Source organism: Alteribacillus sp. YIM 98480, assembly GCF_009765375.1.
In the GTDB taxonomy this organism is placed as follows: domain Bacteria; phylum Bacillota; class Bacilli; order Bacillales; family Marinococcaceae; genus Alteribacillus.
The window spans coordinates 115,343-172,585 of sequence record NZ_VTOK01000005.1 but is presented as its reverse complement, the minus strand read 5'-3'; the positions used below and the strand labels follow the sequence as shown (position 1 = coordinate 172,585).

63 protein-coding genes and 1 pseudogene (1 of these 64 running past the window's edge) are annotated in these 57,243 nt (G+C 39.9%); 19 read left to right on the top strand and 45 right to left on the bottom strand.

Annotation, left to right across the window (positions count from 1 at the left end):
- From FZF09_RS08345 to FZF09_RS22640, 4 genes are all read left to right on the top strand, one after another.
- Positions 1-558: the 3' portion of a lytic transglycosylase domain-containing protein gene (locus tag FZF09_RS08345; protein ID WP_483296079.1), read on the top strand. Its footprint begins 93 nt before the window's first position; 558 of the gene's 651 nt are visible here — the last part of the coding sequence; its start codon lies off the left edge, out of view; the stop codon is at positions 556-558.
- A gap of 346 nt (positions 559-904) precedes the next feature.
- Positions 905-1,285 carry a globin domain-containing protein gene (locus tag FZF09_RS08340; protein ID WP_158736131.1) on the top strand — a complete coding sequence of 127 codons (381 nt, stop codon included), beginning with the start codon at positions 905-907 and terminating at the stop codon, positions 1,283-1,285.
- A gap of 24 nt (positions 1,286-1,309) precedes the next feature.
- Positions 1,310-2,224, top strand: coding sequence for a ClpXP adapter SpxH family protein (locus FZF09_RS08335; RefSeq protein ID WP_158736130.1), 915 nt, complete (start codon positions 1,310-1,312; stop codon positions 2,222-2,224).
- A gap of 71 nt (positions 2,225-2,295) precedes the next feature.
- Positions 2,296-2,469, top strand: a complete 174-nt coding sequence (locus FZF09_RS22640; protein ID WP_170031727.1) for a hypothetical protein — start codon at positions 2,296-2,298, stop codon at positions 2,467-2,469.
- Positions 2,470-2,613: 144 nt separating this feature from the next.
- On the opposite strand, the gene pepF is transcribed toward FZF09_RS22640, so the two are convergent.
- The 8 genes from pepF to FZF09_RS08300 all read right to left on the bottom strand — a co-directional run bounded on the left by pepF (position 2,614) and on the right by FZF09_RS08300 (position 10,459).
- Positions 2,614-4,428 (bottom strand): oligoendopeptidase F, encoded by a 1,815-nt coding sequence (gene pepF / locus FZF09_RS08330; protein ID WP_158736129.1) that lies wholly within the window; start codon positions 4,426-4,428, stop codon positions 2,614-2,616.
- A 59-nt stretch (positions 4,429-4,487) separates the two neighbouring features.
- A complete protein-coding gene (locus FZF09_RS08325) occupies positions 4,488-5,687 on the bottom strand; it encodes a competence protein CoiA (RefSeq protein WP_158736128.1) in 1,200 nt (399 codons plus the stop codon).
- A 166-nt stretch (positions 5,688-5,853) separates the two neighbouring features.
- A complete protein-coding gene (gene mecA, locus FZF09_RS08320) occupies positions 5,854-6,525 on the bottom strand; it encodes an adaptor protein MecA (protein WP_158736127.1) in 672 nt (223 codons plus the stop codon).
- Positions 6,526-7,265: 740 nt separating this feature from the next.
- Entirely contained in the window at positions 7,266-7,661 is a 396-nt protein-coding gene (spxA, locus tag FZF09_RS08315) for a transcriptional regulator SpxA (RefSeq protein WP_158736126.1), read from the bottom strand.
- A gap of 435 nt (positions 7,662-8,096) precedes the next feature.
- Positions 8,097-8,234, bottom strand: coding sequence for a hypothetical protein (locus FZF09_RS22635; RefSeq protein ID WP_199256763.1), 138 nt, complete (start codon positions 8,232-8,234; stop codon positions 8,097-8,099).
- Positions 8,235-8,284: 50 nt separating this feature from the next.
- Positions 8,285-8,848 carry a GNAT family N-acetyltransferase gene (locus FZF09_RS08310; protein WP_158736125.1) on the bottom strand — a complete coding sequence of 188 codons (564 nt, stop codon included), beginning with the start codon at positions 8,846-8,848 and terminating at the stop codon, positions 8,285-8,287.
- Positions 8,849-8,859: 11 nt separating this feature from the next.
- A complete protein-coding gene (locus FZF09_RS08305; RefSeq protein ID WP_233269446.1) occupies positions 8,860-9,054 on the bottom strand; it encodes a hypothetical protein in 195 nt (64 codons plus the stop codon).
- 202 nt (positions 9,055-9,256) lie between these two features.
- Positions 9,257-10,459 carry a putative glycoside hydrolase gene (locus tag FZF09_RS08300; protein WP_370514436.1) on the bottom strand — a complete coding sequence of 401 codons (1,203 nt, stop codon included), beginning with the start codon at positions 10,457-10,459 and terminating at the stop codon, positions 9,257-9,259.
- 277 nt (positions 10,460-10,736) lie between these two features.
- Here FZF09_RS08300 and FZF09_RS08295 point away from each other — a divergent pair, with 277 nt between their 5' ends.
- The 3 genes from FZF09_RS08295 to FZF09_RS08285 all read left to right on the top strand — a co-directional run bounded on the left by FZF09_RS08295 (position 10,737) and on the right by FZF09_RS08285 (position 13,328).
- On the top strand, positions 10,737-12,500 hold the full coding sequence (locus FZF09_RS08295; protein ID WP_158736123.1) for a UbiD family decarboxylase: 1,764 nt from the start codon (positions 10,737-10,739) through the stop codon (positions 12,498-12,500).
- Between the two features lie 97 nt (positions 12,501-12,597).
- On the top strand, positions 12,598-13,140 hold the full coding sequence (locus tag FZF09_RS08290; protein ID WP_158736122.1) for an HD domain-containing protein: 543 nt from the start codon (positions 12,598-12,600) through the stop codon (positions 13,138-13,140).
- On the top strand, positions 13,140-13,328 hold the full coding sequence (locus FZF09_RS08285) for a hypothetical protein (protein WP_158736121.1): 189 nt from the start codon (positions 13,140-13,142) through the stop codon (positions 13,326-13,328). The genes FZF09_RS08290 and FZF09_RS08285 overlap by 1 nt, the downstream gene beginning before the upstream one ends.
- A gap of 173 nt (positions 13,329-13,501) precedes the next feature.
- On the opposite strand, the gene FZF09_RS08280 is transcribed toward FZF09_RS08285, so the two are convergent.
- The 4 genes from FZF09_RS08280 to FZF09_RS08265 form a co-directional block, all read right to left on the bottom strand.
- Positions 13,502-13,990: an immunoglobulin-like domain-containing protein gene (locus tag FZF09_RS08280; protein ID WP_158736120.1), complete on the bottom strand. Its 489-nt coding sequence runs from the start codon at positions 13,988-13,990 to the stop codon at positions 13,502-13,504.
- Positions 13,991-14,139: 149 nt separating this feature from the next.
- Entirely contained in the window at positions 14,140-15,015 is an 876-nt protein-coding gene (locus tag FZF09_RS08275) for an NAD(P)-dependent oxidoreductase (protein ID WP_158736119.1), read from the bottom strand.
- A 12-nt stretch (positions 15,016-15,027) separates the two neighbouring features.
- Complete coding sequence (locus FZF09_RS08270) at positions 15,028-15,300, bottom strand: YciI family protein (RefSeq protein ID WP_158736118.1); 273 nt, start codon at positions 15,298-15,300, stop codon at positions 15,028-15,030.
- Positions 15,301-15,705: 405 nt separating this feature from the next.
- Complete coding sequence (locus tag FZF09_RS08265) at positions 15,706-15,945, bottom strand: hypothetical protein (RefSeq protein ID WP_158736117.1); 240 nt, start codon at positions 15,943-15,945, stop codon at positions 15,706-15,708.
- 50 nt (positions 15,946-15,995) lie between these two features.
- On the opposite strand from FZF09_RS08265, the gene FZF09_RS08260 reads away from it, so the two are divergent.
- Positions 15,996-16,979, top strand: a complete 984-nt coding sequence (locus tag FZF09_RS08260; protein ID WP_158736116.1) for a sodium:calcium antiporter — start codon at positions 15,996-15,998, stop codon at positions 16,977-16,979.
- Here the strand turns inward: FZF09_RS08260 and FZF09_RS08255 are convergent.
- The 4 genes from FZF09_RS08255 to FZF09_RS08240 form a co-directional block, all read right to left on the bottom strand.
- A complete protein-coding gene (locus FZF09_RS08255; protein WP_158736115.1) occupies positions 16,932-17,108 on the bottom strand; it encodes a hypothetical protein in 177 nt (58 codons plus the stop codon). The genes FZF09_RS08260 and FZF09_RS08255 overlap by 48 nt on opposite strands.
- An 84-nt stretch (positions 17,109-17,192) precedes the next feature.
- Positions 17,193-17,414, bottom strand: a complete 222-nt coding sequence (locus tag FZF09_RS08250) for a hypothetical protein (protein WP_158736114.1) — start codon at positions 17,412-17,414, stop codon at positions 17,193-17,195.
- 113 nt (positions 17,415-17,527) lie between these two features.
- Positions 17,528-18,073: a TlpA family protein disulfide reductase gene (locus tag FZF09_RS08245; protein ID WP_158736113.1), complete on the bottom strand. Its 546-nt coding sequence runs from the start codon at positions 18,071-18,073 to the stop codon at positions 17,528-17,530.
- Between the two features lie 155 nt (positions 18,074-18,228).
- Complete coding sequence (locus FZF09_RS08240; protein ID WP_158736112.1) at positions 18,229-19,344, bottom strand: MGDG synthase family glycosyltransferase; 1,116 nt, start codon at positions 19,342-19,344, stop codon at positions 18,229-18,231.
- Positions 19,345-19,513: 169 nt separating this feature from the next.
- On the opposite strand from FZF09_RS08240, the gene trpS reads away from it, so the two are divergent.
- Positions 19,514-20,503: a tryptophan--tRNA ligase gene (gene trpS / locus FZF09_RS08235; RefSeq protein WP_158736225.1), complete on the top strand. Its 990-nt coding sequence runs from the start codon at positions 19,514-19,516 to the stop codon at positions 20,501-20,503.
- A 644-nt stretch (positions 20,504-21,147) separates the two neighbouring features.
- Here trpS and FZF09_RS08230 read toward each other — a convergent pair.
- Positions 21,148-21,894, bottom strand: coding sequence for a DUF3603 family protein (locus tag FZF09_RS08230; protein ID WP_158736111.1), 747 nt, complete (start codon positions 21,892-21,894; stop codon positions 21,148-21,150).
- Between the two features lie 84 nt (positions 21,895-21,978).
- A complete protein-coding gene (locus FZF09_RS08225; protein WP_233269445.1) occupies positions 21,979-22,185 on the bottom strand; it encodes a YuzI family membrane protein in 207 nt (68 codons plus the stop codon).
- Between the two features lie 257 nt (positions 22,186-22,442).
- On the opposite strand from FZF09_RS08225, the gene FZF09_RS08220 reads away from it, so the two are divergent.
- The 4 genes from FZF09_RS08220 (at position 22,443) to FZF09_RS23025 (ending at position 26,717) form a co-directional block, all read left to right on the top strand.
- A complete protein-coding gene (locus FZF09_RS08220; protein WP_158736110.1) occupies positions 22,443-22,721 on the top strand; it encodes a hypothetical protein in 279 nt (92 codons plus the stop codon).
- Between the two features lie 25 nt (positions 22,722-22,746).
- Positions 22,747-25,308 (top strand): CBS domain-containing protein, encoded by a 2,562-nt coding sequence (locus FZF09_RS08215; protein ID WP_158736109.1) that lies wholly within the window; start codon positions 22,747-22,749, stop codon positions 25,306-25,308.
- Positions 25,309-25,417: 109 nt separating this feature from the next.
- The gene (locus FZF09_RS08210; RefSeq protein ID WP_158736108.1) at positions 25,418-26,482 is read left to right on the top strand and encodes an LCP family protein; all 1,065 of its coding nucleotides are present in this window, start codon (positions 25,418-25,420) and stop codon (positions 26,480-26,482) included.
- Between the two features lie 103 nt (positions 26,483-26,585).
- A complete protein-coding gene (locus FZF09_RS23025; RefSeq protein ID WP_255450448.1) occupies positions 26,586-26,717 on the top strand; it encodes a hypothetical protein in 132 nt (43 codons plus the stop codon).
- A gap of 523 nt (positions 26,718-27,240) precedes the next feature.
- Here the strand turns inward: FZF09_RS23025 and fabF are convergent.
- The 17 genes and pseudogenes from fabF to ctaG form a co-directional block, all read right to left on the bottom strand.
- Positions 27,241-28,485: a beta-ketoacyl-ACP synthase II gene (gene fabF, locus FZF09_RS08205; protein WP_158736107.1), complete on the bottom strand. Its 1,245-nt coding sequence runs from the start codon at positions 28,483-28,485 to the stop codon at positions 27,241-27,243.
- Positions 28,486-28,530: 45 nt separating this feature from the next.
- Positions 28,531-29,466, bottom strand: a complete 936-nt coding sequence (locus FZF09_RS08200) for a beta-ketoacyl-ACP synthase III (protein WP_158736106.1) — start codon at positions 29,464-29,466, stop codon at positions 28,531-28,533.
- Between the two features lie 317 nt (positions 29,467-29,783).
- On the bottom strand, positions 29,784-30,056 hold the full coding sequence (locus FZF09_RS08195) for a penicillin-binding protein (protein WP_233269444.1): 273 nt from the start codon (positions 30,054-30,056) through the stop codon (positions 29,784-29,786).
- 80 nt (positions 30,057-30,136) lie between these two features.
- Positions 30,137-30,322 carry a ComZ family protein gene (locus tag FZF09_RS08190; RefSeq protein WP_091584922.1) on the bottom strand — a complete coding sequence of 62 codons (186 nt, stop codon included), beginning with the start codon at positions 30,320-30,322 and terminating at the stop codon, positions 30,137-30,139.
- A gap of 89 nt (positions 30,323-30,411) precedes the next feature.
- Complete coding sequence (locus tag FZF09_RS08185) at positions 30,412-31,383, bottom strand: BMP family ABC transporter substrate-binding protein (RefSeq protein WP_158736105.1); 972 nt, start codon at positions 31,381-31,383, stop codon at positions 30,412-30,414.
- 208 nt (positions 31,384-31,591) lie between these two features.
- Positions 31,592-31,759: a hypothetical protein gene (locus FZF09_RS08180; RefSeq protein WP_158736104.1), complete on the bottom strand. Its 168-nt coding sequence runs from the start codon at positions 31,757-31,759 to the stop codon at positions 31,592-31,594.
- Between the two features lie 346 nt (positions 31,760-32,105).
- Positions 32,106-33,065, bottom strand: coding sequence for an ornithine carbamoyltransferase (gene argF, locus FZF09_RS08175; protein ID WP_158736103.1), 960 nt, complete (start codon positions 33,063-33,065; stop codon positions 32,106-32,108).
- Positions 33,066-33,070: 5 nt separating this feature from the next.
- A complete protein-coding gene (locus tag FZF09_RS08170; protein ID WP_158736102.1) occupies positions 33,071-36,259 on the bottom strand; it encodes a carbamoyl-phosphate synthase (glutamine-hydrolyzing) large subunit in 3,189 nt (1,062 codons plus the stop codon).
- Positions 36,252-37,334 (bottom strand): carbamoyl phosphate synthase small subunit, encoded by a 1,083-nt coding sequence (locus FZF09_RS08165; protein ID WP_158736101.1) that lies wholly within the window; start codon positions 37,332-37,334, stop codon positions 36,252-36,254. Before FZF09_RS08165 ends, FZF09_RS08170 begins: the two co-directional genes overlap by 8 nt.
- A gap of 100 nt (positions 37,335-37,434) precedes the next feature.
- The gene (locus FZF09_RS08160; protein WP_158736100.1) at positions 37,435-38,604 is read right to left on the bottom strand and encodes an acetylornithine transaminase; all 1,170 of its coding nucleotides are present in this window, start codon (positions 38,602-38,604) and stop codon (positions 37,435-37,437) included.
- 19 nt (positions 38,605-38,623) lie between these two features.
- Positions 38,624-39,403, bottom strand: coding sequence for an acetylglutamate kinase (gene argB, locus FZF09_RS08155; protein WP_158736099.1), 780 nt, complete (start codon positions 39,401-39,403; stop codon positions 38,624-38,626).
- Between the two features lie 28 nt (positions 39,404-39,431).
- Positions 39,432-40,664, bottom strand: a complete 1,233-nt coding sequence (argJ, locus tag FZF09_RS08150) for a bifunctional glutamate N-acetyltransferase/amino-acid acetyltransferase ArgJ (RefSeq protein ID WP_158736098.1) — start codon at positions 40,662-40,664, stop codon at positions 39,432-39,434.
- Between the two features lie 26 nt (positions 40,665-40,690).
- Complete coding sequence (gene argC / locus FZF09_RS08145; RefSeq protein WP_158736097.1) at positions 40,691-41,722, bottom strand: N-acetyl-gamma-glutamyl-phosphate reductase; 1,032 nt, start codon at positions 41,720-41,722, stop codon at positions 40,691-40,693.
- Positions 41,723-42,185: 463 nt separating this feature from the next.
- Positions 42,186-42,491 (bottom strand): annotated as a pseudogene (locus FZF09_RS08140) (peroxiredoxin family protein); the annotation flags it as partial.
- A 15-nt stretch (positions 42,492-42,506) separates the two neighbouring features.
- The gene (locus tag FZF09_RS08135) at positions 42,507-42,689 is read right to left on the bottom strand and encodes a hypothetical protein (RefSeq protein ID WP_158736095.1); all 183 of its coding nucleotides are present in this window, start codon (positions 42,687-42,689) and stop codon (positions 42,507-42,509) included.
- Between the two features lie 88 nt (positions 42,690-42,777).
- The gene (locus FZF09_RS08130) at positions 42,778-43,386 is read right to left on the bottom strand and encodes an SCO family protein (protein ID WP_158736094.1); all 609 of its coding nucleotides are present in this window, start codon (positions 43,384-43,386) and stop codon (positions 42,778-42,780) included.
- A gap of 198 nt (positions 43,387-43,584) precedes the next feature.
- Entirely contained in the window at positions 43,585-44,517 is a 933-nt protein-coding gene (ctaG, locus tag FZF09_RS08125; RefSeq protein ID WP_158736093.1) for a cytochrome c oxidase assembly factor CtaG, read from the bottom strand.
- Positions 44,518-44,748: 231 nt separating this feature from the next.
- Here ctaG and FZF09_RS08120 point away from each other — a divergent pair, with 231 nt between their 5' ends.
- Positions 44,749-45,576: a Cof-type HAD-IIB family hydrolase gene (locus FZF09_RS08120; protein WP_158736092.1), complete on the top strand. Its 828-nt coding sequence runs from the start codon at positions 44,749-44,751 to the stop codon at positions 45,574-45,576.
- Between the two features lie 78 nt (positions 45,577-45,654).
- On the top strand, positions 45,655-46,107 hold the full coding sequence (locus FZF09_RS08115) for a GNAT family N-acetyltransferase (RefSeq protein ID WP_233269443.1): 453 nt from the start codon (positions 45,655-45,657) through the stop codon (positions 46,105-46,107).
- 201 nt (positions 46,108-46,308) lie between these two features.
- Here the strand turns inward: FZF09_RS08115 and FZF09_RS08110 are convergent, their stop codons facing one another.
- Positions 46,309-46,869: a helix-turn-helix domain-containing protein gene (locus tag FZF09_RS08110; protein WP_158736091.1), complete on the bottom strand. Its 561-nt coding sequence runs from the start codon at positions 46,867-46,869 to the stop codon at positions 46,309-46,311.
- A gap of 95 nt (positions 46,870-46,964) precedes the next feature.
- On the opposite strand from FZF09_RS08110, the gene FZF09_RS08105 reads away from it, so the two are divergent.
- Both FZF09_RS08105 and FZF09_RS08100 read left to right on the top strand, forming a co-directional pair.
- On the top strand, positions 46,965-47,705 hold the full coding sequence (locus FZF09_RS08105; RefSeq protein ID WP_158736090.1) for an AzlC family ABC transporter permease: 741 nt from the start codon (positions 46,965-46,967) through the stop codon (positions 47,703-47,705).
- Positions 47,702-48,022 (top strand): AzlD domain-containing protein, encoded by a 321-nt coding sequence (locus FZF09_RS08100; protein ID WP_158736089.1) that lies wholly within the window; start codon positions 47,702-47,704, stop codon positions 48,020-48,022. The genes FZF09_RS08105 and FZF09_RS08100 overlap by 4 nt, the downstream gene beginning before the upstream one ends.
- A gap of 70 nt (positions 48,023-48,092) precedes the next feature.
- On the opposite strand, the gene FZF09_RS08095 is transcribed toward FZF09_RS08100, so the two are convergent.
- The 9 genes from FZF09_RS08095 to FZF09_RS08055 form a co-directional block, all read right to left on the bottom strand.
- The gene (locus FZF09_RS08095) at positions 48,093-48,566 is read right to left on the bottom strand and encodes a BsuPI-related putative proteinase inhibitor (RefSeq protein ID WP_158736088.1); all 474 of its coding nucleotides are present in this window, start codon (positions 48,564-48,566) and stop codon (positions 48,093-48,095) included.
- Between the two features lie 187 nt (positions 48,567-48,753).
- Positions 48,754-49,596: a YitT family protein gene (locus tag FZF09_RS08090; RefSeq protein ID WP_158736087.1), complete on the bottom strand. Its 843-nt coding sequence runs from the start codon at positions 49,594-49,596 to the stop codon at positions 48,754-48,756.
- A gap of 36 nt (positions 49,597-49,632) precedes the next feature.
- Entirely contained in the window at positions 49,633-50,394 is a 762-nt protein-coding gene (locus tag FZF09_RS08085) for a prolyl oligopeptidase family serine peptidase (RefSeq protein WP_158736086.1), read from the bottom strand.
- A gap of 183 nt (positions 50,395-50,577) precedes the next feature.
- The gene (locus tag FZF09_RS08080; protein WP_158736085.1) at positions 50,578-50,886 is read right to left on the bottom strand and encodes a hypothetical protein; all 309 of its coding nucleotides are present in this window, start codon (positions 50,884-50,886) and stop codon (positions 50,578-50,580) included.
- A 105-nt stretch (positions 50,887-50,991) separates the two neighbouring features.
- Positions 50,992-51,870, bottom strand: a complete 879-nt coding sequence (locus FZF09_RS08075) for a hypothetical protein (protein ID WP_158736084.1) — start codon at positions 51,868-51,870, stop codon at positions 50,992-50,994.
- A gap of 121 nt (positions 51,871-51,991) precedes the next feature.
- Complete coding sequence (locus FZF09_RS08070; protein WP_158736083.1) at positions 51,992-52,138, bottom strand: lmo0937 family membrane protein; 147 nt, start codon at positions 52,136-52,138, stop codon at positions 51,992-51,994.
- Positions 52,139-52,378: 240 nt separating this feature from the next.
- Positions 52,379-52,753, bottom strand: coding sequence for a rhodanese-like domain-containing protein (locus tag FZF09_RS08065; RefSeq protein ID WP_158736082.1), 375 nt, complete (start codon positions 52,751-52,753; stop codon positions 52,379-52,381).
- Between the two features lie 15 nt (positions 52,754-52,768).
- Complete coding sequence (locus FZF09_RS08060) at positions 52,769-53,875, bottom strand: AI-2E family transporter (RefSeq protein ID WP_158736081.1); 1,107 nt, start codon at positions 53,873-53,875, stop codon at positions 52,769-52,771.
- Between the two features lie 355 nt (positions 53,876-54,230).
- Complete coding sequence (locus FZF09_RS08055; protein WP_158736080.1) at positions 54,231-54,359, bottom strand: substrate-binding domain-containing protein; 129 nt, start codon at positions 54,357-54,359, stop codon at positions 54,231-54,233.
- A gap of 469 nt (positions 54,360-54,828) precedes the next feature.
- On the opposite strand from FZF09_RS08055, the gene FZF09_RS08050 reads away from it, so the two are divergent.
- Positions 54,829-55,719: a PucR family transcriptional regulator gene (locus FZF09_RS08050; RefSeq protein ID WP_158736079.1), complete on the top strand. Its 891-nt coding sequence runs from the start codon at positions 54,829-54,831 to the stop codon at positions 55,717-55,719.
- Positions 55,720-56,004: 285 nt separating this feature from the next.
- Positions 56,005-57,102: an ABC transporter ATP-binding protein gene (locus FZF09_RS08045; protein ID WP_158736078.1), complete on the top strand. Its 1,098-nt coding sequence runs from the start codon at positions 56,005-56,007 to the stop codon at positions 57,100-57,102.
- The last annotated feature ends 141 nt before the right edge of the window (positions 57,103-57,243 follow it).

Below are 57,243 nucleotides of genomic sequence, written 5' to 3'. Positions count from 1 at the left end.
CAGAACGTTTTAGACGAAGAGTTAACAACAAATAATGCTGCTTCGTTCGATTCACAACCGTCAGAATCTTTATTTTTACATCCGGAAGCAGCGTCTCCATATTTTCAGACACACCATACAGAAAGCTTTGCCCAAACCAGCAGTGTAACAAATCAAGCCGATAAACATTCTAATCAGAATGAAGTTGCTTCCTTGATTGAATCGGCAGGGAATAAATACGGAGTAGATCCTCGTTTGATTCATGCTGTTATCAAGCAAGAATCCGGATTTGATCCCAACGCAAAGAGTCATGCCGGAGCAATGGGACTTATGCAGCTTATGCCAGGTACAGCTCGTTATTTAAACGTGGAGGATCCCTATAATCCTTCGCAAAATATTGAAGGCGGTACTCGTTATCTCAAAGATATGCTTGAGCGTTTCAACGGAGATACTTCTCTAGCGCTTGCGGCTTACAATGCCGGACCTGGCAACGTGGACCGCTTTAACGGCATCCCTCCTTTCAAAGAAACGCAAAACTATGTCCCTGCAGTCATGAATACATATCAGTCTCTCATATAATTTTTTCAAAAGGGCATCCCTAATAGTACTTAACTATAAGGGGTGCTCTTTTTCATTTATTAGAAAAACGTTTTAATCATTTTATAATTGGAAAAATTTCTCTATAACCTAAACGCCATATGCAAAGCCAAATCATTTGCTGTTCTAAAACAGCATTGCTACAATAAAAGAAAAGCTGACCGCCGCAAAAAGCCACATAAACAGGGTGTGTTTTCCTTACATTCGTTACATGCTGCTTTAGGGAACAATCCTTTTTTCTTGCATTCTTCTTCTTTTCCCGTTATTTTATATCAAGTGTTTCCTCATGGGTAAAAAGAAAGAAAGTGCAAAGAAAGGAGCACTGATAATGCATAAAGATCAAATACCGTTTGAAGAAATCGGGCACGAAACGCTGAACCGCCTGGTGGATGTTTTTTATACAAATGTGAAAAACCACCCGGACCTATATCCTATTTTCCCGGATGACTTAACCGAAACGGCTCGAAAACAAAAACAATTTCTCACTCAGTTTTTAGGCGGTCCTCCTCTTTATACAGAAGAACACGGCCATCCTAAACTAAGAGCCAGACACCTGCCCTTTCCGATAACTCCAACGAGAGCAAAAGCTTGGCTTTTATGCATGGAGCAAGCAATGGACGAAATCGGGCTAGAAGGACAGCTGCGTGAGGATTTTTTTCAACGTTTAACCTTTACAGCGCAACATATGATTAACACACCAGAAGAATAATACAGAAAGGAGTCTGGACCATCAATGAAGGAAGATAAACAGCTACATTGTGATGAACAGCTGGGAATCTGCGGCCTTTCTCCTGAGGAAGAATCAACGAATATTAAGCACAAAAAGAAGCTCGAATTATATATATTTACAGATCCACTCTGCCCGGAGTGCTGGGCGTTTGAACCCACTTTAAAAAAACTTGTCCTGGAATACGGTCATTATTTTTCGATGCGTTTTTTCGTTGCAGCTGACCTTGATTCATGGAACAAAACCGAAGCACGGCAAGTGAAAGAACAAAAAAACTTGGCTGATTTATATGAAGCAACAGCAAGTAGAACAGGAATGTCTTGTGACGGGGATATTTGGTTAGAAAACCCTATCGAATCGGCATATGCTCCGTCAATAGCAATGAAAGCAGCAGAAATGCAAGGTCGTCAGCTTGCTTCCATATTTTTCCGCCGGCTTCGCGAAATGCTGTTTCTTCACAAACAAAACATTGCGGATGAAAAAATACTCATAGAATGTGCTCGTAACGTTGGTCTTGATATGGAAGAATTTCAAAAAGACATTCATTCTCATTGTGCCGTTAAAGCTTTGCAATGTGATATGAAAACGACCAAAGAAATGGAAGTTGAGCGCGCTCCTACGTTTGTTTTTTTTAATGATCGCGTTGAGGACGGCGGGCTTAAAGTTTCCGGACTCTACCCATATGAAGTGTATGTTGACATTTTGAAAGAAATGCTTGGAGAAATCCCTAAGCCTTCAAGTAAAATGAACCTAGAAGAATTTCTGAAACGGTATGAATTTGTTGCCACAAAGGAAGTTGCTGTCGTTTTCGATTGGAATGAACGTGACGCCAACGCTCAATTAAAAAAACTAGTTCTCCAGCGCAAAATTGAACGCGTTCCCGTCAAATATGGAACGTTTTGGCGGTATATCGGCGAATAACAACGTATACACTTGTCCTTCCGCTCATACGCTGATAAGTAAAGCAATCAGTTTTGAGGGAGGGCTGTTTTATGAAAAAAGTTTTAATCGGTATCGTCTGCATTATTATTAGCTTTATTCTTTTTGTATTAGGACTGATGAAATTTCTTCCCGTTATCATAGGCAGCGTTCTACTGTTTTTATCCATCTTTTTCACTGTCTTGTTTTTCAGTGAAAGAAGAAGATTTAAAGGCATTAATTTATGAGAGTACAGGACGTTCGACGTTTTAGCAAAAGATCCTCTATATAGTTACGCCCGATCGCCGGGCACTGAATTTAGATTATAAACGCAAAAGTGTCTCCTAAAAAAGCCCTCCCGAATCAAATATTCGGCGGGCTTTTTTGATTTATTATCCTTCAAGTAATTGTTCCATCTCATCTAATGTTTGCTCAAACAGTGACATCGCTTCTTGAATCGGCTCAGGAGATGTCATATCAACTCCAGCTTTTTTTAATACTTCTATTGGATAGTCCGAGCTTCCAGATTTTAAAAACTCCAAATAGCGCTTTACAGCCGGCTCTCCTTCTTCAAGTATCTGCCTGGATAATGCAGCAGCTGCACTATAGCCGGTAGCATATTGGTAGACGTAAAAGTTCATATAAAAATGCGGAATGCGCGACCATTCCAGCGCAATGTCATCATCTACTGTCATATCATTTCCGAAGTATTTTTCATTTAACCCGTAATACTCTTTTTCTAAGAGATCGGGAGTCAATGCTTCTCCTGCGGCAGCTTTTTCATGAATAAGCTGTTCAAATTCGGCAAACATTGTTTGACGAAATACAGTTCCTCGGAACCCTTCGAGAAAATGATTTAATAAATACATTTTCTTTTTCTTGTCTTCGGTTGTTTTTAATAAATAATCGTTTAACAATGCTTCATTAACAGTCGAAGCCACTTCTGCCACAAATATGGTATAGTCCGAATAATGAAACGGCTGATGTTTTCTGCTGAAGTAACTGTGCATCGAATGCCCCAGCTCATGCGCAAGCGTAAACATGTTGTTCACGTTATCCTGCCAATTCATTAAAATATATGGCATCGTTCCATATGCACCTGATGAGTATGCCCCACTTCGTTTTCCTTTATTTTCATACACATCGATCCAGCGATTTTTATATCCTTCTTCTACGATCTTGACATAATCTTCTCCGAGCGGCTCTATCCCTTTTAATACAAGCTCTTTCGCTTCTTCATAAGTCACAGTCATATCAACGTCTTTTACAAGCGGCGTGTACAGATCGTAATTGTGTATTTCATCTAGTTTTAATACACGCTTTCTTAACCGTACATATCTGTGCAAAAGATGCAAGTTCTTATTTACTGTTTCGACAAGCCGATCATAAACGATTTCTGGTATATGGTTTTTACTAAGAGCGGCTTTTCGCGCTGTTTCATATTTCCTTACATTGGCGCTGAACAAGTTCTTTTTCACCTGGCCGTTCAGTGTGCTGGCCAAAGTATTTCTGTACTTTTTATAGGTTCCATACACGGCCTCAAAGGCATCACGCCGCACACGCCGGTTATCACTTTCAAAGAAATTCAAAATCCTGCCGTGGGTTACTGGTACTTCTTCTCCGTCTTCGTCCTTGATGTTTGGAAATGTTATATCCGCGTTGTTTAACATTCCAAATGTTTTACCGGGGTTAGCTGTTACTTCAGCGACTTGTGCTAAAATGGATTCTTCTGATTCATTTAAAACGTGCGGACGCTGCTCGTTTATTTCATTTAAAGCATGTTCATATCGTTTTAATTTTTCATGTTCTTTTAAAAACTGGCTTAATTTATCCTCTGGAATAGATAAGATTTCTGGAACGAGAAAAGCCATCGATTGACCTAGTTTGGATGCTAATCCTGATGCCCGGTCATTAAGACCTTGATAATATGAATTTCCTGTATCTTGATCATAGCGCATATGAGCATAAGTAAACAGCCGGCCGAACCGTTCAGCAATCTCGTCTTGCTTTGTTAACGCTTGATAAAGCGTGTCTGCTGATTCACCGAGTTTCCCTTTAAAAGAAGTAAGATCAGGCATCAATTCTTGCACTTGTTTAAATTCTTTTTCCCATGCTTCATCTGTAGCAAAAATGTCTTCTAAATTCCATGTGTATTCTTTTGGTACTTCATCTCTTTTTGGCAATTGTTTAGTTGCCTGTTCACTCATGGAAACACCTCCAGTAGTTACTGCCAATTTTACCGAACTTATCCAATAAACACCAATGTTTAATTCACTATTCCTTTGTAAAATATGATGTTGCTCCACTTTTTATCCATTTTGAATGCGTCCTCTAGAGATATCGGCAAAAATATATTTTTTACCTTTTTCCAGCCTGCTCCAGTATTTTTCAATATTCCAATACGCTGTAACAGTTCTAAATAAAAAAAGACGGCTTTTTCTATAGGAGAAGAAATAGAAGGGAGCTCACGAATAATAAAATTATCGTTCAAAATAAGAGAATGGATTTCATGACAAATGGTGCGGGAAGAAAAACGTTGATAAAGGGGAATGTTGGGGAGAAAACAAAGCAAAATCCAGCTCTGCCAAATATAGGACGAAGTCTGAAATGCTTCCATGCTTAACGATGGCCAGCCTGCTTCAGAAGGAAAAAACGGAAGATCAGAACGATGCTTAGCAAATATCTGCCGCATATATGTTTTATCTGGCTTTCCCCTCCATTGATTGGTGTGAAAACGCCAGTTTTTCTTTTGATTCATCCAGTTTGCCGACCATGTGAGGGGACCGTTTAATGTATTTGGCAGATAGATAAGATGCTCGATAGGAGTATGAATAATCGGCATCGTATAGACATCCCCAAAGACAGCAGAATTAGCAGGCAGTGCTCTTGGAAACAAGTAATAAAAAGAAGAGCTTTCAGGAGAGAAATAAATAAAAGCGTGGCGCAAATCCTTTCGCCTTTCACGCAGCCCAATCCATTCAAAAGAATGAATCACATAACGAGGACCTTCCATTTTTCGCAGACGAGAAAGAGAAAATATCCAAATAGGGGTTATTCCGACAGAGTAATAATCCTTTGTACGCTGGATCGTCTCTTCTGAAGAAATAGAGGAACATTGAAATTCGAGGGCATAACTATTATTTTTCCATGTAAATAATACATCAGCTGTCCGCCGAATCGAAGAGATAAATGCTTCCACAGATGGCGATAGACCTTTTTCCTTGAGCCACTGATATAACACTAATTTCCCAGCCAGATGCTCTTCTGTTTCGGGTTCCGATTGATAAGCACAAAGAGAGCCGCTTTGATGAGCAAAATGCCATCTGCGTTTGGTCCCCTTTTTTAGAATAACGTTTTGAGAGCAGGCCGGACAATAATAGGGGGGCGGATAATGTGAGGGAAAGCATTCACGAGGGGTGGTCAACAAAGATATCGTTTGACCGTTATTCGTTAAAGCTGTAAACATGTCAACCTCCTTTCTTTTATAATTTCTTCTTCACACTTACACCATTTCCTTTTTTAAAATCTTAAAAATTGTAGTTTCACTTATACTTTTTCCCTTTAACAAAGTTAAACTTTCCTTTAACGATAAAAAAACCAGCCCCTGATGGGAGCCGGCAGTTACTATTTTATTAGGAGAAATTTTCACGCAGCGTTTCCAATCCTTTGGAAGCCGCAACGGTTTTTCCGTACTCACGGATACGGAAAATGGATACATCTGATTCTTCCCCATATTCTAATACATGACTAACCATGTCGTCTTGTTCATCTTCTGTGTAATGGTTATCAAACATCAAGTAAAGGTAATAATTTCCTTCAAAATGGTAAATTTCGTTTTGGACATTTTCAGCCAGAAATGCATTACTTAGTGCCAGTAAATCCTCAAAGTCTGAAAAGGAAATGACAATTTCGAGTTCTTCGGTGTCCTGGTTGCCATTTGCCTGCCTGGATTTTTGAGAAGAACGGAATTGTTCATCAAGCATATCTACAATGTTATCATCTACAGGCATGTCTTCTCCTTTATTTTGGGAGACAGGAATTTCAAGCTTCACATTGCCATCTGAAATCTGGCCGCGCGTAACTACAATTTCCATCCCGTTATCCATGGCTTGCACTTGAATCCACAAAGGTCCTTCAATTTCAAAGTTCTCACGATCATGCGCTTCATTAATCATTTCAAAAAACAATTCTTCTCCACGTTCACGATTGTACCAAATCTCATCCCGATCAAATCCTCTATCTTCTATATCTTTATACGTGATATAAAATTTGACCGTCGACTCATTAATTCTCTCGATTTCCACGATTTTCTCCCTCCTTTGAAGGTAAGGTGGATACCGCTTCCAAGTTCTCTCTCTTTATTAAGAACATACCCTTAGACGGGCAACTATAATCTTATCGTCGGTATTACTATTATTGTATACGATAAGAATAAGGTTGTTAAGGACTAATGCTCATCCCGCCGATGATTTTATGAGGGAGCGGAGCGTCTGAAAGAGAAAACGCGGTCAATCCTGCTATTAAAAACTAATTCTCAAGGAAAGAACACAAGTTGTCAAGGAAAAACACAACTTACTACCCCTTACCTTAAACAAAAAATGAATGTTTTATCCTATCTTATGATACCAATAGAAGAATAACAAGCATTAAACGTTAAAAAAACAGAAAAACTTCTACTGAATGGAAAAAAGTAGAAGTTTTAATTTTCATCTAAGTGAATGAATTTCATAATCCATTTCTATATGATTATAAACGAACATTACATTATCATTCAATTTTAGCTTCAGACGAACGCATTCACCCTTGGGGCACAAGCGCGGCATCTCCTCCAACTCTTTGTTCGTTATCGTAGTGGCTTCTTTGCGGCAGGCTTGGCTTCAGCCTCCTCGGCAGCAAGATGCCTGCAAGGTCTTCAGCTCAAGGTTATCCCGCAGGAGTCACCGCCTTCCGCTACACTCGATAGAATGTTCGTTTTTAATAATCAAAATCACAATTATGAAATTGATTCAAGTGTACATTTTAATTTATTCGTATCTTTTACGAATTAGTTAACTAGTTTTTGTGCTTCCATTAAATTAAATGTGCGCACTTTCCGAGGCAGGAAACGGCGGATTTCCGCTTCATTGTACCCAACTTGTAAACGCTTCTCATCAAAAATAATAGGACGGCGAAGCAATCCTGGGTGCTCGCTGATCAGCTCAAACAAACGCTGCAGCGGAAGGTTTTCAAGTTCAACATTTAACTCTTGGAAGACTTTCGAGCGTTTTGATACGATCTCATCAGTGCCATCTTCTGTCAGTCTAATAATTTCTTTGACTTCATCGACACTTAAGGGTTCCGCAAAAATATTACGCTCTTCAAAAGGAATCTCATGTTCTTCAAGCCACGCTTTAGCTTTTCGGCAAGAGGTGCAGCTCGGAGATGTTAGCAAAGTAACCATATGGATCAATCTCTCCCTTCCTATTCATACAAACACAAAGATAAAACGATCTATATTTATTAATGTGAATACTCTCAGCTTGTTACACTTGTAATTATACAATAATTATTCTAATTTGAAAAGAGTTTTCAAAAATCGTTTTTGTTTATCCAACATCTTTTCAATCCCGATTTCTCCCTATGTAAAGAGGATAGTTATGGTACACAAGGGCCTTTCACCTATTTCATTCTTTCTTTTGTTTTCTCATTCCTTCATTTTTCAATGATAAAACCTTTTTTTATTCCAAAATGTGAAAAGTTTGTGACATTTTCATAAGTATGCTCGCGGGGGCTAGTGCTAAAGCTAGACGCCAAAAAATATTATTTTCTAGAAAATGAAAATATCAGACCCAGTTTCATTTTAAAGAAACTGGGTCTGATTGATGAAAACACAAGGTCAGGCAGATGTTTTTGAAGAAGTGGCTGAACCATTGTTTGGGTGTGGAAGTTTATTCCAATCCTTTAAGTTCTTTCGGAGTAATTCTTTTAAAACTTCACGCTTTTTCTTACGCTTGTGCTTTTCTTTGTTTTTCATGATTTACCCTCCTTCAGGTAAGGTCTCATTACTGGGAAAAACAAGTGCATTTAAGCTTCTTCTTGTTCGTTGTACGATAATACCTCATCTACTTTTTGATAAGATTGGCCGTATAGTTCTTTATCTTTATACGTATGAATATTTTTATACGTGTGCTTCATTTTTTCATAAATACTTTCTTCGGATTCGTTTTCAGGCGACCAATATAATATTTCTAAAGTGTTTTCTTCATTTGTGGCAAGAGATTTTCGGGTATAACCAATCGATGATGCATGTTTGAATCCGCTCCGCTGATAAAATCTCAATCGTTTCTCTGTGTCTGTATCATCATAATCAAGCGGCTCCACTTCTAGAATGATCGGCTTCTTCTTTGTTTTTAGCTGGTCAATAATTTTTTGGCCGAGCCCTTGCCCACGTGATTCTTTCGAGACAAACAGATAGTCAATAAAGATAAACTCTTCTGTTTCCACATACATTACCACGTGATGAGGCCCTTCATCTTTGTGGTAAACGTCTCCTTTTTCTTCAAGCAAAAGCTCCATGTGCTCTTTTGATTTCATCTCTTCTACCGGAAAGTATTGACTCAATTTTTCGTACCAGTTTGTTCTAGTCATTGGAACCTCCGTTATTGTATTTCTTCTATTATAAAACGAATACTGCCTGATTGTAACTCTTGTTCTTCGTTGTTCAATTTTGATCTCGATCGATTATTTACAATTAGCTTTGCCTGTGGATCGTATTTGCATGCACAAGTCCATAAGAAAAGCGCAAGCGCCCTGAAAGAAGGAAGTTCGGCTCCGAGCGTCACGTCCTGTGACAACGCCGAACTGACTCCCATCCTGGGAGCCCGCGACAGGTTCTGGAGCTTTCGCGCAGGGTCGCCTGCGGCCCGGAGTCGAAAGGGAAGAAACCCCGAGCGGCTGGGCGCTTAAGCTAGACATCAAAAACGCCAAATATTTATAATTTCTTACCCAGTAAGAAGAGCTGTTCCTACAAGTCAGAAACAGCTCTTTCTACATGATTTACGGGGTGTAATCAACGCCCTCCGTATAATTGTTATTAGCATTCCACAATAGGAATTCGTCGATATCTTGTTCATTTAAAGCTTTGATTTGCTCTTCGACTTCTTCCACGCCATATGGTTTATAATTTCCAGACCCCAGCCAGCTTGCGGTGAAATCTTGAATCCACGGTCTTGACTCAGGTGGATTTTCGAGATCGCCCAGCACTTCATTTTCTACCTTTGCGTATTCTTTCGTTAACTCATACGGATGAAGATCTGGTTTATCAATACCAAAATATGGTGTCCAGTGACTCGGATAAATCATGGATGAAATAATATCTACATTATCGGATATTTTGGAGAAGTTCTGCCCAATTCCTGGCGCTTCATCCAGCGTAGCCGAATAACCAAATATATCAACCGATACATCAACATCAAATTCGTTTTGCAGTTCTTCACGAGCGTATTCTACAAATTTGGTAACCGCTGTCACTCGCTGTTGTATATTATTTCCTTCTTTCCCAAAGTCGCCTCTAGAATAATCAAGGACTTCATCACGCTTTTCAAACCCTTCTGGAAAACGGACATAGTCAAATTGGATTTCTTTAAAACCGAGTTTTGCCGCTTCTTTTGCGATTTTTACGTTGTATTCCCAAACATCTTTCACGTAAGGATTGACAAATGCTTCGCCTTTTCCATTTTTCCATACGTTTCCGTTTTCTTTAAACGACCAGTCTGGATTATCTTCTGCCAAAACAGTGTCTTTAAAAACGACAATACGAGCAATTGGATAAATCTCATTTTCTTCTAAAGCATCCATTAATTGAACCGGGTCACTGATCATATTTTTTCCTATGTTTGGCAGGTCTACTTCATCTTGCGGATCAAATGTTAAATTGCCGTAATCATCTTTTATATCGATAACCATTGCATTGAGATCAGTGGAATCTATAAGATCAACTAATCTTTGAAAACGCTCCCCCCCTGCAGAATGCCCTGTCACGTAAATGCCTCGCACCCCATCTTCAGGATAGCTAAAATCGTAACCGCTGTCATAATAAAATCGTGACATATTTTCTTCTATATCTTTATTCATTTCCATTGTCTTTTTGTGGGAATGATATGTAATTGTTTTATGTTCTTCTCCCTGTGTATCATTTGTTAGAAAAAAACCGCCAGCTGCGACACATACAGCACCGAATGCCATTAAAAATCTTTTCATTTCCCCCAGCTCTCTTTCAAATAATTTCCATTTATATTTTCACACAAAAAACACATATTTTTTCACACTTTTTGAAATCTATGTATTGAATTTGTAATCTTTCTATCTCAAATTATACATAGAATAACAATTTTCACCAATAGTTCCAGAGTAAAAAATGGAAAGTTTTTTAACTTTTCTATTTTCCTGCTTTCTTCACAGCTTATTCATATACTTTGAATCCCAACTTCTTTATACTTTACTTATGTCATCTTGAGTTGAATCGGAGGGAATACTGGTGCATCACAACTTACGTTCATTCATTAAACAATTAAAAAAAGAAAAAGAAATCGTTGAAATAAAAACAGAAACCGATCCTTATCTAGAAATTCCGGAAATACATAGAAGGGTGATTGACGAACAAGGTCCTGCCCTTTTATTTACGAATGTAAAAGGTTCAAAAACTCCAGTTGTCACAAATTTATTTGGAACCCCGCGCCGAGTAGATATGGCGTTTGGACCAAAACCGGAAGCGTTTGTTAAACAAGCAGTAAGCGCCATGGATACACTTGTTCCTCCAACTCCTAAAGCGATGTGGCAGGAAAAGAGTCTTTTTAAACAGCTTATGCGGATGGGAATGAAAAATCTCCCGAAAAGCAAATCTCCTGTTCGTCAAATAGAAACAAAATCTTTCAGTATGCAAGACCTTCCAGCTCTTACTACGTGGCAGCATGACAGCAATCCATTTGTTACACTGCCGCTCGTTTATACGGAGCACCCGGATGAAAACGAACATAACCTTGGCATGTACCGTATTGAGATCAAAGAGCCTAAAAAGACTGGAATGCACTGGCAGATTCATAAAGGCGGCGGATTCCACCACCATGTGGCCGAGCAAAAAAATGAAGCGCTTCCTGTAACTCTATTTATTGGAGGGCCGCCGGCATTAATTGTATCTGCGATTGCACCTCTTCCAGAAGCTGTTCCAGAGCTCTTATTTGGATCTTTGCTGCTTGATGACAAGCTTCCAATGACAGAGGTGCCAGATCACCCTCATCACTTACTGGCTGAAGCTGAATTTGCTTTTGGAGGAGAGGTGCCGCCGCACATTCGCGAACCAGAAGGACCATTTGGAGACCATTATGGATATTACTCGCTTGCCCATGATTTTCCCGTTTTTCAAGTACGGAAAATGTGGAGGCGAAAAGACGCGATTTATCCAGCAACCATTGTAGGAAAGCCTCGTCAAGAAGATTATTTTATCGGCGAATACTTGCAGCGCTTAATGAGTCCGATTTTCCCTGTCGTGATGAATGGCGTAAAAGACCTTTGGACGTACGGAGAAACAGGCTTTCATTCTCTGGCAGGAGCAGTAGTTCGTGAATCTTATTACAAAGAAGGACTTGCTCATGCTCTGCGGATTATGGGTGAAGGCCAGCTGACGTTAACGAAATTTTTAATGGTTACTGATAAAACCGTTGAGCTTGCTCAATTTAAACAATTAATGGAAGCGGTACTCGAACGGTTTCAACCGGAACGTGATCTACTTATCTTAAATGATACATCAATGGATACACTCGATTATACCGGGCGTAAATTTAATGTGGGGTCAAAAGCAATTATGACCGGCTTAGGAAAACCAAAGAGAGAATTACGCCGTGAATATACAGGAGGCGGCATACCAGGAATATCGAAAGTCAAACCTTTTTGCGGCGGCTGCCTTGTTCTTTCCGGCACTTCGTATGAAGAGGATGAACATTTCGCTTCCCATCTGCTCGAAACCGCAAAAGAACAATTGTCTGATTGGCAAATGGTATTTTTGACCGACGATGCCGATATTGCTCAATCACAAAGTACTTTTTTATGGACGACCTTTACTCGTTTTGATCCCTCCTATGATTTATATGCAGAAGCAGACATTTTAAGAAACAATATTCGTTATAAAGGTCCAATCATTATTGATGCAAGAATGAAACCTTTCTATCCTGATGAAGTAAACCCGCACCCGGATATCGTTAAAAAAGTGGACGAAAAATGGAAAAAATACCGCATTAAAATATAAACTTAGACGATTATCCCTCTTGTTTTTCATCGGTTGAATCGTTATAATAGTAGGAATAAATTCAGATTCATAAAGAGAAAGTGCAGGAGGGATGATAATGAGAAGCGTAACGCTAGAACAACTATTTGAGCATCCAATTACTCAAAAATATGTAAAAAGAGCAGGACTTGCTCATGCTATATCTGCCTCTTATCATGCTTTCCGGCTTGCAAAGCAACAAGGAGTAAATCCAGATCTTGCTGTCAAGGCTGCTTTTCTGCATGATATGGGTCATTACACCTGGTATCGTAACGGTGAATGGGATTTTGAATTGTACAGAGAAAATGACATTCATGCCATTAAAGGTGCTGAACGAGCGCACAAGTTATTGATTCGTCTTGGAGAAGAGCGGAAAATTGCAAAAGAAATCGCTCTTGCTGTTTTGCTGCATACGGATTCCTATTTACCAGAAGGACAGCTGTATCGCAGCCAATTGCAGCAAATTGTAGCTCTCGCAGACGAAATGGATGAAGAACCATCTGGCAACCACCACTACCGAAAGATTTCTGACAGCAAAGCTAGAAAGAAAATTGTACAATTAGACGAAATGATAGACCAAGCATTAGTTTCACAAGCATATGAGCAAACGAGTGAAGTATAATGAAACAGCATAACCATCTATATCCGGATGGCGGGTTTCCCGCTCCGGAAGAGATGATGGTACATACAAATATATGTATGAGTGGGAAGCCTTTAAAATGGCTTTTCGCTTTTTTATATTTAGCTATGTTAAAGTTTAAGGTTGATATTATGGAGAAAAAGAATGAAGCTGGGACAAAACTAGAATAGTCAACTCTACAGACGAACAATCCTATGTTGAAGGAGTGACCCGTTTAATAAACGCAATGTATCAGCGTAGTCAAAATACGTAGGCTCCAGAGATATTAGGCTTCTTCAACTAACGCACCCCGTTACTTTAAGTACAGCCTTTCACAACCTTCGTATTAATACATTTTGTTTGGTTAATCTACTGTAAACTCAGCTGTCAAATCGTACTTATCATAGTCCCCCGCCTTCCTAAAATCCAATATATCTTTTACTATCCGATATTCACCATTATCCAGACTTCCATAGAGCCAATCCCAATCAACTGTCCATTCCCTAACATCTGAAGAATCCAAGTCATAGCCAATATCATTAAATCCATAGTTATCATCTAGGGTAACAGGGACTTGATACCATCTACCTTCGATTTTCTTTTCCAAGAAAAAATATTCACTATAGATACATTGCTTGTCAGAGTTATTCTCAAATATTACAGTCAATCCAGTAGAGGAGACCGTTCCTTCCTTTACATTCATCGTTACTCCATCAAGGTTGTTGACAGTTTCATATGTTGAAGGTTTCCAGTCAGTTCCTTTAGGTGAATGGCTTTTATTAGAACTTCCGCATCCCGATAAAAGTATTAAACTCATTGCCATACAAAATAGCGAAGAAAAATACCTCTTCATAAAATCTCCCCGTTGAAAAAGAAAAAATGCTTATATCGTGAATCTAGATAAGCGTTTCCATATTTTTCTTTTTATTCTCCTTATCAAAAAGGAACCTCTTTTCATTTTCTAGAGGTTCCTTTCCATTCGTAATATTTTTCAAGATATACTTATTGCTCTTGTTTTTTCACATACTGATAAAGAGCACTCATATCTTTTTCTCCGAGGCCTTTTTCGTTTGCCTGTTCAAACATTTGCAGTACATTTGGACCAGCCGTCAGCGAAACATTGGATTCGCTTGCCATTTCTTTTGCCAGCCCAAGATCTTTTAATAGAAGCTGCAGAGCAAAGCCTGGTTCATCTTTATTTTGGGAAATGAAGTGGCTGTAATGGCGGTCAAATATTTTGCTTTGACCAAAACCATTGCTTAATACGTTATACACAAGATCATGGTCCAGACCGGATTTTTCAGCTAAATACAACGTTTCGCCAACAGCAGCGGTATGTAATCCCACCATGTACTGATTAAGCAGCTTTACTTTGGTTCCCTGCCCAATCGGCCCGCAACGTGTAACATTAGCCCCTACCACATCAAAATATTCTTTCGCTTCTTCAAAAACGGAATCCTTTCCACCAACCATAATCGCCAGTGTACCCGCTTCAGCTCCGGTTGTTCCGCCGCTTATAGGAGCATCAAGATAGCGGACACCCTTTTTTTCTGCTGCTTGTTCAATACGTGTATGTAGGGATGGAGAAACGGTACTAAAGTCAATAATCAGCGAACCCTCATCCGCGTGTTCGAGAACACCATTTTCTCCAAGAATGATACGTTCTACATCATCTGGCATTGGCAGACACGTCATAACAACATCTACTGATTTGACCAGCTCGTTCATTTCTAATCCTGCCTTGCCGCCAAATTCTTCGAACGTCTTTTCTTTCCCTTTTGAACGGTTAAATCCGTATACTTCATAACCAGCTTTTATAAGATTGTGAGCCATCGGCATTCCCATGTTGCCGAGCCCGATAAAGCCCAGTTTTTTCATTTTAATGCCTCCTTACGACCAATTATCGGAAATCATATTCCATTCATGGATATCGTAGCCGCGCGCTCCTTCCACAACATATGGATCTTTTTTTACTAATTCCTCTGCTTGTTCATACGTTTCTGTCCGGTAAATGACGAGACCGCCTGCCCCGTCTTCCAATCGGCCGTATGCAGCCACATTTCCTTCTTTATGCTGTTTTTGCAAAAATTCAAGATGAGCCGGACGATGCTTTTGGCTAAGTTCTTGATCTTTCATCGATAAAAAAACGGCAAATAGTTTCATATGCAGTTGTCCCCTTTACATTACAAAAAATTGATGTACCACTCTAAACAATTTGATGAATCGCCCGCAAATTCCTGCTCCATTGCAAAATTTCATATGAAAATTTGGTGGTAAATGCTAAACAATTCGAGGGTAAAAAGGTATTACTGAATGGAGTCAAGGGAACAGTTACAAATGTAATGACCTTCTGGCAAAGATATTACGTTAGTAAATCTATTGGCCGTCAGCCTGTTTTTCCTATCTTAACAAATGATTCCATATTATGAACTTAAAACGAGGCTGTTTTTTCCAGCTTGACTAATGTGCCTTACCGTGATAAAATTTTCATGAATGAAAAGGGGAGTAGCGTCCAATAGGATAAACGAATCGTCATGACAGCGTTAAGAGCGCTCGGTTCGTTTGGCTTTATGATATATAAAGCACGCAAGACCTTTTTATGAGAACCTTGCTATATCTTTTTAGCAGGATTTTCATAAAAAGGTCTTTTTTTGTGCAATTACGGGGTCGGCCTACCCATATAAGAAAAGCGCAAGCGCCTTGCTCACGAGCGACAAGTCCTGGAGGGTCGGCATATGGAAAGCTGATCTTTGCTTTCCATGGACGAACCGAAGGAATCTCGAGCAAGCAGGCGCTTGCGCTAGACATCAAAACGCCAACTATTTATAATTTCTTACCTTTAAAAAGGAGAGATGGTTTTGCTATTTTTATATTTTTTTCTTGCAGCGGCAATAACGGTCGCAGCTGCGGTCAAATTGTCTACGTATGCTGATGTTATTAGCATGAAATCAAAATGGGGCGGACTGATGGTCGGAACAATTCTGCTTGCCGGTGCCACGTCATTACCAGAAGTGACCACCAGTATAACGGCTGTTGCTTTAAACAACCCCGACATTGCTGTAGGTAATGTCCTCGGCAGTAATATGTTTAATTTACTCATCATTGCTGCATTTGACATGTGTTACCGAAAAGAAAAACTATTTTCTAGAACTGCTATGTCGCACACTTACACAGCAACTCTAGGAATCTTTCTTTCTCTGATGGTTTTGGCTGCATTATTTATCCGAACAGACCTTTCACTTTTTGGAATCGGTTTGGATGCTTTATTGATTTTGGCCGTTTATGTATTAGGCATGTATGTTATCAATCGTTTTAGTGAAGCGGATATCCCTGAAGAAGAAAAAGAAGAAGAACTAAGCCCGTCCTATGCTCTATCCCTTCGCCATGCAAAAATAGGGTTTTTCATAGCTGCGATTGTTATTTTATTGGCAGGGTCCTTGCTCACCATAACAGGGGACCAAATTGCAGCTGTTACTGGTCTTGGTTCCAGCTTTGTCGGCAGTTTTCTTATTGCTGCGTCTACGTCGCTTCCTGAAGCGATTGCTGTATTGATTGCCCTGCAGCTGCAAAATCACAATCTTGCGCTTGGTTCTATCCTTGGGAGCAACCTTTTTAACATGATTTTACTTGCCGTAAGTGATATTGCTTATTTTTCAGGGCCAATTATTGCTGCCTCCAGCGCATCCCATCAAATTACAGCTGCCGCCGTTACAATTTTAGCTGCAATCGTATTATTTTCTATCCTTCGCGGCCGAAAACGATTTTTTCGTCTATATACATGGCCTTCCGCTTTACTAATCGTTATTTATTTTATTTCTAGTTATTTGATTTTTGTTTACTAATGTAAGAAAAGCGTAAGCGCCTTGCTCACGAGCGACAAGTCCTGAAGGGGCGGCATATGAAAAGCTGATCTTTGCTTTCCATTTCCGAACCGAAGGAATCTCGAGCGAGCAGGCGCTTGCGCTAGACATGTAAAACGCCAACTATTTATCATTTCTTACCTTTCAAAAAAAGCAGGCAGGAGTTCTGAACAGCGGAGCTCCTGCCTTTTTGGTTTATTCATTTTCTTTGTTGATTGCTTGCTGCAAATTCTCCATCGTTTCTTTTCTATGCTCGTTCTTTTCTTCAATCTGCTGCATTTCATCCTCATTAAGAGCCGCTCCATGCTCTTTTGCAAATTCAGTCGTTCGGTTTAGGTTTTCCTCTGTATCTTCTATGATATTTTTAATTTCTTCTTCGCGGTTCTGACGAGGACGGCCATGTTTATTCGTCATCATTTATTCCTCCTTTACACTTTGAGAGTAGTATCTCTTCTTGTGTAAAAAATTATGCAGGAAAATGATAGAGAGCCATGATTGAAATCATGCGGGAAGACGTTTTATTTTCTTCCTTACATTCCTAACGCTTCTTCAAGCTTGCTTTGATCAATCGGTCCATAATACGTATCCATGACGATTCCGTTTTCATCCAAAAGAAAAGAAACTGGTACGCCAGTTACGCTAAAAGCTTCGATCCCTTCCCCTTCCTCATCTAGTAAGACCGGAATAGAAAGCTTTGCCTGCTGTACAAACTGTTTTACATCTTCTTTATTGTATTCCTGTGTCGTGGCATTAATAGCGACGATATTTAAGGTATCTTTTTTTTCCTCATAGTAGCGGGACAACTTAGGAAGCTCTTCTTGGCAAATGCCGCACCAGCTTGAAAAAAAAGTAAATAGTACTGGCTTCCCGCTAAACGTCTCCATATTATACGTTTGTCCGTCCAACCCAGGAAGGTCAACCGATGGTGCCTGGCGTCCGGTTTCAACAACAGGATAACCTGCAGCTACTTGAACAGCTTCTTTTGATGGATTTTGAGAGGCTTGATAAAATAAACCAGTAAGTAATATAAGACCACATAAAGACAGAAACATCAGTCTTTTTCGAACATAGTTCATAAGGTATCTCCTTTCTTCAAAAAGTAAATGTTAGAGGTGAGAAAGTGTTTGTATTTTTCCGCACCGTTTTATATATTTTAACGGGGGCCATCGCTCTTATTGTACTTTTGTCCTATCGGTTTAATAATCTAGCAGAATGGCCGCTGGCCGTGTTGTTATTCGTGGCTGTCCCGGTATTTGCCATGTACTTGGGATGGAAGCACCGCTTGTAACGCGTGGAATTTTGCTATGGATATAATAATTTCTGCGCTGTTTTTTTTCTTAATGTGACGCAGCCGTCGTTTGGCCCGCTCTATTTCCAAAGGATGCAGCAGTAGTTCTTCTGTCTTCTGTTTTATTTCTAACGGTGTTTTTGCCCAAAATGCTGCTTGTCTATTTGTTAAACACCGTGCATTGTGTTCTTCGTGCCCCGGTAGCGGGGAATATACCAATATCGGAACTTCACATAATACTGCTTCTGTCATAGTCATTCCACCCGCCTTACTAATCAAAAGATCTGCAGCATGTAAATATTCTGTAAAACAGTCCGTAAATGGCAGCATGTGTATATCATGCTGATAAGAAGTCGTATCAAATTTCCAGCGGCTTGTACCGCTTAGCATGACAATAGTAGAAGGAATTTTTAACTTCTTTAGTTCTTCTCCAACTTTTCGGTACGGAAAGATACCTTCTCCTCCGCCGGACACTAATAACAATGGTTTTTTAGGATCCCAGCCGTTTTTCAGGCAGCATTCTTTCTTCGTTACATGCTTCTCTCCTATTTCGACTGGAATACCTGCCGGAAAAACATCTTGGTCTTCCCGTGCCCATTTTGTATCTTCTATTTCGGAGACAAACACTCCATTAACAAAAGGATGACTTGCCAAAGGAGATGTCCAATAGTCGGTCGCTACACTGTAAAGCGGTATAGATAATTGTTTTCGTTTTTTCACTTCCGCTGCCAAAGCTGTTAATAAAGGATGAACAGACAAGACTAAATCTGCTTGCAGCGCTTTTTCTATGCTTTTTTGATATAGACGAGACAGAGTAGTAATAACAGCAGAGAGGGATGATGGATTTTTAGCAAGTACAAGTTTTCTCCACGCCTCAGGAAATGAAAACAGTAATCCGCCGTACACTTTTTTACTCATTTTATATAAAGAAGGCGCGGTCGTTTCGAGCGGATGATATACAGAAACGGTATCTTTGTGAGCAATAGCCGTCTTTTTCAATAGGAAAGCAGCTTGATTATGGCCATTACCGAAAGAAGCTGTCAAAATATGAATATGCATGCCCTCGTCTCCTCTGCTTGTTTGCCATAGTATATGCGCGCCCTTTTAGAGACATGCATATCGAGGTCCAAGCGGTTTACTCTGAACTCTACTTTCGATATGATGTATAAGAGAAAAAGGCAGATAAAAGATGAAAGTTTTAGGATACATAGAAAGGAATGGAGCAGAAATGAAAAGAGTTTTTTCAGGCATTCAACCGAGCGGAACGTTAACGCTTGGAAATTACTTAGGAGCGCTTAAACATTTTGTCGGGATGCAGGAGGATCACGAATGCTTTTTTTGCATTGTAGACCAGCATGCGATTACGGTCCCGCAGGATAAAATAAAATTGCGGCAGAATATTCGAAGCCTTGCTGCTCTTTATTTAGCGACCGGTATTGATCCTAAGAAATCTACTTTGTTTATTCAATCAGAAGTTCCGGCTCATTCTCAACTTGCCTGGATGATGCAGTGTGTTTCTTATATTGGTGAGCTAGAACGCATGACCCAGTTTAAAGATAAGTCGGAAGGAAAAGAGGCCGTGTCTTCTGCTTTACTTACTTATCCTCCATTAATGGCGGCGGACATTTTATTGTATAATACCGATATCGTTCCTGTTGGTGAGGATCAAAAGCAGCACTTGGAACTAACGAGAAACCTTGCAGAAAGGTTTAACCATAAGTATAATGACATTTTCACTGTTCCAGAAGTGCAGATACCGAAAGTCGGAGCACGTATTATGTCTCTTCAAAACCCGGTGAAAAAAATGAGCAAATCCGATGAAAACCAAAAAGGGTTTATTTCGATGCTCGATGATGAAAAAACCATTATCAAAAAGATTAAAAGTGCTGTTACAGATTCTGAAAATGAGATTCGGTTTGACCGTGAAAATAAACCGGGCGTTTCGAATTTAATGTCGATCTTGTCGCTTTCTACCGGTAAAACATTGGAAGAGATTGAAAAGGATTTTAACGGAAAAGGATATGGGGACTTTAAGCAAGAAGTCGCTGAAGCTGCGGCTGAACTGCTCCGGCCGATTCGCGAACGTCATGAAGAATTGATTCACTCCGATGAGCTAGATGATATTTTAGACGAAGGAGCTGAACGTGCTAATCGCGCAGCCTTCAAAACGTTGAAAAAAGCAGAACGCGCGATGGGACTTGGCCGAAAAAGAAAATAAAGTATTAAAAACGGAGGCGATTACACCTCCGTTTTTATATGGTATGAACACAGATCGGTTTTATAATGAGCATTGGGCATGGTTACTTATACAATCAACGTTTTCTCTGTTACTTGTCCAATCTTTTCATTTTGTTTATAATTCATGTAGAGTCCTCCTTGGGTAATTTAAGGGTCTTTTGTGATACATATCGTATACTACCAAGGAGGCTCTTTTTTTTCCAAACCTCATTTTGCTTTATTACAGGAATGCTTTCTTACCTTTTAAAAAAAGAGCCATCCCCTATGGGACAGCCTCAGTCTCTTACATCTAAACATCAACTATGTCATTGTTCTGTTTTTTCCATGTATGATTTAAATAAGCTATTTCTGTCAGCTTCTCTTTAGTAACCTTTTTGTTTCCTCCAGATTTTACCGACAATCACACTAAATACGATGGTGCCGACCGCGTACAAAACCGTCAAGGCCTGCATCGAAAAATAAGCTAGTCCGTCCACAACTTTCCCTCCTGTCTCACCTTCTTTTCCTCTTTATTATATGGAAAGACAGTCATTCTGTAAAGACGGCCGGCAGTTTTTAAACGACCTTACGCATTTAAAGATAGTTTACGTCGAACTACTCCTCTGTCTTCGCCTTCGCCAATCATTATTTCACTTCTTCCTCATGATGCAAGTTCCAGATTTTCTCAAAAAATGGCTGTCCTTTTATCATTTTTTGGCAAAGTTCATAATGTGCATCGGACCAATCGTTTTTCACTTCCTGATACAAAGTCTGCCATGCTGTTTCTTTATCGATGTGTTGTATTTCTTCATACCGGGCAGGATTCCATTCCGTATACCAATAACGAATTTCTGCAGATTCTCCTGATGTGTAGAGCTGATCAAGTGCCATAAATAATAATTGTTTAAGCTGTCGTTCTTTTCTTGTTAGACCAGCCATATATTTTGGGTGCGGAGATAAAATGTGATATTCTTTTGGCGGAGGCGGCTCTGTTAAATCAAAGCACTCTGCCTTTGTTTCATCCATTATCTCTTTGGTCATTCTTTCATGCTTTGGCGTAAGACGGCTTTTTCTGATTGGTGTTTTGTACCCAAGCGTATCGACAGCTAAGACACGACTGCCATCATACATAATGAAACAATAGTCGAGCGTGATTCTTGTCATGTTTTTTCGGAGTGTGCTTTTTTGAAATACTTCATTTAACAGCTCATCTGGTACATCTTCCATACGATTTTCAATGTAGTCAAATAATCTTTCTGTTACTTTTACGATTTCTCCTTGATCAAGCACTTCTATTCTATCTTCAGAGTGCCATTCATGGAAAGGACAAACATTGTACCCGTTTTCTTCACCTTCAAACCAATTAATCCAGACATCACGGATCCGGGCCATGGTTAAACCCTCCTTGCTATCCATTAGTATCCACAGTATAGTCAGAGAGAAAATGTTTTATTCTTTCTGCCCTTTCTTTTCTTGCTAATTTTTTTCCGGCCAGTAAATACTTCCGACAATCATAAAAAGTCCTGCAGCAAATACAGCGCCTTCGGTACGCTGAAAAATAAACATCAGATAGTCCAGCAAAGTGAGTCCAGCCGGAATATAGTTCATATATGCAATTAAACTGATACCGCCTCCTGCTGCAAGCCCGAAGCCGACAGTCATCATAAACAGCCTGGCGATCATAGTTTTTCGCTCCCTTTTCAAACAGCTCTAAGAGACAAAAAAACAACAAATGATTTATAATAGGAAAAGCGCAGTGGCTTAATGGAACAATCGTTACATAGCATTTCTCCCATTAAATAGGGAAAATTTCTGGATTACAGATTAGAAACCCTTTTTTTCTTCATGAATTTCCTTGTAACGATTGTTCGACACTACCCTTTTATATCTTAGAAAGGGATTTGCACTTTTCATTATTAATTTATGCAGGAGAGATGATTATGTCTACTCATCGAGAAAATCTTCAAAAAGAACTTTACGAAAAAATGGCTGATTATGATGATCTCGTTCGTGAGATTAATAATAAAGCAAAACATTTAGGAAACGAGACGTATTTTACTCATCTGCGTTTATATAAAGAACAAAAAGATCAAATAGAAGATATTATGCGATATTTTGATGAAGCAGGCGTAGACGCTTCAAAAAACACGACAGAATCTATTTTGACCTTTGCTTTAAATGAATTTCATCACTATATCATGAGCATAAAAAACGGATAATACTGCAAGGTGGAGGAATGAACCGATGGAAATCATTTTAACGCATGACCAGGTGGATTTTGATGCACTTGCTTCTATGGTCGCAGCTTCTAAGCTCAATCCGGAGGCTGCCATGGTGCTGCCTAAGCAGCAATCTGATCAAGTTCGTCACTATTTAGCCTTATATCGGGACAACTTTCATTTTTTATCAGAAAACCATATTGACTGGGAGAAAGTCAGCCATGTCATCCTAACCGATACGGCTCATCTTTCCCGTACAGAAGCACCATCTGCATTATCTTCTGATATCCCAATTACGGTTTATGATCATCATCCGCTTGTAGAAGAGGATAAACAGGAGCATGTTACATATGTCGTAGAAAATACAGGAGCAGCTGTTACGATATTGATTGAAGAAATAATCAAACAGCAAATGGAAATTAGTTCATATGAAGCGACCCTTTTTGCACTTGGTCTTTATACGGATACAGGGTCTTTCGTTTATCCAGACACAACTGTACGTGATCTTAAAGCAGCTGTATTTTTAAAGGAAAAAGGGATGCAGCTTGATCTTGTCCAGCAGTTTTCAGAAGAAGCATTGACCGCAATCGAACAAGAAACATTTCAAGCGTATTTATCTTCAGTTGAAAACGTAGACGAAGAAGGGCTTCATATAGTTATTGCAAGCCTTTCAGCTGACCATTTCGTCGGTAACTTAAATGTTATTACATCCAGGGTTCTTGAAACAACCGGGGCAGATGCGGCGATTACGGTTACTAGCATGAAAAATAAAATTTTTATTATTGGCCGGTCTTCTTCAGACCGAATGAATTTACTGCCAGTTATAAAACATTTTAACGGCGGCGGCCACAAAAAAGCAGCTTCAGCGTCCGTTAAGAAACGTTCTATTTCTTCTATTATAAAAGAGATAAAGGAACTGCTGCATACATCCATTTCCACTGCCGTACGCGCTGATTTTCTAATGTCTGCTCCTGTGAAAACCATTTTACAACATACAACGATTAATGAAGCTAAAAACCAAATGCTTTATTACGGACATAACGGCTTTCCTGTTGTAGATGAAAACGGGAAATTAATTGGAATCATTTCTCGGCGCGATGTGGATAAAGCCAATTACCATAATCTTGGCCATGCTCCGGTCAAAGGCTATATGAGTACGAGCCCAGTAACGATAACCAAACATACATCTTTTGAACAAATTCAGCAGCTCATGATTCAATACAACATTGGACGTCTCCCTGTCATAGAAAATGAAAAAATTATCGGGATCGTCTCTCGCACAGATGTCATTGAATATATGCACAATCGCTCTTCAAAAGATAACCGGGCACCTGCAAATATAAGAGAACAAATAGAAACGCTGCTGCCAAAAGATACTATTGCCTTGCTTAAGAAAGCAGGTTCGCTTGCAGAAACGAAGAATATGAAAGCTTATATTATTGGCGGGATTGTTCGTGATTTAATATTGGGCAGCCCTAGCGAAGATATTGACATTGTTATTGAAGGAGATGGTATTTCTTTTGCAGAAGCGTTTGCCGACGATATAAACGGAACTGTTACGCCTCATGAAGCGTTTGGAACAGCATCCGTAGAAACAGAAAATGGCTCCAAACTTGATTTTACTACCTCAAGAACCGAGTATTATGAAAAACCAGCCGCTCTTCCAACCGTTGTCCGTTCAAATATCAAAGAGGATTTGTTCCGGCGTGATTTTACGATGAATGCTATGGCGGCTTCCTTAGAGCCCGATTCGTTTGGAGAATTAATTGATTATTTTAATGGACTAGAAGATATAAAGAAGAAAAACCTTCGTGTTCTTCATAACCTCAGCTTTGTTGAAGACCCTACCCGTATTTTACGGGGTATCCGGTTTGAAGCCCGCTTCTCTTTTCGGATGGATGAAGAAACAGAAGCATTTTTACGCCACTCCGCGGCATCGATTTTTGCCTTGTCCCATACACGTGTAATCGCAGAATTGAAACATATTTTTCAAGAAACCAATCCTGCTGAAAGCTTGTCACGTTTGCATGAGCTTGGAGTACTAAACAAATTTCTGCCTGGGTCCATTTGGAGTACAAAAACCTCTGCAGTCCTTTCCCTTCTTCTTAATAAATGGGAACAACAAGAAAGAAGACTAAGTATAAAAGAAGAGTGGTTTTTCATTACTGCTTGTTTATATACCGAAAACGAGGAGACTGCAAAACGTCTTGAAAGAATCTCTGCTACGAAACCACAGAAAAAAACAGCACGTGATTTCGCCGTGTTAATGAATGATGCTACAGACGATGTGTTTACTTCTGAAGGAGCTTTTCATGAATTCGCTTTTCATCTTGATGATGACGCCTTATTTCTTGCATTTTTGGCTTTGCAAAGCTCTGGGGAACAAAGGAAAGCACGTATCGTCCGCGTTTATCGCACGAAACGAAAAAAGCTGCCGCGCTGGGTAAACGGGGATGACTTAAAAGCTGCCGGCCTTACACCTGGTCCTGCTTTTAAAGAATATTTGTTTCAATTAGAAAAGGCCTTTTTAAATGGTGAAATTACCAATCGAAAGGAAGCACTGGCCTATATTAAGTCTCAAATGTAAAATGCTGTAGAAAAATCTCGGATTTTCACGCTATATTGTAAATTTATATTCAAATAAGGTAAAAACTTCTGTTATAATCAAGGTTGAATGTCTGAGGGGGGTTAATACGGTGAGAAAGAAAAAGAGATTACAATCATCGTCTATAAAGATAAAAATATTCGTATTAACGCTGTTAATTATTGTAGCAGGTGCAGCGGCGATATCAACGTTTTCAAAAGGTGGACAACCTTTTGCTAATGAAAACCAAAAAAATGAGTTTAATAATGATATTTCTTCAAAAGATTCTGCCTCCGATTCTGGCACTTTTGCTTCAGAAAACGATAACCAGGATGCGGAGCAGAAAGCTGCTTCAGAAAATCTAAATTTTCTCTTAGTAGGTGTAGACAATGAAGAATCTGGCTCGGCTCGGACTGATACCATAATGTTAGCCAATGTAAATCCGAAAGAAGGAGATGTCAAACTGGCATCTATCATGAGAGATTCTTATGTGGAAATACCCGGGCACCAAAATAATAAAATTAATGCATCTTTTGCTTATGGCGGAGTCGATTTGCTAAGAGAAACGATAGAAGAAAATTTCGACATTGATATCGATTATCACGCCACAGTAAATTTTGATGGTTTCGTTGATGTTGTTGATACCGTGGCTCCAGAAGGGTTAGAAGTAGATATTGAAAAACGTATGTATTATCAAGATAACTCTGGAGAAGTAAGCATTGACTTTCAACCAGGCACCCAATATTTAGATGGGGATAAAACTTTAGAATATGTGCGTTACAGAAGTGATAGTAATAATGATTTCGGCCGTGTAGCACGCCAGCAAGAAATCCTTGGTATATTAAAAGATGAATTACTATCTTTTGCGAGCGTCACAAAAGTCCCGCAAATCATCGGAGCAATTCGCCCGAATCTTGAGACAGATGTATCTACTAGCAAAATGCTTTCACTCGGAAAAGATGTGCTTTTAAATCCAGTTGAGGATATTAATACTCTTCGTATTCCAGTGGAAGAAACATACACCAATCAAAGCTACAGCCATGCCGGCTCTGTCCTGGAGCTAGATATGGAGGAAAATAGTGAAGAGCTGCACAACTTTTTTGATGGAAAGACATCAGAAAGTGTGCAGACCGCATCAGGAGAAAGTGAAAAAGAAGACGATGAGGAAGAATACTAAGAAGACAATAAATTTTTTAAGCTGTTTCTGTTCAGTCATGACCGACTGCAGAAACAGTCTTTTTTTTAAAAGGGGAAGAAATGATAAATATTTCGCGTTTTACATGTCTAGCGCAAGCGCCTACTCGCTCGAGATTCCTTCGGTTCGTCAATGGAAAGCAAAAATCAGCTTTCCATATGCCGCCCTACAGGATTTGGCGCTCGTGAGCAAGGCGCTTACCCTTTTCTTATACTAAGCAGCTAAATATATATTTTTTTTAGGCTTACTCCAGCCGCAACATTTATCTTCAAGGACGTTTTGGGGGCGACATGAAACCCTTGAAGACTACAATACAGTGTTTTCCTTTTTAGTTTGCCTATGGCACTGTCTGAAAATTGACTTGAAAAGAATACCAACTTAGTAAGATTTCGTAAAGGCTGGAACAGTTTTCACACTATATCTGTTCTTTCTTTTACTTTTTGGATTGTCCGGATCTTTATTGGTTGTATTCGTTTGGTTGATACAAACAGAGTCTCTAAGTAAATCTTTGGACTTCCAATTAATATGGAACTGCTGCCTGATAACCATATAAGTATTCATAAATTTCTGTTATTCTACTTGTAATCAATACAAACAACCTCCTATCGGCGGGATCACTCTAAAGCTTAATAATAAAAAAATAAACCTTAAAAGTCTGTTTAATTTACTCCGATAACAGCGCCCAGCTTGTCAGAAAAAACGCCCCTTCCAAATCTGGAAAGAGCGCATCCCTTTTTTTGTTACTCTTCAAATGTTTTGAAGGCTAAGGTTGCATTGTGGCCGCCAAATCCTAAAGAGTTGCTTAATGCTCCTGTGACAGGAGCTTTTCGGTGCTCGTTAGGCACATAATCCAAATCACAGTCAGGATCGGCTTCTTCATAATTGATGGTCGGCGGTACAGTGCCTTCTTGCATTGCTTTAATCGTAAATATCGCTTCTACTGCACCAGCTGCCCCGAGAAGATGGCCGGTCATTGATTTAGTGGAGCTCATCATCAATTCATTCGCATGCTCACCAAATACTTTTTTCACTGCTATCGTTTCAAACTTATCATTGTAAGGGGTACTTGTCCCATGGGCATTTACATATTGAAAATCTTCCGGCTGTAAGCCAGCGTCTTCAATAGCTTGATTCATCGCACGAACGGCGCCTTCTCCTTCAGGAGCAGGAGCTGTTAGATGATAAGCATCTCCTGTTGCACCATAGCCCACTATTTCGGCGTAAATGTTTGCTCCTCTTTTTTGTGCAGATTCCAATGATTCAATCAACAGGATACCTGCCCCTTCTCCCATTACGAAACCGCTGCGATTTTTATCGAATGGACGAGAAGCTTTTTCTGGATCTTCAGTCGTTGTGATTGCTTTTGCAGAGCAAAAACCGGCTACAGCCATATTGGTAATAGGCGCCTCTGCTCCTCCTGTGATCATCGCATCGGCATCTCCTCGCTGGATGACTTTAAAAGCATCACCAATAGAATTCGTACCAGAAGCACAAGCCGTCACGGTACAAGAGTTAATCCCTTTTGCTCCTGTCACAATGGAAACCTGACCAGAAGCCATATCTGGAATCATCATTGGCACAAAGAATGGGCTTACTCTTTTGTAGCCTTTTTCTTGGAACTTATTAAATTGCTGCTCATATGTTTCCATACCGCCTATCCCAGAACCAATCCAAACTCCGATACGGTGGGCATTATCATCTGTAATGGTATATTGTGCGTCCTCTAAAGCCATGAGCGTTGACGCTACTGCAAATTGAGTGAATCGGTCCATTTTTCTAGCGTCTTTTTTATCTACAAAGGACGAAGCATCAAAATCTTGTACTTCAGCTGAAACTTTCATCGGAAAATCTTCTTTATTCACACGTGTTAATTCTCCGACACCCGAGACCCCTGCTTTTATATTCTTCCATGAAGTGTTTACATCCAGTCCGACTGGATTTACAGATCCCATTCCAGTAATAACCACTCGGTTTTTTTTACTCATGTCCTTTCTCTCCTTTGTCTGAATTTCCACTATAAAAGGGTGAGGTTACCGTCCCCAGCGAATAGCTGCTCCTCCCCATACTAGCCCTGAACCAAAACCTACCATTACTACAAGATCTCCATCTTTTATTTTACCATTTTTTAATTCTTCTACCACAGCAATTGGAATAGAAGAAGAAGAGGTATTGCCATATTTGTTTACCGTAACGGCCATTTTTTCTTTAGGAAGGTCAAGTCGTTCTCGAGCCGCTTCCATTATACGTATATTAGCCTGATGCGGGACAAGAAAATCAACATCATCTTTTGTTAACCCTGCTTTTTCTACAACATTTAAGGAAGACTCGCCCATTTGACGAACTGCAAACTTAAAGACTTCTCTACCATTCATAATAAGCTTTGGGTCTTGACGGATATGCATTGCACCTGACCCATCCGAACCGAGCTCAAATGCGAGCATTCCTTTCCCTTCGGCTACTGGTCCCATCACAGCTGCTCCTGCACCATCTCCAAATAAAACAGCTGTGTTGCGGTCATTCATGTCCACTACTTTTGATAATTTTTCCGCGCCAATAACGAGCACGTGCTCATAGGTTCCGTTTTTAATAAACTGATCCGCTGTCGCCAATCCATAAATAAAACCAGCGCAGGCTGCACTAATATCCATAGCTGCTGCGTTTTCAGCTCCTAATCTGTCTTGCAGTAAGGAAGACACAGACGGAAATGGATAATCAGGTGTTACGGTAGCAACCAATATTAAATCTATTTCTGAGGCATCTAGGTCTGCATCTTTTAATGCTTCTACCGCCGCATAGTATGACATGTCAGAGGTGTTTACTTCCTCTTCAGCAAACACTCTTCGTTCGATTCCAGTTCTTGAACGTATCCACTCATCACTTGTGTCAAGCGTCTTTTCGAATTCCGTATTTGTAATTTCTCGCCCCTCAATGAAACTGCCAATACCCCAGATTCCAGCATTTCGCATGTATTACGCTCCTCCTCTAATCGGGTAATTCTTCTATAACTTTTCCTATTATCTCTGCATTACCATATAAATCAGTCATTTCACTGCAAAGCAGGTAAATCCTCATATGACTTATGAAAAATCTTTATTTTATACTTCATATTATGACCTGGTTTTAATTTTAAACCAAAAATTTTGCTTTGTCTAGATACGTCTAGGTGCTCAAAAAAGCTTATGAGAAATATTGGTTGCCCTCTTATTAATAGCCGAAAAAAAGAAAAACTAACCTGCTCGATGCCCTTGCAGGTTAGTGATTATAAACAACAGCTTTTTACTTGCTAATAGTCTTCGGTAAATGGCGGCGGACCATAACCGGTGTAATTGCCATACGAGGGACCGAAACTCGGGCCATAGCTCGGACCAAATGTCGGGCCGTAATGAGGACCGTAGGTTGGACCATAATACGGCCCGCCGTAACCGCCATAGTTAAAAAGTAAAGGACCAACAGCTAGCCCTGCCAGAAATGGGATAAACGGATAGTATGGATTTCTGGGAGGCTGGTGGTGCTCATTATTTCGATATGGGCCATAATGATACAGATATGGGTACATAAGGTGACAACCTTTCTTTTTCTCTTAGATATTTTCACTATATGACAAAAAAAGAAAGGTGTTACCTGCCGCTCTTTCTATTATTCCTTCTTTGCATCGTCATAGCCCATATTGTAGGCTTCATTCATCACACTCATCAGCATTTCAAGAGCAGGCTGCAGATCATGCATATCTAGTTCAATTCCCTTTTCATTTAAAAAAGCCCGTCCTTCCTGCACATGCTTCATCGCAATTTCCATAAACCTCATGTTTAATTCTTGATCCATGATTACACCTCATTTAACGTTTTGCTAGTATGTTCATGTATTATTCAAGCATTTTTCTACCTAAAGCGTCAAGGAGCAGTGGGCCGGATCTATTCGTTTGGAAACTCTCCTGTTTGTTTATATTCGTCTACCTCTTCATCTAATTGCTGCTGGACTTCTTCTGGGATGCGCGGACTGTATTTTCCCATCGATATGGCCCCCTCTTGAAAATCAACCGTTATATTTCCGCTGTCTAATTCATTGTTTTGATACTTTTCAGCTGCCATTCTATACATTTCGTCCACATGCTGTACGGTGCTCGTCAACACGGTAGACTCGCCTAAATCTGATTGATCGCCAACATAGCCAATAGCATACAATCCTTCTTCTTTCAATTTATTAATCACTTCGATATGAAATCCGTCCCCCGCCGGATAAATAATATCCGCACCTTTGTCTAACATATCATTTAACGTGTGAAGGGCTTTTTCTTTGTCATCCCAGCTTTCAATATGGCTGCTGATCACCTCGACAGAAGCATCTTTCGTTTGGACTCCTTCTACAAATCCTTCTGCTTCCGGCTGCCACTCCTGAGCAGCTATCACTCCTACTGTGTTTGAATCACTCATTTCCCCAGACAACCTGCCAGCAAAATAACCCATAGCATATCCATCAAAATGAATAGAAGTTACATTTTCGTTTGATACTTCACCGTTAAAACTGACAAAATGCATGTCAGCATAATCTTCGCTCAGTTCGTCAAACATCTTCGCAAATATCTTCCCATGGCCAAATACAAGGCCTACCCCTTCTTCTTGCAACGTATCTAAAGAAGTTTTTACTGCACCAAGACTCGAAATATTTTCTTCATACATGACTTCCATATCTAATTCTGACTGAATATTCAACAAGCCGTGATATCCTTTGTTATTCCAGCCCTCGTCGTCGATAGTACTTTCTAAAAGCAATGCAGCTTTGTAGTCTGACGACGCAGTGGACATATCTGTACTGCAGGCACTAAGAAGCAGAAAAACGGTGTATCCAACGATTATGGCCCCTATGGATTTTCGGTTTGAAAACATAACCAACAACGCTCCTTTTAAAATAAGCAATAAGCAGAGTCGTAGTAGTTTTGCTTATCCTTTGATTCTTTAACAAAGTTAAACTTTTCTAAAGTAGAAGATAATTATAATTGCAGATTGCTCAGCACTCTTTATATTCGTTTCTTATCCTAAAATCCCTGCTTTCTAATACCTTAACAAAGAAATGCATATGTAAAGCGTTGTTTCTCTATGACTTACTTTTGGTATAAAACCATTCTCCTAAAAAGGCAGCAGCAAGCGAAAGAAGAACAGACATCCCTTCTCCTATTTTAAAAATATAATGCAATACGGCAAAGGCTAATATGAGAATGACACAAAAAAGCAGTGTTCTCACATAAACGGTTCTCAACTCCATATGTAGTATTCTCCCTATTCGGTAGTATGACTTTCATTTTCTTATATTTTAGGGAATTTCGCAAAGATATTTTTTCAAGAGCGTATTGACATGACACACAGCTATTAGAAACCACATAGCGGCCAAGAGGTGCCGCCACCATCTGCCATGAAACAGCAATTTTAGTTTTAAAGCGTTATAATCTCGTTTAATATCGGTTATTTGCCTGTTCTTTAAAATGTTTTTTCATACAAAAAACTTGGCTTCCATGTGAAAACGGTCGAGTCGTAGTTTTGCTTATCCTTTGATTCTTAACGTACAAAAAACTGCTCTAACAGCAGCGCGTACGGCTAGAGCAGCTTTTATACTATTCGATAACTGATGCTAGAATCGCTTTTTGTACATGCAGTCTATTTTCCGCTTCATCGTAAATAACAGAGTGAGCTCCGTCAATAATTTCAGCAGCTACTTCTTCGCCGCGATGTGCTGGCAGGCAGTGCAAAAAGATATAATCTTCTTTGGCGTTGGCACAAAGCTCTTCGTTTATTTGAAAACCTTCAAATGCCTTTTCTCTTTTTGCCTGTTCTTCTTCATACCCCATACTCGCCCATACATCAGTATATATCACATCGGCATCTTTTACTGCTTCTTCTGGGTTGTGAGTCAATACAAGCTCTGTTCCGTTTTCTTCTGCGGTTTGCTGAATTTCTTTCCACACCTTATCGTCCGGTTCATACCCTTTAGGAACAGCAATAGCTGCATCCATTCCTGCTTTAGCACAAGCAATGAGCAGGGAATGAGCGACATTGTTTCCATCACCGATAAAGGCCGCTTTTAAACCTTCAAGCTTGCCTTTATGCTCTTTTATAGTCAGCAAATCTGCAAGTGCCTGGCACGGATGATACAAATCGGTCAGTGCGTTAATAACCGGCACATCAGAGTGAACCGCTAATTCTTCGACGCTTTCATGGGAGTTTGTACGGATCATAATCGCATCTAGATAGCGGGAAAGCACGTTGGCCGTATCTTTAATCGGCTCGCCGCGGCCAATTTGCAAGTCTCTTGGACTAAGAAACAAAGAGTGGCCTCCGAGCTGAGTCATTCCTACTTCAAAAGAAACCCGTGTTCTCGTCGAAGCATTTTCAAAAATCATTCCGAGAGATTTCCCTGGCAGCAGCAAGGTTTGTCCGTTTTGTTTTTGGTTTTCCTTTAATTGCTCGGAAAAATTCAAAAGGTCGTTGATTTCTTCACTCGTAAAATCGAGCAAGGTTAAAACATCCCTCCCGATAAGATTTGCGGGAGGCTGTATGACCGTTTGTTCACTCATAAGTTTTACACTCCTTCTTGGGCCGTTACCGTCTCTTTCAGCCATTCTTCCATTGCCTGTGGTTCTTTTCTTTCACCTGTCATCGCGTCAATCATTATTTTTAATGTGTCGGTATTGGTAACAACAGTTTTGCGCTGTTTTAATGCTTCCTGACGGCGTTCTTTTCCATTAGAATAGCCCGTTTTCGGAAGACTTATATATGCTGCCGCCTCTTTGTCGCTGATCCATTCTGAAAAAGACATTTTGTTTTCGACTGCATGATCTTTTTCCTCAGCAGCAAGTGTGTAACCCAGCTTGACTAATTGCTGTAAGGCCGGGGCACAGTCTTTGGCATGACTTTCATGAATATCACAGAAAATGATCCCTGTCTTTTTAAATAGCAGCGGAACTTGGCTTTCAGACCAGGCAAACGCTTTTTGGAATGCTTCTTCTTTATCTTTGGCAATGCTGATTAACTCTCCCGTTGATTTCATTTCCGCTTCTAAGAGAGGATCAATGCCGGCTAATTTGTCATTGGAAAACACAGGCGCTTTCACAGTGTAATACGGCGTTTCCTCTTTTAATCCGGTTTTGCCGTTTGCCCATTCTTTTACGGAACGACCTAGAAGCATATGAACAGCTCCTTCGACTAACGGAGTGCCGGTGACTTTCGATAAAATCGGGACCGTTCGCGAAGCGCGCGGATTGATTTCGATGACATATAACGTATTATTTTCATAAACAAACTGAATATTAAATATTCCTTTAAAGTTCATTCCTCTGGCTATATTTTGCGCATATTGGACCAAAAGCGCTTTGGTCGTACCGCTCACACTAAACGGAGGCGTAACCGCCATAGAGTCTCCAGAATGGACCCCAGCAGGCTCCACATGTTCAAAAATCCCCGGGATGAAAATATCATAGCCGTCTGTCAGTACGTCCACTTCAAGTTCTTTTCCCGGTAGAAATGCATCAATCAAAATAGGATATTCTACACTTTTGTTACTGTCTGTTAAATACGTTTCAAGCTCCGCTTCACTCGTGTGAATCGCCATGCCCTGTCCGCCGATGACATAAGATGGACGCAGCAATACCGGATATCCAATCTGATTAGCCTTCTCCATTACATCAGCTTTATTGTAGCCAGTAATCCCAGGAATATGAGGGACGTCTACTTTTTTCATCAATTCATAAAAGCGGCCCCGGTCCTCGAGCTGGTCAATCGTATCATAAGATGTACCAAGAACATGCAGTCCAGCTTCTTCAAGCTCTTGGGTAAGGGAAATCCCTGTCTGGCCTCCTAGCTGAACAATAATAGATTCTACGTTTTCAACTTCCGCTACATGCTGAACGTCTTCACTTGTTAATGGTTCAAAATAGAGATGATCAGCCATTTCAAAGTCAGTACTCACCGTTTCAGGATTGTTGTTCATAATAACCGCTTCATATCCAGCTTTTTGCACTTCCATAGCGCCATGGACCGAACAATAATCAAATTCAATCCCTTGCCCGATACGAATAGGGCCTGATCCAAGAATTAAGATTTTTGGTTTCCCGCTTTCTTCTTTTCTATCACTGTTTTTGTACCAGCTTGAATAGTAATACGGTGTATCTGCGGTAAATTCTGCAGCACACGTATCTACCATATGGTAAGAAGGGAGAATGTCCCAAACCTTTCTCTGTTTATATATCTCTGCCGCTTCGATGTTCCATTGCTGGGCCAGCCATTTATCCGTAAAGCCTGCTTTTTTCCAAGTTAAAAGCTTTTTAGCATTTATCTCATCCCAGCTGTTATTTTGAATCTCCTTCTCAAGCTGTGCCAGCTTTTGAAAAGATTGAAGGAAAAATAAATCTATTTCTGTTTTCTCATGAAGCGAAACAGCTGTTTCTCCTTTTCTTAACAGCTCCATCAGCACAAAGAACCGCTGATCATCTTGATTGTCAAGAAGATTATAAAGTTCATCTGTCGTTTTTTTAGATAATCCTGGCAGAGTCAAACCGTTCGTTTTTATTTCAAGAGAACGGACTGCTTTTTGAAGGGCAGCTTCTAAATTACGCTCAATCGCCATTACTTCTCCAGTTGCTTTCATTTGAGTACCCAGTTTTCTGTCGGCAGTATCAAATTTATCAAACGGCCAGCGCGGAAACTTCACGACAACATAATCAAGAGCCGGTTCAAAACTTGCATACGTATGGCCGGTAACAGGGTTGAGCAATTCATGTAACTGATAACCTACACTAAGTTTAGCTGCCATTCTTGCTATGGGATAACCCGTTGCCTTAGAGGCAAGAGCCGACGAACGGCTGACACGCGGATTCACCTCGATAAGGTAGTATTTTTTACTGTATGGGTCGAGTGCAAATTGAATATTGCAGCCGCCGACAATACCAAGCGCTCGAATGACTTTCAGAGACGCAGCTCTTAGCATTTGATATTCTACATCGGTCAATGTCTGGGACGGGGCGACTACTATCGAATCACCCGTGTGAATACCGACCGGATCAATGTTTTCCATATTACACACAGTAATACAGGTGTCGTTTTCATCCCGCATCACTTCATATTCTACTTCTTTATAGCCTGCAATACTTTTTTCTACTAAACATTGATTGATGGGACTTGCTTCAAGGCCGCCTGTGATAATGTAGCGAAGTTCTTTTTCATCATGGGCGATACCGCCGCCGCCTCCGCCTAACGTATAAGCAGGACGAATAATGATCGGATAGCCGGTTTTCGCTGCAAACACCAGTGCTTCTTCTTCTTTTTCTACTATTTCACTTTCAGGCACTGGTTCACCGATTTCTTGCATGAGAGACCGGAACAATTCGCGGTCTTCTCCTTGTTTTATCGAATCTATCGGCGTTCCGAGCAGGGTTACCCCATATTTGCCCAAAATATCTTGTTCATCTAAGGCAAAAGCCAGGTTTAAACCGGTTTGACCGCCAAGTGTAGCAAGAAGGCCGTCCGGCTGCTCTTTTTGAATCACTTTCTCAACTGATTCTACGGTGAGCGGTTCAAAATATACTTTATCGGCACATGCTTCATCGGTCATGACCGTAGCCGGGTTATTATTTATTAGTATAACTTCCATACCTTCTTCACGAAGGGCAAGACAGGCTTGTGTTCCGGAATAGTCAAATTCAGCAGCCTGCCCGATAATAATCGGTCCTGAACCAATGACCAGCACTTTCTTTATCTCTGTTTGCTTAGGCATAGGTTTTCTCTCTCCCTTTTTTCTTAAGATGTTCGAGAAACTGATCGAAAATTTCTTCGCTGTCTGCCGGTCCAGGATGTGCTTCTGGATGGAACTGTACCGTAATAATATCGTGTTTTAGATGGGAGAGGCCCTCTACTGATCCATCGTTAATATTTTTAAACTGTACAGCAAATTCTCCTTTAGGCAGACTGTTTTCTTTTACAACATAGCTGTGATTCTGTGAAGTCATAAACACTCTGTTCGTATGTGTATCCTGTACTGGCTGGTTTGCTCCGCGGTGGCCGAAGCGAAGTTTTTCCGTGTCTCCGCCAAAAGCAAGCGCCAAAAGCTGGTGACCAAGGCAGATGCCAAGGGATGGATAGGTTTGTGCAAGCTTTCGATATCGCGGCAGCCATTCGTTTAACTGCTTAGGGTTTCCCGGTCCGTTAGAAAACAGTAGTCCGTCCGGCTCCAGGTCTGTCAATTCTTTTTCTGATATATCATAAGGAACAACCGTTACTTTGCAGTCTTTTTTCACTAAGCTTCTAACCATTGATTGTTTGTAGCCAAAATCGAGCAGAACAATGTGATGATCTCCTTCTCCTTTGGTAAACGGTTCTCTGACTGTTACTTCATCGATAAGCATTTGTTCACCAATCGGCTCATAAGAACTCACTTCCGTTTTTTCAGGAGAGGTGGTCATAACTGCTCCCATATCCCCTTTTTCTCGGATACTTTTTACAAGAGAGCGTGTATCGACTCCCTTTAATAAAGGAACTCCTGCTTTTGAAGCTGCTTCTTCAATGGTTTGTTTTGCTTCATAATGAAAGGCTTCAGGAGATGCTTCACTGATCACCAGGCCTGCTGGCTGCGGTTTAATGCTTTCATAGTCTTTTTCGTTCCATCCATAGTTTCCAATGAGGGGATACGTAAACACGACGATCTGGCCGTGAAACGAAGGGTCGGTCATCACTTCCTGATAACCAGTCATTCCGGTAAAAAAGACTATTTCACCATATACTTCTTCCTGGGTGTCAGCGGCAATGGTTCCTTCAAATATTTCTCCACTTTCTAGCTTGATATATCCCTTCATATTCTTGTTCCTCCTCATTCTAATAACAAGTTTGTCTAAGCTCCCAAGAGGGGGAGTAAGTTTGACGCTGCTACAAGCGGTGCTGCCAGCGAAAGGTGTTCTATTTGTTTTTCAGCGTTTCTTCTATTGCATGAACGCCTTTCATAAGCGTTTCCCATTCGATGGTCAAAGGCGGGAGAAGCCGTAAAACATTCGGCCCGGCCGCGATGGCCAAAACTCCTTTTTCCTGCAGTTTCAGTATCGTATTTGCTGCCGGTTCCGTTAATTCGATACCAATCATCATGCCTTTTCCACGAATATCTTTTACTATATTAAGAGAAGAAAGTCTCTCGTTTAATTCCTTTCGTAAAGTTTCCCCTTTTGCTGCTGCTTTTCTGCTCCAATCTTCCTCAATTAAAGTACGCAGTGTGGCCTGTGCTGCAGCCATTGCAAGAGGATTTCCGCCAAATGTTGTCCCATGACTTCCCGGTCCAAAAGCTTCTTTTAAATGAGCTTTTCCGATAACAGCTCCCGTTGGAATTCCATTTCCCAGTGCTTTTGCGGTCGTAATTACATCTGGATTTAAACCACTGTGTTCATGTGCGAAAAAAGCTCCTGTTCGGCCAAGTCCCGTTTGTATTTCATCACAAATCAGCAATGCGCCAGCTTTTTTTGCGGCTTTTTCTACCGCTTGTAAAAACGAATGCTCTCCCGGTATCACTCCGCCTTCTCCTTGTACCGGTTCTACGATTACAGCAGCGGTTTCTTCATCTACAGCGTTCTCCACTGCCTTCACATCGTTATATGGCAGATACTCAAACCCTTCAAGCATCGGTCCAAATCCCTTATGAATGCTGTCCTGTCCGGTAGCTGCCATACTGCCAAATGTTCGGCCGTGAAAGGACTGGAGAAAGCTGATGATCTTCTTTCGCCCTGTATGTTTTCTTGCCAGTTTAATGGCGCCTTCATTGGCTTCTGCTCCACTGTTAGCAAAAAATACAAGATCTCCGCATGAATGAGCGGTTAGCAGTTCTGCTGTTTCCTGCTGCCCTTCGTAATGAAAAAAATTAGATGCATGCCAGCCTTCATGCAGCTGTTGTTCTACTGCTTTAAGTACAGCCGGATGACCGTGGCCTAGATTTACGACACTAATTCCAGCCATTAAATCTATATACGTTTTCCCCGATTGATCGGTTATGGTTGAACCGGAAGCACTTTTAAACGTTATATTCCATCTTTTATATGTCGGGAAAAGCAGTTCTTCGTGTTTTGATTGGTTATTGGATTCCATTTCCCGGTTCCCTCCTGGTTTATGATGTTATTGCTTTTTTCTTTATAATTGTTGTTCCTTTTAATGTCCCGTCTTCATGTGTATTTTTACCGTTCCCATTAGCAATCGTCACTTTTTCCAGCTTGCCTGTTAAACTATCAGCTGCAGCTCGAACTTTTGGAATCATGCCGCCGTATATCGTTCCATTTTCTACTAAAGCGTTGACTTCTGTGACAGCTAACGTTTCCGCTAATTGTCCTTTGACTAACACACCATCTACATCTGTTACAAAAATTAATTCTTCCGCGTGCATGGCTCGAGCTACAGCAGCGGCTGCTACGTCGGCATTTATATTTAACTTGCCTTCGTTTGTATCCGCCGCAATTGGCGCTATGACAGGAATAAAATCATTTTGAATTAATTGCTGCAGAAAACGGACATTAATTTCTTCTACTTTTCCAACATACCCTAATGTTTCTAGATTAATAGGTGACGCCTTGATTAAATCGCCATCAATCCCTGATATGCCGATAGCTGTTGCTTGTGTTGGCTGAAAAGCAGCAACAATTTTCTTGTTCACTTTTCCGCTTAAAACAAGTTCGGCTGCTTCAAGCACGTCTCCCGTTGTTTTTCTTAATCCGTCGACAAATTCTGGTTTGATTTGCATTTGTACTAACATATTGTTGATTGCAGGGCCGCCTCCGTGTACGATGATTGGATGCTTCCCCTTTTTTTTCATCGCGGCGATGCTATGAAAAAAGTCTGGTGACAGCTCATCTACCGTGGAACCCCCGCATTTAATAACTACAATGCCTTCCATTGTTCATCGTTCCTCTCCCCTGTTTTTATTACGTGCGGTATCCCGCGTTAATTCTTACATATTCATAGGTAAGGTCGCATCCCCATGCTTTCCCTGAACCTTCTCCGATATTTAAGTCGACCGTAATCGTAATGTTTTCTTGTTCTAAATATGCTTTTGCTTCTTCTTCTGAAAAGGAAACAGGCGTACTATTTTTCAATGTTTGGATAGAGCCTAGTGATATATCGATTTTCTCTGGGTCTAGTTCTACTTCACTGTATCCAAGCGCTACGATAATGCGCCCCCAGTTTGCATCTGTCCCGTAAATTGCCGTTTTCACAAGGTCTGAGCCTACAATTTGTTTAGCCGCTTTTCCAGCTTCTTCGTCTGTTTTGGCACCTGAAACATTCACTTCAACGAGCTTTGTTGCCCCTTCGCCGTCTCTTGCAATCTTTTTGGCCAAATCCTCGCATGTCAGCTGCAGCGCTTTTTTAAACTTCTCCCACTCTGGATGTGAAGGATGCAGACTGTCATTTCCAGCATGGCCGCTCGCCATTACTACTACCATATCGTTTGTAGACGTATCACCATCCACGGTAATGCGATTAAACGTTTTATCGGTCACTTCGTTTAACGCTTGCTGAAGATCATCTGGTTCAATGGCCGCGTCGGTTGTAACAAAGCCGAGCATCGTGGCCATATTCGGGTTAATCATGCCGGAGCCTTTCGCTGTTCCGCCAAACGTTACCCGCTTGCCATTAATCATCGTTTGAAAGCAGGCATGCTTTTTAACTTTATCGGTTGTCATAATGGCTTCATTAAATTGATCGGCATCTTTAAAAGTAGGCATTGGTTTGAGATCTTTGATTCCCGGAATAATTTTGTCCATTTTCAAACGCTCGCCTATCACACCTGTTGATGTGACTGCTACTTGATGATCCGGCATATCAAATGTATCCGCTAGAGACTCTCTCATCGTGTATGCATCAAGCAGTCCTTGTTCTCCTGTACAAGAATTGGCATTGCCGCTGTTTACTACAATCGCACGCAGTTTCCCTTCTTTGGCGATGCTTTCTTTTGTAACCTGCAGGGGAGCTGCTTGTATTTTGTTTAACGTATAAACAGCTGCACTCGAAGCAGGCACATCACATAGGATGGCACCGAGATCCTTGCGTTTACGCTTCACCTTTGTGTGAACGCCGGCTGCTGTAAAACCAAAAGGAGTAATAATACTTCCTCCGTTCACTTCTACGATTTCTTCTGTATTTTGTAAAGTGCTCATGCTTCTCTCTCCCCTGAATTTGAATATTATGGATAAATTGGGACGGAATAAAGACCGGTTTCTTCTGGTATTCCAAACATGACATTCATGTTTTGAATGGCTTGCCCTGAAGCTCCTTTAACTAAGTTATCAATTACAGAAACGACTGTTATTCTGTCCGTTCTCTCATCGACGGTTACGCCGATATCACAATAATTTGTTCCGTAGACTTCTTTTGTAAATGGAAACGTTCCGCTTTTTCTTACTCGGACGAATGTTTTTTCATTATACGCTTTGTCATATATTTCTTTCACGTTTTGTTCTGTCCATCCTTTATGCAATGGAGCATACATTGTCGCCATAATCCCGCGTGTCATAGGTACAAGATGCGGTGTGAAAGTCACCGTTGCATTTTCTTGCATCCATCCGCTTAATTCCTGCTCTATTTCTGGTGTATGTTTATGTTCATTTACCTTGTATACTTTGAAATTATCATTCATCTCACTAAAATGTGTGATGGCATTAAGCGAACGTCCTGCTCCTGTTGTACCTGATTTTGCATCAATAATCACTTGATTAGCGTCTATGGCTCCTTCTTTTACGAGCGGAGCCAAACCAAGCAGCACTGCTGTTGGGTAGCAGCCCGGATTTGACAACAGATCGGTCTTTTCTATTTCTTCTTTCCGCCACTCTGTCAACCCATACACTGCTTCTTTCAATAAGGATGTCTCTGCACTTGCTCTTCCGTACCATTTCTCATAAACAGATGCATCTTTTAAACGAAGATCTCCGGAAAGATCTATTACTTTTGTGTCTGGCACGAGCTGGCCGGTTAAATCAGCAGACACTCCAGGCGGTGTTGATAAAAACACGACATCATGCTGTTTTAAATGGTCAACATTAATATCTTCTAATGTTTCGTCTATAATTTCAGATACATGCGGATAACTTTCAGCCATCGTCTTGCCTTCTTGGGAAGAAGAAAAGACAGCAATTTTCTTTACTTCAGGATGATTGTGAAGCAATCGAATTAATTCTATTCCGCCATATCCAGTTGCTCCGACTATTGCAGCTTTCATAAACTTGCACCTCGTTTTATCTTTATACATTTTCCGTTGATGTTTATTATAAGTGTGAATATATATTAATGCAACTGTATTTTTATATTTTTTCAAATCTCTTTTTAATATTCTTTTAATACCTTCCTTCATTAGGATTATTAAAAAAATCAGCCCATGTTCTGTATTTATGTAGGATGTGTATTTATATACATTCTTTTGCATTCGAGTACTTATGGTGGAAGTCGTAGTTTTTCTTATTCTTTGTCCTTTTACAAAGTTAAAGTCTCCTAAAGCAGTAGAAACGTGTAAATGGTTTCCTGGTTATTCGGCGCTTTTTCCACTCCATTCGGCACTTTTTCCTTTTCTTTCAGCTACTCATTACTTTCATTCAGTACTTCTCTCGTATTAGCGGCGTTTTTCACATTAAAAAAAATACTGCTTTCATGCCAAAGCAGTCGGCACAAAAGCAGTATTTATTATGTTATTCTAATGCTTGTCTAATTTTTTCTTCGGTTTCTTCGATTTCATCTCCCCAGAAATCATTTTCTTCCGAAGTTATTAATTCACCATTCTTATTAAAAACAGAAAAGCCGCGGACAGATGCACTCTCTCCTGCCATTTCTGCTTTTTCTATGACCTCCATTGAAGCATCAGACAAAAACGTATAAGTAAAACCGACTTCTTCTTTTAGCTCTTTGTGCTGTTCTGGAGAATCATTACTAATCGCGTAAATATCTGCATCAAGATCGTCAAAAGAGTCTATGTGCTGCTGCAGCTGCACGAGCTGCGATACACAGTGTCCTCAGTCAACACCCGTGAAATGGAAAAAGACAGTAGGCTGGTCTTTAGCGGAGATGGTGACGTCTTCCCATTCTTCATCTTGCAGCGTTAACTCTTCTTCCTCATCTGTGCCGCATGCAGCCAATGTCACAGCAACAACAGCAGTGAGGACTAGAAATAACGTTTTCTTTAAGAAATGATTCATGTATGATTCCCCTCCTTTTCTATTATTAATAAGAAACCATAAACCAGTGTATCACCTTGTCTATAGAAAGACTATTGATTTATCTTCTTCAGCTGTTTGACAAACGTTTCACATCTTCTACGATCGGATCTGCATCGTTTTCAAGGCCGTCATAGCTGCGGATAATATTGCCTTTTGGATCAATCAGAAAAAATTTAGTAGAGTGAATAATATCATCTTGTTCAGGATCTTTTTCTACGGTGCTTTGAAACGATTCGTTAGCTAACTCTTTTATTTCTTCATCACTGTACCCTGTTAAAAAATGCCAATTGCTAAAATCAGCGCCGTAATTTTCCCCGTAATTTTTTAAACGGTCCGGGTTATCAAACTCTGGGTCTACAGAAAAGGAGACTATTTGGACATCGAGCCCTTCTTGTTCCAACTCTCCTTGCAGATTAAGCATATTCGGTGTCATTAAATCACAAACGGTTGGACAGCTCGTGAAAATCATGTCAGCAATCCAGTACTTCCCTTCTAAATCTTCATTGGTTACCGTCTCTTCCGCCTGATTGGTATAAGAAAAAGGCTTGATTTCTAAATCCAGGTGAGATAAATCTGATCCGTTTTCTGCTGACTGTCCGCTGTCATACAGCCAGGCACACCCGCTTAATAAAAGGGTTAACAACCCTAGTGTTACTAATAAAAATTGGTGTTTCATATATCTCCCTCTTTACATATGTTCATAACTTTATTATTCATTAGGAAAACTCGGCTTTCCGCCAAGTCCTTATGGCGGAAGACGTAGTTTTGCTTATACTTTGTTCCTTTAACAAACTTTCTAAAGTATAAGTAAAAGACTTATCCGGCATACTTTCCGGGATAAGCCCTCTTCAGCCAGTGAAATAATATTCATACATCAGCGGTTTTTTAAATGATCTGCATGAGCTGGAATATCACTGATAGTCAATTCGCCGTCTTGCAGTTTTTCTTTGGTGAGCCACTGTTTAAACACATAACCAATTGTTGTTACGTATACAAATTCCTGTGTAATCTTCATTACAACACCTGCAAGCTGCTGATCAGCATGCGGATCTAAAAATGAAAACCCACCGCCAGCTGTATTCATCAAACCAGCAGGAAGTTCAGCTCCCGGCGGAAGACAATAAGCCATTACATTAGACCAAACAGCCGGATTCGTATAGGTTTCATATAATGGGCTGCCCGCAAATATAATAAGTGCACATGCCGGTGTGATTAATATGCCATTTCCAAAAATATAAGCAATCCTCCGAAAATCAGATAACTGATTAGTAGAAGGCAGCGGAGCAAGCATATGCCACCACATCAGCCAAGCTGTGCCAAAAAGCGCTATCTGATAAACACTATGCAGTATAGGAGATTGCATAATAGAGTCAAACACCATCGGTATGTGATAAAACGAAAATAACGCATTAAACCCAATCAAACCAATTACCGGGCTCATAACAATCTGATACGTCACATATGCTTTTTTTGTCCACTTATGCACCCACGTGTGCAGCACCCACTTAGGAATCGAAAGAATAAAAAGCGGAACGGCTGCAAAATAAGCCAGCACCATTTGGGTCATATGAATAGTAATAATGGAATGCCCTGCAATATACAATGGACTGCCCCAGCCAAGATAAAGGGCAAGCAGGCCGAAAAGGAAACAAAGCTTTTGTTTTATAGATATTTTTTCTGCACCGATAAACGTATGTCGCTTTTTAACAGTTATCCAGTAATATACAAAAGCAACTGCTGCCAGCACGATAATTAGTTCGGGTGTCCATAGGGCTCGAAACGTAAATGTCAAAAAAAATTCCTTCATTATTTGAGCGCTCCTCCTTTCCATGCCAAAGCATGCAGCGTGCGCTTTCAATTCGTTTTCAACTAAAGTAAAATAGGTAGCGGATCATTCATCTCTAAATATAGCATATTTTTTTATAGTGTTATGCTTTCTCCATTGTAAATTTTTGATACTTTTCTTACAATCTGATGAACATGCATACACTACTACCGAACATTTATCATTATTGACAAAGAGCGGAGGAACCAATCTATGCGTAAACATTTAATTGTTCTAGACCTCGATGGTACATTGTTGAAAGATGACAAAACAATATCTACTCGTACGTATAAAACGTTGCAGAACGTGAAAAAGGAAGGACATATGATTGCGATTGCGACAGGCAGGCCTTACCGGGCGAGTAAAATGTATTACCAGCAATTAGGCCTAGATACCCCGATTGTTAATTTTAACGGTGCCTATATACATCATCCCGGCGACCGCTCCTTTGGCATTCATCACTCTCCGCTTGACTTAGAAACAGCGAAAACAATTATTGATACATGTCAGGCATTTCAGGTCAATAATATTATGGCAGAAGTGATTGACGACGTCTTTTTGCACGATTACGATGAAACGTTTATTGACATGCTAGCATTAAGCACGGAGCCTGCAGCTCACGGAAATTTAAAAAACGTTCTTCATACAAACCCAACTTCTCTTCTCGTCTATCCAAAAAGAGAAAGTGCCGAAGCGTTAAGAGAATTAATTTCCGGAAAACATGCCCAAGGAATTGAACAACGTTCTTGGGGCGCTCCGCATCATTTAATAGAAATCATAAAAACGGGCAACAACAAAGCAGCAGGATTACAAAAAGTAGCCGAGTATTGTAACGTTTCAATGGATGATGTTATTGCATTTGGAGATGAAGATAACGATTTGGAGATGCTTAGAGAAGCAGGTATCGGAGTAGCTATGAGCAATGGATCCAAAGAAGCACAGCAAGCAGCTGATGTAATTACCGCTGCAAATGAAAAAGATGGAATTGCCATTTTTCTTGAAGAAAAATTAAAATTACATTCCCAGGCAATGGACCAATAAGTCTTACAAGAATTTGTGTTAATATATACATGGTCTTTTAAAACGCCCTGCTGATTATCAGTAAAGGAGGAAGCACAGTTGAAAATTTATGAAATTCCTAACGATGCTGACCAAGAAACACGCGAGAAAGTAGCTGACTTATTAATGGGGCAAATGGAATCCATTGGAAAAGAGAATGCGTATGAATTGTTAATGGATTCCATCAATCTTTCTTTAACGGAAAACTCTTGTGCCCATATATTTGTAGCGGAGTACGAAAATACGATCCTCGGAGCAGCTTTTTTAAATCTTGGCATCAGTCTTGATAAAGGGGGGTATTATATTTGGCTGAATGATTTGTTCGTACATAAAGAACACCGTAACCAGGGAATTGCCAAAAAGCTGCTATTAAAAGTTATTTACTGGGCTGAAAATCATGGAATTAAAGGAATCGAATTAGAAACAGGCATCAGTAATGCAGCTACCAAAGCATTGTATAATTCACTTGGTTTTTACGATGTCGTTTCTAAGCGGTATGGATTTAGATTTTAAGCTGGAGCTGAATAAATTCTGGTCTTATTTTATACATTATTTATTTCTTATACAGGAAAAGAGCTGTTTTCTAGAAAGCGGGGCCAGGTAATCTGCTTAAAACCATGCCTTCTTTCCAATGGTCATTTAGCGGCGCCAGGCCCCGTTTTTAAGCAGCTATTTATCAATAGGAAATCTTGAGAAAATGTGAGCCTCTTTGAACTAACGAGCATAATAAATAATCATGGTAAAACTGGCTGGTGTTTCCCCTATATTTTCGTAGACGTGATCTTTGTTTGCTTCAAACCGAAGCGCATCGCCTTTTTCTAATGTAAAACAATTCTTATCAACACGAACCTGCATCGTCCCTTCCTTTAAGAAAATATATTCTTCCACCCCTTTTGGATGAGCTTCTGAATAATAGCTTTTTAAAGGATCAATATCCACATAAAACGCTTCAAACGGTGTATACTGGTCTTTTGAAAATACGGGTTTCACATGAAAGCCCCCATGCTCTCCTTCTAGCGTTTCGAGTTCCTTGTAATCTACTTTAGTTACAGCTGGACGTTCTGCTTCAATGAAAGATGTAAAAGGTACGTTTAAACCTTTTGCAATTTTCCATAACGTCCCTACAGTCGGATTAGATTCCCCTCTTTCAATTTGTCCTAGCATAGGCTTGCTTACACCAGTTATGGAAGCAGCTTCCTCTAAATTTAACCCATTATGTTTTCGAATTTCTTTTAGCCGGCTGCCAATCTGAGCCGTTAATTGTTCTTTTTCCATATGATCACCTTGAAAGAAAGTATAATATAACATACAATAAATATACCATAACATACAATAATAAATAATTTATTTATGGGAGAGGGGACCGATACATGAAAGCGGCCGTAACGCTAACAACCAATCATTCTTTTGCTGCTGGTATGAAAGATGGGACCACCATTGCGCTCGGGTATTTTCCCGCTGCCATAACTTTTGGTTTTATAGCCCAAACGACAGGGCTTACCGTCCAAGAAACAATGCTGATGAGTCTGCTCGTCTTTGCAGGTGCGGCCCAGTACATGGCTCTCAGCCTGCTTGCAGCAGGAACAGGGGCTATTGAAATTATTTTTACAACGTTTATCGTAAATATCCGCCATTTTTTAATGAGCGCTTCGTTAAATGAAAAAGCTGTACAAGATCATCCATTAAAGAAAGCTGGATACGCGTTTGGTTTAACCGATGAAGTCTTTGCTGTTGCCTCTACCAAAGAAGGCACCGTTCATACCGGCTATGTTTATGGCGTGTTTTTCATATCGTATGCTAGCTGGGTCATTCATTCAGGAGTAGGGCACGCTGTCGGTCAGCTGCTTCCCGAGATGCTGCAGCAAAGTTTGGCGTTTGCTTTGTATGCTTTATTTATTGCTTTGCTTGCTCCATCTTTAAAAAAACATCGAAAAATCTTTTTTCTCGCAGCGTTAGCCGCCGTATTAAATAGTGTGTTTGCTTTCATCATGGCTGAAGGCTGGGCTATTATTTTAGCAACCTTAATCGCAGCTACCGTGCTTGAATTCATTGAACCGCTAAATAACAAATACAATGATGCAGACCAGAAAAACGGGGTGGAAAGAAAATGAGCATGGAATTACTATTCATTATTGTAGGCATGGCCCTCGTAACATATATTCCAAGAATGCTGCCGCTTGTTTTTTTAAACGCTAAGAGCATTCCGCCCAGGTTAGAAGGAATTCTTAAGAATGTTCCTTATGCTGCATTAGGTGCCCTCATCTTTCCGGGTGTGTTGACCATTCATGAAAATGTTCTTTTCGGACTTACCGGAATGGCTGTTGCTTTTTTAATTTCCTTTCTAGGAGGAAATCTTATATTCGTTGTACTTGGATCAATAGCTGTTTTAACAGCTCTCACACCATTTTTCAATACTTTGACCCTTTAACATCGTTAATTATGTTCTAAGTACAAGCAAACGGCGGAACGTTTATGTTTTCCGCCGTTTTTGGACTGCCCTATTTAATCGTAAACGTATCAGAGGTTTTTAATGGTTTTTCCGGTTTTTCTCCGTTCACTTTTCGAGCAAGGACTTCAAATATGACCGTATAAGACCCTTTTTCTAACGATTTCTGCGAGATATCGTCAGACCATGTTGTGGACGCACCTGGTTCGATCGTTGTTTGTTTTAAAGCCTGGGTGAACATTTTATCAGCTGAATATTGATAAACAGACTCTGATTGGCCGTCTTTTTTCATGTCCACTTCTATTTCCTGGCCGCTATTAAATTGCAGCTCTAAAGGATGTTCTGAGATATTTTCGAGTTCCATGCGCCAGCTGTCTGAATCCACATCAAATTCTCCTGTGAGCTTCCAATTTTCTCCCATACTTTTTTCTGTTTCACCTCCTGTCCCATCTTCCTCGGATGTTGCGCAGGCTGCTCCTGAAAATGTTAAAAAGAAAACTACCATGAAAAATAGTGGTTTATTCAAACTGATCGCCTCTCTCCAAAAACCGTTTCATATAGGAGTCTAGCTTCTATACAAATTTCTTCTCGTATAGCATCAGATATTTCAAAGGGATAGGGGGGTTTACTGCACACTTTTAGAGAACATTCATGATCTGAACGTATTCTGTCTATACATAGATCCATGACTGGAAAAAACGGTTTTACTCCGTTTAATCTTTACGGAACAGCCCAAATATGCCGGCCGTGTTTACAATATTTGTAAAGGCATTTTCATCTACTTCATTAATAACCTGCTGCATCGCAAACAGTTCATAACGCGTAATAACGATCATTAGTACTTCTTTATCGGTAGCGTCGTATCCTCCTTTCGCAGGCATTCTTGTAATGCCTCTTGTAATATGTTTATGAATCGCTTCTCTGAGTTCATCAGGCTTTTTGGTAACAATAAAGGCTGTCACTTTTACGTGACGGGTATGAATCGTATCAATGACCCTTGAACCAACGTACAATGTAACAAGTGTATATAATGCACTTTCCCAATCAAATAGCAGTCCCGCAGTCATAACTATAATACCGTTCATCATCAAAAAATATGTACCAACAGGCCTGTCACTCACCCGTGCTAATACAAGTGCTACAATATCGAGCCCTCCTGCAGATGAACCCCATTTCAGCGCTGTTCCCGCCCCAACTGCGGTAATGACCCCGCCGAATACTCCGTTTAACAAGATATCTTCTGAGAGTGTCTGAACCGGGATCACTTCAAGGAAAAATGTCTGTAAGGCTACGTGCAAAAAACTGTAAAAAGTAAACAGTTTTCCAACTTTCATCCAGCCAAGTACGGCAATAGGGATGTTAATAAGAAACAAAAACATACCTGTTGAAAGTGGAAGCAGCTCAGCTAATATTTGGGCAATCCCTGTAGCCCCGCTGGCAAAAACGTTTGCCGGAATTAAAAAGAGATTTAAACCAATTGCCATAATGACGGCACCTAAAATAATGACGGCTACTTTTTGTAACTCTTGTGATAAGGTAGTATTGCTCGTAATCATGGGTTTGACACCCCCTATCCATATTCGAAGTTGATTTTATATATAATCGGCCACCCACTCTGTCATTGCGATGATTCCATCGCGTGACACTTTATGCCCGGCAGAAGGATCGAGTTGATAAACCAAACTAGCATCCTCTTTCCGGTATTCTTTAATTTTTTCATAAAATGCGTACGATTCATCATAAGGAACCTCTTTATCGTCACGTCCATGCCAAAAGAAAAGTGGTCTGTCTCCCAGCGTTTGCTCGTTTTGGGATAGATCAAATTCAATTAGCTTTTGCACCTGTTTTTCTACATCCTCTTCCGACAACGGCAGCGCCCCTTGCTGGTCGAGCCTCGTAATTTGATTTCTTGCAAACACTTCCCATGCTGGGTTTCCCATTAACACAATACCGCCCTTTATCCACGGAAATGCTGTTAAAGCTCCGCACGTTAATATACCACCCATAGAAGTGCCTCCGACAAATAACCTTTCCTCCTGTACTAAGTTCTTTTCTTCCAATTCATTTCTTATCGTTTCCGTTTCTTTTAAGCTTTTCAAAACGATCGACCAAAATTCCAGTATTCTTTGTTTTTCTGTAAGTCCTAGATTTCTTTCACCGTGGTGAATGGCTTCTGGTAAAATAACTCTTATATCTTTTTTTGCCAAACGAAAAGCTACATGCAAGTTGTGTTCTTTTCCGCTTGAAAACCCATGCCAAAATATTAATGTCGGTAAAGGTTTTTGTTCATATTCTGCTTTACAAATATGTAATGCTGGTATGTCAGATAACACTTCTTCCTTTATAGTAACCATCAGCATCTTCCTTTTGTTGTGTTACATGATTCATTATCAATCAGATAATCCTTTTTTATTGTACTTGATTGAAGTTTGGCTTAAAAGAGTAAATCTTCTCTTAAACGATGAAAAAGCTGTTCCTCCGTTACAATCAAATAGCGGGGGAACAGCTTTGTGTTTTTCTTTAAGATGTCTTCTTACTTATTTTTCTTCCATCGTTGTCTGAAGTGGTTCTTCCTCTTCTTCTTGTGCTTTGTTATAGTGGTGTACAGAATGCATGGCACCCTCTGAAACCATTTTATTATCTTCAAAATCGTACGGTTCAGAATGACCGACTTTTTCATTTAATTGTTCATCTTCATCTTCTTTCGTATTGCCTTTCCATTTTGCAATCGTACGCTGGGAAGCTTGTTTTAAACGGCCGCGCTTGTCTTCATCTCGAAGTAAAAATGTAGCTGTTCCTACTACGCCAGCTACTGCTGATGAAAGTAATACACTTCTTTTCCTCATAGGTTATTCCCCCTGTCCTAAAAATATACTTTTTTTAACTGCTGCTATCCTTTTTCCCTATTTAAAGAAGAATAAACCTAAAAGTGTTGAGAAATTAATTATTATTTACCTTTCATATCCCTCCAGCTGAAAAGCCCACAAACTGATCCGTTCTACATTACGGTCGTCATCTGCAATAAACCAAAGGCTGCCGCCGTTTACATGATAGATATACACGGTTTTTCCATCTGCTTTTTCTTCTACATACTCCGAACCATGGGCTCGTCTTACATCAAACAACGAATCTCCTACTGTAATTCCCCTAGCAGTTTCATAGGATGAAGAAGAAATAATGATATACGTCAGCGTATCGTCCTTTATTTCTAATTGTATTTCAGGAACATCACCAGAACGTTCTTTTCCATAACGGTCGGTATATGTAAATTCATGCATATCTCCATAGAAACCTATATAATCGGCAGATTGTCCATATCCTGTGTTCCAATGGACATCGTAATGGCTGTTGACCTCATCCATCGAATCACCTATTTGCAGATTGTCCAGGGTGAGCAAATCAGCTGTTTCTAAATGAAGTCTTCCTGGATCATCAAGCCATTCCGCTTTTATCCCTAGGGATTGCAAATCATTTACTCTAACGACTTTTCTGTTGTTAATTTCTTCTACGTCATTATTTTGTTCTAAGTATTCATATGGGGAAGAGCTTCCCGTATACGGCAGACCTTCTTCTATTTCAGCTTTATCATTTAAAGCTTTTACTGCGGCTTGAGCAGTCACATAAAGAATTCCTTCATGAAATATCGGCTGTCCTGCATAGGTTTGAAGCTGCCCATCTATGTATAGTGCATGTTCCTCCTCGTCCACTTCCTGCTCCTCGGAAGGAGGCTCTGCTTCCGTTGAAAACGGCATTGCTGCTTGTGCACCATTCGTTTGACACATTAGTGCTCCTAATAATAGAACTTGTACAAACCACGTTTTTTTCTTCATCCCCGTTCCTCTCCTGCTCTCTCTATTTAAGTTTCTCTCTCTATTATAGAGTATAATAAGTAAAAATAGATAGCAGAAAAAACAGGCCTTTTTCTTTTTTTATAAGACCTGTATTTTCTCTTTATGCTCGATTTTTTCCAGTAATAAGCCTGTAAATGAGTACAATTAATGCGACAACAAGTAAAATATGAACTAATCCTCCTGCGATTTCAAAAACCAACCCTAACAACCACAAAGCAATTAGAATACCAATAATCGTCCAAAACAATCTTTGTCCCTCCCTTTGACTGCTTTTGCACGTAGTATTCCTTATTTTCTTTTTTATAAAACAATAATTACAAAAAATAAAAGTAATTCCACCATCCTATTCGATAATGACCTTTTCATTTACCTGCCTGTTTTCAACCATTTAATATAGTAATCAGTCTCCTCTTGAATCATTAGTGTTCGTCTATCACTTTGCTGCCTATCAAAAAAGAACGGGCTCTGTATAACCCGTTCTTTCTCCTTACTTCTTATTATATAATTGTCCAATCTCTTCCACTGGGTTTTCCATGCCCGTTTCCGTTTCACTATCCCAAGCCAGCATGCCTCCAGCAAAATTTTTCACATTATTAATCCCGTTATCTTTAAAATAAAGAGCTGTGTGATGGCTTCTGCTCCCGCTTCTGCACACGAGAACATAGCTTTCATCTTTTTTGATCTGATCAATGACCTCCGGGACTTGATTCATTGGAAGCAGCGGCACCCCCGGTATATGTCCTTCTATATATTCCGAAGGTTCTCTTACATCAATAATAATCGGCGATTTTTCTTTTGTGTCATACAAGCGTTTTAATTCTTCTTTTTCAATCTGTTCAATGCCCTCTAAATCATATGCCATGTATATCCCTCTCTTTTAGGTTAAATCATCATCAGGCGGCTTATTTCTTAATTTTAACAACCGGTAGGTGTGACTGACAAATACTTTCGCAACAGCGTACGCCGGTACGGCAAGCAACAGGCCGACAATACCGGCAAAACGTCCAGCTACAAGCAATAATAAAATAATTGTTAAAGGATGAATATGCAGTTTTCTTCCCATTACTTGCGGTGAGATAAAATTACTTTCAATCTGTTGGACAATTACTACAACAATAATAACAAGTAAAGCCATAAATGGCGAATCAAGCAAACCAACAATGACACCCGGAAACGTTCCAATCCACGGACCAATAAACGGAATGATATTGGTAAACATCGCTACGGCGGCCAAAACAAGCGGATAATCTAAACCGATAATAACATAGCCGATGTAAACACAAATTCCTACAAAAAAACTAACAATAATTTGTCCTTGTATGTAAGAACTTAACGCTGTATCCATATCACTTAAAATGCGGCGGCCTTCTTTTTCTTGTTTGGCCGGAAGAAGTCGTAAAATAAACTCCGGCGCCTTTTCACCTTCTTTTAACATATAGAAAAGAATAAATGGAAGAATTATAATCACAATGACAACACTAGTAATCATCCCAACAACACTAGCAATGTTGCTGCCTAAATTAGATAACGCTTCGTTCGCGTATTCTGCTGCACGAGATGTAACTTCATTCCACGAAAATCCTTCCATTTCATCAAGAAACCGATTAAACCACTCCTGGTTCTGAAGTTCCACAATCATACGCTGCGCTTCATTAATAAGACGCGGCGCATTATTGACCAGACCAGTAAATTGGTTTTGAAGAGCTGGTCCTACAAGTAAAATGAGCATGGTTAGAATTCCTGCAGATGATAAGTATATAATGAGAATAGAGAGCCCTCTTGGTATTTTCAGCTTTTCTGACAGCGTATTGACAATCGGCCTGAACAAATAAAATAAAACACCCGCAATAACAATTGGTGCAAATAAAGTTGTAACAAGTACAACAATCGGCTGAAAAATAAAATCAACCAGCGTGCCCAAATAAATGATGAGCAATAATAAAATAATTCCATAACAAATCCGAAAAAACTTACCCTGGGGCATTTCATCACCACATCATGTTTAAATTTGCATCCTGATTATATCATATTGTTGATAGCAAGCTCTGATTACCTTTTGGATGCGAATATTGTTTTCCCTTCTTGGATAATAGAAAAACTTGGCTTTTGACAAGTAGTTAATGGCCAACTGAATATGTATTTCTTTCACAATACAGGTTACCGTTTTAATGGCTGACCTGTATATTTTTTACACGACTGCCTTTTAATACGCTTATGAGGCACAATGACGGCGGTTGGTTTGCTGTCTTTATCAAGCATTTTATCAAACAGTCAACTGCTTTTGAACCGAGATTAAAAATATGAATATCTACTGTTGGCAGGAGATGATAATTAAGAGATCATGAAGCTGTTAAAACTATAGGCTCATCAGGTACACTAACGCCCATGTCAGACAGCATACCAAGCACACCAAATGCCATAAGATCATCTGCGACCACAAGTGCAGTCGAAGGTTCTAATAAAGACATTATAATAGCTTTCCTGTCCGCCTTCTTCTACTTCCTCGTGATAGGCTTGGTTTAGAACTTGTTTGCAGCCTTTCCTACGGTTATGGGTACCGGCATATTCCATATTACCGTAATTCCGCTGCTACTTGCTATCACTTGTGATACAGTTGACGCTGCAACATTTGCTTTTTAGCCGCATTTTTAATTGTAATCGCCAACTGTACTATCTCCTCTGCTTCTTTTAAAAAAGTACTTCTTTTGGCAACTAGGAACTGACTTCTACACAGGCTGATTTTTACGACCTGAACACGAGGTTTACTTTACTTTTTTATCGTGGGCATTCGAGCGCCTTTCATTATAACATGGCACCATGTCATTTTCTTAAAAAATCAATCGTATGGTTAAAATGTTTCTGTGACTCCATCTGGAAAATCACTGCTTAAATTAGTACGATAATAACAAGATTTGTTGGAAAGGACCGTTCACTAATATGATAGATAAATTAAAAAATATATTTCCATCCCTGCTGTTAGAAGAAGAAGTACGGCCATTAGACCGGCACTTATATGTCTTTTTAAAACTAAACGAAAATAAAACAGCAGCCATTAAAAAAGATGAAATGACAGAGCAAGAAAGAAAAGTGTTAGAGGTATTTTTAGAAATAGAAAATCAAACAGATTCCTTTGACCCGATGGATATAAGCTGGTACTCCTATTTAATAGATAACGGGCCTCTTCCTCCCTTACAACAATTTCCTTCTTTTCGTTTTTATCACATAGAAGGCAGTAAATTATACGATAATAAATTCGATCTGCAGGAACTATTACGTTCTTATTTTGATACCGCCTTTAAATGCGTTTTTTTACATACCCATTCTCTTGTTGTAATTGTAAAAGAATCAAAAGATCAAGAGCTGCCCGCCTTTAATACCGAAGAGCTGGCCGGCATTTTTGCAACAGATCTATTAATAGATGTATATGTCTGCTCCGGAAGACGAGTTCATGCTTTTGAAGACATCCGTTTTGTATTTAAGCAGGAAAAAACACTTTTCGATTATGCCCGGCAGCTATTTCCAAAAGATCGCGCTTTTAACGCATATGAAATATTGCCATTTGTATTTCCACTCTTAAAAGGAAATGACCAAAAGCGATTATTTTCTTACACGTTCGCTAACCTTGAAAACGAAAAAGAATTAATCGAAACACTTTATTATTTCTTTTTATCTAATTTAAATATTAGTTTAACAGCAAAAGAGCTTCATATGCACCGCAACACACTGCAATACAGACTTGATAAGATAACAGATCAAATCGGCATTGATATTAAACAGTTCCCTAATGCCGCTGCACTATTCATCCTGATTAAAAGGTTTTGGGAGTAGAACATACATGGTTCTGCTCTTTTTTATGGATTGCTTACCTTTAGTAAGGATCAATGTATAAGCAAAACGACAACTGCCGCCATAAGGACTCGACAAACATAATTCGTCAAAGTGCACAAAAGAATCCGCTTTCATTTCGTACAACCTTTCCATATGAAAGCGCTATCTAAATCCTTATACTTTTAACCATCACATTAAAGTTAGAAAAACTTGCTTACCGCCAAGTTCAAATAGCGGAAGTCTTAGTCTTTTCTTATATTTATACATAAAAAGGAGATGGGGAAATTGGCTGAAATTCAATTAAATCACATTTATAAAAAATACGATGGTGATGTTACTGCTGTTTCCGATTTTAATCTTGATATTGAAGACAAAGAATTTATCGTTTTCGTCGGTCCTTCCGGCTGCGGTAAATCTACAACCCTTCGAATGATCGCTGGACTCGAAGACATTACAGATGGTGACCTTTTAATTGATAGCGATCGCATGAATGAAGTACCTCCAAAAGATCGTGATATCGCCATGGTTTTCCAAAACTATGCATTATATCCTCATATGAATGTATTTGACAATATGGCGTTTGGGCTGAAATTGCGTAAATTTAAGAAACAAGATATAAAAGAGAGAGTGGATAACGCCGCCAAAATTTTGGGCTTAGAAGAATACTTGGATCGTAAACCAAAAGCGTTATCCGGCGGTCAGCGTCAACGTGTTGCCTTAGGACGGGCGATTGTGCGTGATCCAAAAGTTTTCTTAATGGACGAACCACTTTCTAACCTTGACGCAAAACTGCGTGTCCAAATGCGCGCAGAAATTATCAAACTGCATAAACGCTTAGATTCAACTACCATTTATGTAACACATGACCAAACCGAAGCAATGACAATGGCTACACGTATCGTTATTATGAAAGATGGGATCGTTCAGCAGGTTGGAACTCCTAAAGATGTGTACGATAATCCAGAAAATATGTTTGTCGGCGGTTTCATCGGTTCACCATCCATGAACTTTTTAGATGCTAGTTTAGATGGCAGCCAATTAAAAATTGGCGATGTTTCTATTAAGGTACCAGAAGGAAAATTGAAAGTTCTGCGTGATAAAGGATTCGCAGACAAAAAAGTAATATTAGGCGTACGTCCGGAAGATATTCATGACGAGCCTTTGTTCCTTGAGTCCTCTCCTGAATCCAAGCTTTCCATGGATATTGAAGTATCTGAAATGAACGGTGCGGAGTCTATTCTGTATAGTAACATTAGCGGACAGCAAGTGATTGCCCGTGTGGACTCCCGCTCTGACATTACATCTGGAAATACAGTAGATATGGCTATTAACATGAACAAAGTTCATTTCTTCGATCCGAATACAGAAGAGCGTATACGTTAGTCCCCCCTTAATATAGAAAAAGAACTGCGCCGTTTGCTATGGCATGCGCGCAGTTCTTTTTAATTAGAAAAATTCACACCATTTCATCGAGCTATTTCTATACGGTTCTCCATATATTTCGGTTTGTGTATCCGCTTTCGT

Excerpts from the sequence above, each read along its gene's own strand:
- FZF09_RS08340 (WP_158736131.1), top strand. The coding sequence starts at position 905 with ATGCATAAAGATCAAATACCGTTTGAAGAAATCGGGCACGAAACGCTG.
- FZF09_RS08335 (WP_158736130.1), top strand. The coding sequence starts at position 1,310 with ATGAAGGAAGATAAACAGCTACATTGTGATGAACAGCTGGGAATCTGC.
- FZF09_RS22640 (WP_170031727.1), top strand. The coding sequence starts at position 2,296 with ATGAAAAAAGTTTTAATCGGTATCGTCTGCATTATTATTAGCTTTATT.
- pepF (WP_158736129.1), bottom strand. The coding sequence starts at position 4,428 with ATGAGTGAACAGGCAACTAAACAATTGCCAAAAAGAGATGAAGTACCA.
- FZF09_RS08325 (WP_158736128.1), bottom strand. The coding sequence starts at position 5,687 with ATGTTTACAGCTTTAACGAATAACGGTCAAACGATATCTTTGTTGACC.
- spxA (WP_158736126.1), bottom strand. The coding sequence starts at position 7,661 with ATGGTTACTTTGCTAACATCTCCGAGCTGCACCTCTTGCCGAAAAGCT.
- FZF09_RS22635 (WP_199256763.1), bottom strand. The coding sequence starts at position 8,234 with ATGAAAAACAAAGAAAAGCACAAGCGTAAGAAAAAGCGTGAAGTTTTA.
- FZF09_RS08310 (WP_158736125.1), bottom strand. The coding sequence starts at position 8,848 with ATGACTAGAACAAACTGGTACGAAAAATTGAGTCAATACTTTCCGGTA.
- FZF09_RS08300 (WP_370514436.1), bottom strand. The coding sequence starts at position 10,459 with ATGAAAAGATTTTTAATGGCATTCGGTGCTGTATGTGTCGCAGCTGGC.
- FZF09_RS08290 (WP_158736122.1), top strand. The coding sequence starts at position 12,598 with ATGAGAAGCGTAACGCTAGAACAACTATTTGAGCATCCAATTACTCAA.
- FZF09_RS08285 (WP_158736121.1), top strand. The coding sequence starts at position 13,140 with ATGAAACAGCATAACCATCTATATCCGGATGGCGGGTTTCCCGCTCCG.
- FZF09_RS08280 (WP_158736120.1), bottom strand. The coding sequence starts at position 13,990 with ATGAAGAGGTATTTTTCTTCGCTATTTTGTATGGCAATGAGTTTAATA.
- FZF09_RS08275 (WP_158736119.1), bottom strand. The coding sequence starts at position 15,015 with ATGAAAAAACTGGGCTTTATCGGGCTCGGCAACATGGGAATGCCGATG.
- FZF09_RS08270 (WP_158736118.1), bottom strand. The coding sequence starts at position 15,300 with ATGAAACTATTTGCCGTTTTTTTATCGATGAAAGATCAAGAACTTAGC.
- FZF09_RS08265 (WP_158736117.1), bottom strand. The coding sequence starts at position 15,945 with ATGTCTAGCGCAAGCGCCTGCTTGCTCGAGATTCCTTCGGTTCGTCCA.
- FZF09_RS08255 (WP_158736115.1), bottom strand. The coding sequence starts at position 17,108 with ATGTCTAGCGCAAGCGCCTGCTCGCTCGAGATTCCTTCGGTTCGGAAA.
- FZF09_RS08250 (WP_158736114.1), bottom strand. The coding sequence starts at position 17,414 with ATGATGACGAATAAACATGGCCGTCCTCGTCAGAACCGCGAAGAAGAA.
- FZF09_RS08245 (WP_158736113.1), bottom strand. The coding sequence starts at position 18,073 with ATGAACTATGTTCGAAAAAGACTGATGTTTCTGTCTTTATGTGGTCTT.
- FZF09_RS08240 (WP_158736112.1), bottom strand. The coding sequence starts at position 19,344 with ATGCATATTCATATTTTGACAGCTTCTTTCGGTAATGGCCATAATCAA.
- trpS (WP_158736225.1), top strand. The coding sequence starts at position 19,514 with ATGAAAAGAGTTTTTTCAGGCATTCAACCGAGCGGAACGTTAACGCTT.
- FZF09_RS08230 (WP_158736111.1), bottom strand. The coding sequence starts at position 21,894 with ATGGCCCGGATCCGTGATGTCTGGATTAATTGGTTTGAAGGTGAAGAA.
- FZF09_RS08225 (WP_233269445.1), bottom strand. The coding sequence starts at position 22,185 with ATGATCGCCAGGCTGTTTATGATGACTGTCGGCTTCGGGCTTGCAGCA.
- FZF09_RS08220 (WP_158736110.1), top strand. The coding sequence starts at position 22,443 with ATGTCTACTCATCGAGAAAATCTTCAAAAAGAACTTTACGAAAAAATG.
- FZF09_RS08215 (WP_158736109.1), top strand. The coding sequence starts at position 22,747 with ATGGAAATCATTTTAACGCATGACCAGGTGGATTTTGATGCACTTGCT.
- FZF09_RS23025 (WP_255450448.1), top strand. The coding sequence starts at position 26,586 with ATGTCTAGCGCAAGCGCCTACTCGCTCGAGATTCCTTCGGTTCGTCAA.
- fabF (WP_158736107.1), bottom strand. The coding sequence starts at position 28,485 with ATGAGTAAAAAAAACCGAGTGGTTATTACTGGAATGGGATCTGTAAAT.
- FZF09_RS08200 (WP_158736106.1), bottom strand. The coding sequence starts at position 29,466 with ATGCGAAATGCTGGAATCTGGGGTATTGGCAGTTTCATTGAGGGGCGA.
- FZF09_RS08195 (WP_233269444.1), bottom strand. The coding sequence starts at position 30,056 with ATGTACCCATATCTGTATCATTATGGCCCATATCGAAATAATGAGCAC.
- FZF09_RS08190 (WP_091584922.1), bottom strand. The coding sequence starts at position 30,322 with ATGGATCAAGAATTAAACATGAGGTTTATGGAAATTGCGATGAAGCAT.
- FZF09_RS08185 (WP_158736105.1), bottom strand. The coding sequence starts at position 31,383 with ATGTTTTCAAACCGAAAATCCATAGGGGCCATAATCGTTGGATACACC.
- FZF09_RS08180 (WP_158736104.1), bottom strand. The coding sequence starts at position 31,759 with ATGGAGTTGAGAACCGTTTATGTGAGAACACTGCTTTTTTGTGTCATT.
- argF (WP_158736103.1), bottom strand. The coding sequence starts at position 33,065 with ATGAGTGAACAAACGGTCATACAGCCTCCCGCAAATCTTATCGGGAGG.
- FZF09_RS08170 (WP_158736102.1), bottom strand. The coding sequence starts at position 36,259 with ATGCCTAAGCAAACAGAGATAAAGAAAGTGCTGGTCATTGGTTCAGGA.
- FZF09_RS08165 (WP_158736101.1), bottom strand. The coding sequence starts at position 37,334 with ATGAAGGGATATATCAAGCTAGAAAGTGGAGAAATATTTGAAGGAACC.
- FZF09_RS08160 (WP_158736100.1), bottom strand. The coding sequence starts at position 38,604 with ATGGAATCCAATAACCAATCAAAACACGAAGAACTGCTTTTCCCGACA.
- argB (WP_158736099.1), bottom strand. The coding sequence starts at position 39,403 with ATGGAAGGCATTGTAGTTATTAAATGCGGGGGTTCCACGGTAGATGAG.
- argJ (WP_158736098.1), bottom strand. The coding sequence starts at position 40,664 with ATGAGCACTTTACAAAATACAGAAGAAATCGTAGAAGTGAACGGAGGA.
- argC (WP_158736097.1), bottom strand. The coding sequence starts at position 41,722 with ATGAAAGCTGCAATAGTCGGAGCAACTGGATATGGCGGAATAGAATTA.
- FZF09_RS08135 (WP_158736095.1), bottom strand. The coding sequence starts at position 42,689 with ATGAATCATTTCTTAAAGAAAACGTTATTTCTAGTCCTCACTGCTGTT.
- FZF09_RS08130 (WP_158736094.1), bottom strand. The coding sequence starts at position 43,386 with ATGAAACACCAATTTTTATTAGTAACACTAGGGTTGTTAACCCTTTTA.
- ctaG (WP_158736093.1), bottom strand. The coding sequence starts at position 44,517 with ATGAAGGAATTTTTTTTGACATTTACGTTTCGAGCCCTATGGACACCC.
- FZF09_RS08120 (WP_158736092.1), top strand. The coding sequence starts at position 44,749 with ATGCGTAAACATTTAATTGTTCTAGACCTCGATGGTACATTGTTGAAA.
- FZF09_RS08110 (WP_158736091.1), bottom strand. The coding sequence starts at position 46,869 with ATGGAAAAAGAACAATTAACGGCTCAGATTGGCAGCCGGCTAAAAGAA.
- FZF09_RS08105 (WP_158736090.1), top strand. The coding sequence starts at position 46,965 with ATGAAAGCGGCCGTAACGCTAACAACCAATCATTCTTTTGCTGCTGGT.
- FZF09_RS08100 (WP_158736089.1), top strand. The coding sequence starts at position 47,702 with ATGAGCATGGAATTACTATTCATTATTGTAGGCATGGCCCTCGTAACA.
- FZF09_RS08090 (WP_158736087.1), bottom strand. The coding sequence starts at position 49,596 with ATGATTACGAGCAATACTACCTTATCACAAGAGTTACAAAAAGTAGCC.
- FZF09_RS08085 (WP_158736086.1), bottom strand. The coding sequence starts at position 50,394 with ATGGTTACTATAAAGGAAGAAGTGTTATCTGACATACCAGCATTACAT.
- FZF09_RS08080 (WP_158736085.1), bottom strand. The coding sequence starts at position 50,886 with ATGAGGAAAAGAAGTGTATTACTTTCATCAGCAGTAGCTGGCGTAGTA.
- FZF09_RS08075 (WP_158736084.1), bottom strand. The coding sequence starts at position 51,870 with ATGAAGAAAAAAACGTGGTTTGTACAAGTTCTATTATTAGGAGCACTA.
- FZF09_RS08065 (WP_158736082.1), bottom strand. The coding sequence starts at position 52,753 with ATGGCATATGATTTAGAGGGCATTGAACAGATTGAAAAAGAAGAATTA.
- FZF09_RS08060 (WP_158736081.1), bottom strand. The coding sequence starts at position 53,875 with ATGCCCCAGGGTAAGTTTTTTCGGATTTGTTATGGAATTATTTTATTA.
- FZF09_RS08055 (WP_158736080.1), bottom strand. The coding sequence starts at position 54,359 with ATGTCTTTATTAGAACCTTCGACTGCACTTGTGGTCGCAGATGATCTT.
- FZF09_RS08050 (WP_158736079.1), top strand. The coding sequence starts at position 54,829 with ATGATAGATAAATTAAAAAATATATTTCCATCCCTGCTGTTAGAAGAA.